This window comes from Streptomyces sp. NPDC007346, assembly GCF_040703535.1.
Taxonomy (GTDB): domain Bacteria; phylum Actinomycetota; class Actinomycetes; order Streptomycetales; family Streptomycetaceae; genus Streptomyces.
The window spans coordinates 1-45267 of record NZ_JBEYKR010000047.1; the positions used below are offsets into that span (position 1 = coordinate 1).

At 70.6% G+C, this 45267-nt stretch carries 49 protein-coding genes and 2 pseudogenes; 12 read left to right on the forward strand and 39 right to left on the reverse strand.

Annotated features, from left to right (window positions below; genetic code table 11):
• Positions 1-76 precede the first annotated feature (76 nt).
• The 3 genes from AB0917_RS14825 (at position 77) to AB0917_RS14835 (ending at position 9459) form a co-directional block, all read left to right on the forward strand.
• Positions 77-2386, forward strand: coding sequence for a LamG domain-containing protein (locus tag AB0917_RS14825; RefSeq protein WP_366819916.1), 2310 nt, complete (start codon positions 77-79; stop codon positions 2384-2386).
• Positions 2387-2591: 205 nt separating this feature from the next.
• Positions 2592-9014 carry an RHS repeat-associated core domain-containing protein gene (locus AB0917_RS14830; RefSeq protein WP_366819917.1) on the forward strand — a complete coding sequence of 2141 codons (6423 nt, stop codon included), beginning with the start codon at positions 2592-2594 and terminating at the stop codon, positions 9012-9014.
• A gap of 106 nt (positions 9015-9120) precedes the next feature.
• Positions 9121-9459 carry a hypothetical protein gene (locus tag AB0917_RS14835; RefSeq protein ID WP_366819918.1) on the forward strand — a complete coding sequence of 113 codons (339 nt, stop codon included), beginning with the start codon at positions 9121-9123 and terminating at the stop codon, positions 9457-9459.
• A 107-nt stretch (positions 9460-9566) separates the two neighbouring features.
• Here the strand turns inward: AB0917_RS14835 and AB0917_RS14840 are convergent.
• The 12 genes and pseudogenes from AB0917_RS14840 to AB0917_RS14895 all read right to left on the reverse strand — a co-directional run.
• A pseudogene (locus AB0917_RS14840) lies at positions 9567-9812 on the reverse strand (transposase); the annotation flags it as partial.
• A gap of 588 nt (positions 9813-10400) precedes the next feature.
• On the reverse strand, positions 10401-10931 hold the full coding sequence (locus AB0917_RS14845; RefSeq protein ID WP_366819919.1) for a hypothetical protein: 531 nt from the start codon (positions 10929-10931) through the stop codon (positions 10401-10403).
• On the reverse strand, positions 10928-11620 hold the full coding sequence (locus AB0917_RS14850; protein ID WP_366819920.1) for a hypothetical protein: 693 nt from the start codon (positions 11618-11620) through the stop codon (positions 10928-10930). Before AB0917_RS14850 ends, AB0917_RS14845 begins: the two co-directional genes overlap by 4 nt.
• Entirely contained in the window at positions 11617-12138 is a 522-nt protein-coding gene (locus AB0917_RS14855) for a nucleoside 2-deoxyribosyltransferase domain-containing protein (RefSeq protein ID WP_366819921.1), read from the reverse strand. The genes AB0917_RS14850 and AB0917_RS14855 overlap by 4 nt, the downstream gene beginning before the upstream one ends.
• Complete coding sequence (locus tag AB0917_RS14860; protein ID WP_366819922.1) at positions 12135-12530, reverse strand: HIT domain-containing protein; 396 nt, start codon at positions 12528-12530, stop codon at positions 12135-12137. The genes AB0917_RS14855 and AB0917_RS14860 overlap by 4 nt, the downstream gene beginning before the upstream one ends.
• A 112-nt stretch (positions 12531-12642) precedes the next feature.
• A complete protein-coding gene (locus tag AB0917_RS14865) occupies positions 12643-13134 on the reverse strand; it encodes a hypothetical protein (RefSeq protein WP_366819923.1) in 492 nt (163 codons plus the stop codon).
• Between the two features lie 3 nt (positions 13135-13137).
• Positions 13138-13977, reverse strand: coding sequence for a histone-like nucleoid-structuring protein Lsr2 (locus tag AB0917_RS14870; RefSeq protein ID WP_366819924.1), 840 nt, complete (start codon positions 13975-13977; stop codon positions 13138-13140).
• 3 nt (positions 13978-13980) lie between these two features.
• Entirely contained in the window at positions 13981-14529 is a 549-nt protein-coding gene (locus tag AB0917_RS14875) for a WhiB family transcriptional regulator (RefSeq protein ID WP_366819925.1), read from the reverse strand.
• Positions 14530-14588: 59 nt separating this feature from the next.
• Entirely contained in the window at positions 14589-14867 is a 279-nt protein-coding gene (locus tag AB0917_RS14880; RefSeq protein ID WP_366819927.1) for a hypothetical protein, read from the reverse strand.
• Positions 14864-15307 carry a hypothetical protein gene (locus tag AB0917_RS14885; protein WP_366819928.1) on the reverse strand — a complete coding sequence of 148 codons (444 nt, stop codon included), beginning with the start codon at positions 15305-15307 and terminating at the stop codon, positions 14864-14866. The genes AB0917_RS14880 and AB0917_RS14885 overlap by 4 nt, the downstream gene beginning before the upstream one ends.
• Positions 15304-15990: a GGDEF domain-containing protein gene (locus tag AB0917_RS14890; protein WP_366819929.1), complete on the reverse strand. Its 687-nt coding sequence runs from the start codon at positions 15988-15990 to the stop codon at positions 15304-15306. Before AB0917_RS14890 ends, AB0917_RS14885 begins: the two co-directional genes overlap by 4 nt.
• Before the next feature lie 90 nt (positions 15991-16080).
• Positions 16081-16602 (reverse strand): AAA family ATPase, encoded by a 522-nt coding sequence (locus tag AB0917_RS14895; protein WP_366819930.1) that lies wholly within the window; start codon positions 16600-16602, stop codon positions 16081-16083.
• On the opposite strand from AB0917_RS14895, the gene AB0917_RS14900 reads away from it, so the two are divergent.
• The 4 genes from AB0917_RS14900 to AB0917_RS14915 all read left to right on the forward strand — a co-directional run bounded on the left by AB0917_RS14900 (position 16513) and on the right by AB0917_RS14915 (position 22296).
• Positions 16513-18012 carry a site-specific integrase gene (locus tag AB0917_RS14900; RefSeq protein ID WP_366819931.1) on the forward strand — a complete coding sequence of 500 codons (1500 nt, stop codon included), beginning with the start codon at positions 16513-16515 and terminating at the stop codon, positions 18010-18012. The two genes, AB0917_RS14895 and AB0917_RS14900, sit on opposite strands and share 90 nt — an antisense overlap.
• Positions 18013-18152: 140 nt before the next feature.
• Positions 18153-19748 (forward strand): hypothetical protein, encoded by a 1596-nt coding sequence (locus AB0917_RS14905; RefSeq protein ID WP_366819932.1) that lies wholly within the window; start codon positions 18153-18155, stop codon positions 19746-19748.
• The gene (locus AB0917_RS14910) at positions 19745-21862 is read left to right on the forward strand and encodes an integrase (protein ID WP_366819933.1); all 2118 of its coding nucleotides are present in this window, start codon (positions 19745-19747) and stop codon (positions 21860-21862) included. Before AB0917_RS14905 ends, AB0917_RS14910 begins: the two co-directional genes overlap by 4 nt.
• A complete protein-coding gene (locus AB0917_RS14915; protein WP_366819934.1) occupies positions 21859-22296 on the forward strand; it encodes a hypothetical protein in 438 nt (145 codons plus the stop codon). Before AB0917_RS14910 ends, AB0917_RS14915 begins: the two co-directional genes overlap by 4 nt.
• A 187-nt stretch (positions 22297-22483) precedes the next feature.
• Here the strand turns inward: AB0917_RS14915 and AB0917_RS14920 are convergent, their stop codons facing one another.
• Positions 22484-22915, reverse strand: a complete 432-nt coding sequence (locus tag AB0917_RS14920; protein ID WP_366819935.1) for a DUF302 domain-containing protein — start codon at positions 22913-22915, stop codon at positions 22484-22486.
• A 159-nt stretch (positions 22916-23074) separates the two neighbouring features.
• Here AB0917_RS14920 and AB0917_RS14925 point away from each other — a divergent pair, with 159 nt between their 5' ends.
• Genes AB0917_RS14925 through AB0917_RS14935 form a run of 3 tightly spaced genes read left to right on the forward strand, consistent with a single transcriptional unit; the run spans position 23075 to position 25590 of the window.
• Complete coding sequence (locus AB0917_RS14925; RefSeq protein ID WP_366819936.1) at positions 23075-24439, forward strand: MBL fold metallo-hydrolase; 1365 nt, start codon at positions 23075-23077, stop codon at positions 24437-24439.
• Between the two features lie 45 nt (positions 24440-24484).
• Positions 24485-24850, forward strand: coding sequence for a rhodanese-like domain-containing protein (locus AB0917_RS14930; protein WP_361972984.1), 366 nt, complete (start codon positions 24485-24487; stop codon positions 24848-24850).
• Positions 24847-25590, forward strand: coding sequence for a sulfite exporter TauE/SafE family protein (locus AB0917_RS14935; RefSeq protein ID WP_361972986.1), 744 nt, complete (start codon positions 24847-24849; stop codon positions 25588-25590). The genes AB0917_RS14930 and AB0917_RS14935 overlap by 4 nt, the downstream gene beginning before the upstream one ends.
• Before the next feature lie 24 nt (positions 25591-25614).
• Here AB0917_RS14935 and AB0917_RS14940 read toward each other — a convergent pair whose 3' ends face one another.
• The gene (locus AB0917_RS14940) at positions 25615-25893 is read right to left on the reverse strand and encodes a metal-sensitive transcriptional regulator (protein WP_356838371.1); all 279 of its coding nucleotides are present in this window, start codon (positions 25891-25893) and stop codon (positions 25615-25617) included.
• Positions 25894-25984: 91 nt separating this feature from the next.
• Here AB0917_RS14940 and AB0917_RS14945 point away from each other — a divergent pair, with 91 nt between their 5' ends.
• Positions 25985-26551: a rhodanese-like domain-containing protein gene (locus tag AB0917_RS14945; RefSeq protein ID WP_366819937.1), complete on the forward strand. Its 567-nt coding sequence runs from the start codon at positions 25985-25987 to the stop codon at positions 26549-26551.
• A 75-nt stretch (positions 26552-26626) separates the two neighbouring features.
• On the opposite strand, the pseudogene AB0917_RS14950 reads toward AB0917_RS14945, so the two are convergent.
• From AB0917_RS14950 to AB0917_RS14990, 9 genes and pseudogenes are all read right to left on the reverse strand, one after another.
• Positions 26627-26770 (reverse strand): annotated as a pseudogene (locus AB0917_RS14950) (AAA family ATPase); the annotation flags it as partial.
• Between the two features lie 66 nt (positions 26771-26836).
• Positions 26837-27613 (reverse strand): hypothetical protein, encoded by a 777-nt coding sequence (locus AB0917_RS14955; protein WP_366819938.1) that lies wholly within the window; start codon positions 27611-27613, stop codon positions 26837-26839.
• 94 nt (positions 27614-27707) lie between these two features.
• A complete protein-coding gene (locus AB0917_RS14960; protein WP_266429972.1) occupies positions 27708-27875 on the reverse strand; it encodes a pRL2-8 in 168 nt (55 codons plus the stop codon).
• A 1-nt stretch (position 27876) separates the two neighbouring features.
• On the reverse strand, positions 27877-28455 hold the full coding sequence (locus tag AB0917_RS14965) for a hypothetical protein (protein WP_366819939.1): 579 nt from the start codon (positions 28453-28455) through the stop codon (positions 27877-27879).
• A 124-nt stretch (positions 28456-28579) separates the two neighbouring features.
• Positions 28580-28864, reverse strand: a complete 285-nt coding sequence (locus AB0917_RS14970) for a hypothetical protein (RefSeq protein ID WP_366819940.1) — start codon at positions 28862-28864, stop codon at positions 28580-28582.
• Between the two features lie 2 nt (positions 28865-28866).
• On the reverse strand, positions 28867-29415 hold the full coding sequence (locus tag AB0917_RS14975; RefSeq protein WP_366819941.1) for a hypothetical protein: 549 nt from the start codon (positions 29413-29415) through the stop codon (positions 28867-28869).
• Between the two features lie 22 nt (positions 29416-29437).
• Positions 29438-29899 carry an RRQRL motif-containing zinc-binding protein gene (locus AB0917_RS14980; protein WP_366819942.1) on the reverse strand — a complete coding sequence of 154 codons (462 nt, stop codon included), beginning with the start codon at positions 29897-29899 and terminating at the stop codon, positions 29438-29440.
• 253 nt (positions 29900-30152) lie between these two features.
• On the reverse strand, positions 30153-30566 hold the full coding sequence (locus AB0917_RS14985) for an NUDIX hydrolase (protein ID WP_366819943.1): 414 nt from the start codon (positions 30564-30566) through the stop codon (positions 30153-30155).
• 96 nt (positions 30567-30662) lie between these two features.
• A complete protein-coding gene (locus AB0917_RS14990) occupies positions 30663-31421 on the reverse strand; it encodes a hypothetical protein (RefSeq protein ID WP_366819944.1) in 759 nt (252 codons plus the stop codon).
• A 97-nt stretch (positions 31422-31518) separates the two neighbouring features.
• Here AB0917_RS14990 and AB0917_RS14995 point away from each other — a divergent pair, with 97 nt between their 5' ends.
• Positions 31519-31737, forward strand: a complete 219-nt coding sequence (locus tag AB0917_RS14995; protein ID WP_124266615.1) for a hypothetical protein — start codon at positions 31519-31521, stop codon at positions 31735-31737.
• An 80-nt stretch (positions 31738-31817) separates the two neighbouring features.
• Here the strand turns inward: AB0917_RS14995 and AB0917_RS15000 are convergent, their stop codons facing one another.
• The 16 genes from AB0917_RS15000 to AB0917_RS15075 form a co-directional block, all read right to left on the reverse strand.
• The gene (locus AB0917_RS15000) at positions 31818-32315 is read right to left on the reverse strand and encodes a hypothetical protein (RefSeq protein WP_366819945.1); all 498 of its coding nucleotides are present in this window, start codon (positions 32313-32315) and stop codon (positions 31818-31820) included.
• 87 nt (positions 32316-32402) lie between these two features.
• Positions 32403-32591 (reverse strand): hypothetical protein, encoded by a 189-nt coding sequence (locus AB0917_RS15005; protein WP_366819946.1) that lies wholly within the window; start codon positions 32589-32591, stop codon positions 32403-32405.
• A 41-nt stretch (positions 32592-32632) separates the two neighbouring features.
• Positions 32633-34963: a hypothetical protein gene (locus tag AB0917_RS15010; RefSeq protein WP_366819947.1), complete on the reverse strand. Its 2331-nt coding sequence runs from the start codon at positions 34961-34963 to the stop codon at positions 32633-32635.
• 84 nt (positions 34964-35047) lie between these two features.
• Positions 35048-35500: a conjugal transfer protein TraB gene (locus AB0917_RS15015; protein ID WP_366819948.1), complete on the reverse strand. Its 453-nt coding sequence runs from the start codon at positions 35498-35500 to the stop codon at positions 35048-35050.
• Positions 35501-35519: 19 nt separating this feature from the next.
• Positions 35520-38354, reverse strand: coding sequence for a hypothetical protein (locus AB0917_RS15020; RefSeq protein WP_366819949.1), 2835 nt, complete (start codon positions 38352-38354; stop codon positions 35520-35522).
• A gap of 123 nt (positions 38355-38477) precedes the next feature.
• Complete coding sequence (locus AB0917_RS15025) at positions 38478-38681, reverse strand: hypothetical protein (protein ID WP_364969462.1); 204 nt, start codon at positions 38679-38681, stop codon at positions 38478-38480.
• The gene (locus AB0917_RS15030) at positions 38678-39226 is read right to left on the reverse strand and encodes a hypothetical protein (protein WP_366819950.1); all 549 of its coding nucleotides are present in this window, start codon (positions 39224-39226) and stop codon (positions 38678-38680) included. The genes AB0917_RS15025 and AB0917_RS15030 overlap by 4 nt, the downstream gene beginning before the upstream one ends.
• A 135-nt stretch (positions 39227-39361) precedes the next feature.
• A complete protein-coding gene (locus tag AB0917_RS15035) occupies positions 39362-39523 on the reverse strand; it encodes a hypothetical protein (protein ID WP_366819951.1) in 162 nt (53 codons plus the stop codon).
• A 33-nt stretch (positions 39524-39556) separates the two neighbouring features.
• Positions 39557-41428 carry a DUF2637 domain-containing protein gene (locus tag AB0917_RS15040; RefSeq protein ID WP_366819952.1) on the reverse strand — a complete coding sequence of 624 codons (1872 nt, stop codon included), beginning with the start codon at positions 41426-41428 and terminating at the stop codon, positions 39557-39559.
• A 245-nt stretch (positions 41429-41673) separates the two neighbouring features.
• Entirely contained in the window at positions 41674-42033 is a 360-nt protein-coding gene (locus AB0917_RS15045) for a hypothetical protein (protein WP_366819953.1), read from the reverse strand.
• Positions 42034-42146: 113 nt separating this feature from the next.
• Complete coding sequence (locus tag AB0917_RS15050; protein WP_366819954.1) at positions 42147-42473, reverse strand: hypothetical protein; 327 nt, start codon at positions 42471-42473, stop codon at positions 42147-42149.
• Between the two features lie 125 nt (positions 42474-42598).
• Entirely contained in the window at positions 42599-43159 is a 561-nt protein-coding gene (locus tag AB0917_RS15055; RefSeq protein ID WP_366819955.1) for a hypothetical protein, read from the reverse strand.
• A 126-nt stretch (positions 43160-43285) separates the two neighbouring features.
• A complete protein-coding gene (locus AB0917_RS15060; protein WP_366819956.1) occupies positions 43286-43555 on the reverse strand; it encodes a hypothetical protein in 270 nt (89 codons plus the stop codon).
• A complete protein-coding gene (locus AB0917_RS15065) occupies positions 43552-43734 on the reverse strand; it encodes a hypothetical protein (RefSeq protein WP_366819957.1) in 183 nt (60 codons plus the stop codon). The genes AB0917_RS15060 and AB0917_RS15065 overlap by 4 nt, the downstream gene beginning before the upstream one ends.
• 307 nt (positions 43735-44041) lie before the next feature.
• Entirely contained in the window at positions 44042-44539 is a 498-nt protein-coding gene (locus AB0917_RS15070) for a hypothetical protein (RefSeq protein ID WP_366819958.1), read from the reverse strand.
• Positions 44536-45090 carry a WhiB family transcriptional regulator gene (locus AB0917_RS15075; RefSeq protein ID WP_366819959.1) on the reverse strand — a complete coding sequence of 185 codons (555 nt, stop codon included), beginning with the start codon at positions 45088-45090 and terminating at the stop codon, positions 44536-44538. Before AB0917_RS15075 ends, AB0917_RS15070 begins: the two co-directional genes overlap by 4 nt.
• Positions 45091-45267 lie beyond the last annotated feature (177 nt).

Here is a 45267-nt window from a genome sequence, read left to right on the forward strand (position 1 = left end):
GTAGCACAGATATAAAAACTTTCTACGACTCCATACAACCCGGAAGGCTCAACAAAGAAATCTCTAAAAAAGTAAAGTGCGAAAAAGCACTGAAGACAATCCGGACGAGTCCAACGAGAACCTCACCCCCACGGTGCGTGACTTCGCGGCCGGTAAGTTCGCCCGACTGACCCTCCAGCTCCGTGCCCACGACGAGGGAGACACGGCTGCCTGGAAGCGTTTCAAGAACGACGCCGTCCTGTCGGTCAAGTACGTGGGTAAGCCTGCCGTTCCCGTGAACGTCGGAATCACCTCGGGGACCGGCACGGTCTGCTCGCCGAGCTCCTCCGACCCGGCCGTCATCAGCGATCCGACCCCTCAAGTGGTCGGCAAGCCGAAGACCATGGCCGGTGGTGAGTCCCAGGCCAATCTGCGGATCCGCTGGCGCACCGAGCGCTGGGACGGAAGCGCCTGGGTAGTGGCACAGACCGATATCGACAGCCCGACATCCGGCTATGTGGGCAATCTCTCCGTACAGTCCAGGAGCCTTCCGACGGCGCTGACCGAGGGCGTCGGCTATCGCCTCAAAGCCCTGACGCTCTCGTACTACGAAGGGGGCACGAACCGGCTCAACACCGGCTACAGCTCTCCCTGTTACTTCAAGATCGACAACACTGCGCCCAAGGCTCCGACCGTGAAGCTGCAGGCTCCCTACTCCCAGTGTCTGGCGAATGCGTGTGCGGCAGGAGGAGGGCCGGGAGTGGTGGCGAAGGTCCGGTTCACCCCGGCGGCCGGGGACACCAACATCGTCGATTCTCAGTACCGGCTCACCGAGAGCGATGCGTGGAAGACGGTATGCAAGCCGGGGTCGCCCTGCATTTTTGAGGCCGCCATCACCCCGGCGAAGTCCGGTACCCAGCGCCTCTACGTCAAGGCGAAGGACTCACTCGGGCGTTGGGGCGCCCAGCAGGTTCTGGACTTCCTGGTGGCCTCGGGTGAAGGGCCCGTCGCCCGCTGGCGCTTCGACGAAACCACGGGCGTGGCGAAGAACAGCGTGGCAGGTGGCTCCGCACACGATGCGTCGTTCATCGGCACCGCGATCCGTGACGATCGGGGCCGCCGGGGAGTGATCACCCACGACGCGGACGGCGTGCCACTCGAGAACCCGCTCACGGACAGGGGCCTGTCCTTGGACGGCAGCGGGGCCGCCGCCGCGACCGCCCGACCGGTCGTGGAGACTCGGTCGGCGTACACGGTCTCCGCGTGGGCGCGGCTGAACACCCGTGACAAGGACGCCATCGTGCTGTCCCAGGACGGAGCAAAGTACAGCTCCTTCCTCATGTGGTACGAGACCAGCTATAACTCCTGGGTCTTCGGCGTGAAGGAGAAGGACGAGGACAACGGGCAGGCTTACTTCGGTGTCGTGGGCCGGGCGCCTGCCGTGACGGGCGCGTGGACCCATCTCGCCGGCAGCTATGACCCGGCCACGAAGGAACTGAAGTTCTACGTCAACGGTGTTTTCCAGGGAACCCGGGTGACGCCTGGCGGCTGGTCGTCATCCGGCGCCTTCAACATGGGCCGCTACCTCTGGAACGGTCAGCGGAACTGGAACTTCAACGGGTCGATCGATGAGGTCGCCGTCTGGCAGCGCCGACTGGAGGACTCCGAGATCGCGGACGAGGCCAGGCTGATGACGTCGGAGGGATTCGCCGGTGCCGAACTGGTCGCTGACTGGTCGCCGACGGGTGGCAGCGGCACGGCGATCACGGACAGCACGTCCGGCTATGGCCGAACGCTGAATCTGACTGGCGGTGCGGCGATCCAGGACGGAGAGATCCTCTTCGACGGTGTCGACGACGTCGCCACGTCCAGCGGGGCGCCGCTGGACGATACCGGTTCCTTCACCGCCACGACGGCCGTCGCTCTGGACAGGGAGCGAGTGCTAGCGAAGAGCGTCGGCTACACCGGCCAGGTCTTCGGGCAGCGCACGGTGAGCGGGTCTTCCTGGGGCTTCTGGTATCAAATGATGGGCAAGGACACCGTCCTCGACCCCGAGACCGGTCTGGAAGTGACCGAACCGGTCGGCAAGTGGCACTTCGGGCGTCTCAACGCCGACGGGACCCTGACCTCCGTGGTGTCGGACGACGTCGTGTCGTTGGACGGCGTGGTCCGGCTGACAGGGACGTTTGATGCCCAGGCCGGGACGATCAGCCTGTACACGGGTCACGTCCAGAACGGTGACAACAAGGCCTACACGGCACAGGCGGGTACCGGGGACCTTGCCGTCGCAGCCGCCCAGATCGGCGGGGCCTGGAAGAACCATCTCCCGGCCCGGATCTCGGAGATCCGCCTGTGGGCGGGCGCCATGGCCGGCTCGGCCCAGATCGACGCCCACGTGGGCGACTGACCGATCCATCGTCGAGGGCGGTGCCGCGGCTGGAGCGGCACCGCCCTCGCTCTCACGGCCTGACGGCCGTACGACCGGCGACCAGGTGGGAAGCCGGCCTCTCGAACTGGAGTGCATGGACATGTTCGGCACTGACACAAGACGGCGGGGGAGTGGGGGCTGGGGCCTCCGCCCCAGAGCTCTGGCCCTCGCGCTGGCCTTGGGCATGGTGACACCGCTGGCGCTGGTTTCCGGCGCCGAAGCAGCCCCAAGCGGCCTCGGCCAGCCTGACACTCAGGAACAGCGGATCAGCAAGGTACGGGCCCTCGACACGGCGGCGGGTCGGAAGGCCCGCAAGCAGGTCGCAGCCGATCTGGAAGCCAACACCCGGCAGGCGGGCCAGGCAGCCACCGAGCGGCGCAAGGCCGCCTGGCCGAAGCCGGGAACGGCCATGCTCCCAACGGCGCAGGGCAAGCCGGCGGAGGCTGTCGTCGGCGGGCTGCCCCTGGCCCTGTCCCGACACGAGGACCCGAGCGCCAGGACGGCCAGCCACGTGCGGTCGACCGTCACCGTCCTGGACCAGAAAGCGGCCGACCGGCTCGGCATCACCGGAGTGGTACTCACCGCCGAGGTGCCACCCGACGGACCGGCGGATGTGAGCGTGGAGTACGGCGGGTTCGCCTCCGCAGTGGGTGGCGGCTGGGCCGGCAGGCTGGAGCTCGTACAGCTTCCGGCTTGTGCGCTGACCACACCGCAGAGACCAGCCTGCCGCAAGCAGACCTCCCTTGGATCCGACAACGACATGCGCGGTCAGAAGGTCTCCGCGACGCTGCCGCCGAAGCCAGCGTCCGCATCAGAAGCTGGCGGCCTGGCGGCGTCCGCCGCCGGTGCGACCGTTCTGGCGCTCACCGCCGCCGGGGCAGGTACCGGTGAGTCCCCGAAGGGCAGCGGCGACTACTCCGCCACCGAGCTCGCCGAGTCCTCCACATGGTCGGCGGGCAGCAGCTCCGGTGCCTTCACGTGGAATTACGACCTCAAGCTTCCTCCCGCCGCCGCGGGGCCGACGCCCACCGTGTCCCTTTCCTATGACTCCGGCAGCGTGGACGGCCGCACCGCCACCACGAACAACCAGGGCAGTCCCGTCGGCGAGGGTTTCGGCTTCACGGAGTCCTACGTCGAGCGCAGTTACGGCAGTTGCGACGAGGACGGTCACGAAGACGTCTTCGACCTCTGCTGGAAGTACGACAACGCCCGGCTGGTGCTGAACGGCAAGTCCAGCACCCTCGTCAAGGACAAGATCACGGGGCAGTGGCGGCTGCAGGGGGACGACGCCTCGTCGGTCACACGCTCTACGGGTGCGGACAACGGCGACGACAACGGTGAGTACTGGACCGTCGTGACAGGCGACGGGACCAAGTACGTCTTCGGCCTGGACAAGCTTGCCGGAGCCGGAAGCCAGCGGACCAACTCCGTGTGGACCGCCCCTGTCTTCGGCGACGACAGTGGAGAGCCGGGGTACACCGGCGGGGACTCCTTCTCGAAGCGCTCCCTGACCCAGGCGTGGCGGTGGAACCTGGACTACGTGGAGGACACCCGGGAGAACGCGGCCACCTACTGGTACACGGCAGAGGCCAACCACTACCGCAAGAACAAGGCCGACAAGGCTGACACCCCCTACATCCGCGGCGGGTACCTGAACGAGATCCGCTACGGCCTGCGCAAGGGCGCCCTCTTCACCGACGCCGCCGACGCCAAAGTCACCTTCGTCCACGCGGAACGATGCACCGCGGCGAACTGCACCACCCTGAAGAAGGAGACGGCGCACAACTGGCCCGACGTACCGTTCGAGTCGCTGTGCTCCAAGGACGACGCCGGCTGCGAAGCCCTGGCGCCGGCCTTCTTCACCCGTAAGCGCCTCACAGCCATCAACACCTTCTCCTGGTCCGCGGCTACGTCGGAGCACACCCCCGTGGACTCCTGGGCGCTGACCCAGAAGTACCTGGACGGCGGCGACATCGGTGACACCTCGGACCAGGTCCTGACGCTCACCTCTCTCAAGCGCACGGCCAAGGCGGGAGGGGCCATCGAGTTCGAACCGGTCGGCTTCACCTACCACATGCGACCCAACCGCGTGGACGGCACGGACGACATCCTTGCGCTGACCCGGCCCCGCGTCTCGACCATCACCTCGGAGACGGGAGCGGTCACCACTGTCACGATGTCGGCGCCCGAGTGTGTGCGCAGCGAGGTCCTCGGCAAGCCGGAGGACACCAACACCCGCAACTGTTTCCCGCAGTTCTGGAACATCAATGGTTCCTCGGTAGCGTCCGTGGACTGGTTCCACAAGTACCGCGTGGTGGCCGTGGTCACGTCCGACCCGGCAGGGCAGAACGACACGGTCGAGCAGGAGTACGTCTACAGCGGAGCCGCCTGGCACTACAGCGATTCGCCCTTCACGCCCAAGGACGAGCGGACCTGGTCGGACTGGCGTGGATACCGCCAGGTCACCGTCCTCAAGGGCGCCAAGGGCACTACTCGTTCGAAGGTCATTTCCCTCTACCTCCAGGGCATGGACGGGGACCCCAACAAGGACGGCACCACCAAGTCCGTCAGCACACCCGCGGTCGCGGTCACCGGCCTGAACCTCGCGACGATCACCGACTCCGGGGCCTACGGCGGGCAGCTGCGACAGCGCATCACCTACGAGGGGAGCACCCCGATCGGGGTAGTGCTCAACCAGCCCTGGCAGAAACAGACCGCACGACAGGACGTTCCCGGCGCAGGCGATCACGTGGCCCGCTACGTCCGCACGCAGAAGACCACCACGTACACCTACCTGACCGCCCCCAAGAGCTGGCGCGCCCGGACCGTCTCCACCGACCACGACGACTACGGCATGCCCTACCAAGTACAGGACAACGGCGACGACGCCAAAAGCGGCGACGAGACCTGCACCCTCACCTGGTTCGCCCGCAACAACGACTCCGGCATCACCAGCCTGCCCTCACGCACCCGGACGGTAGGTCGGACCTGCGCGACGACCGACGCGTCCCTGGACCTGCCCGGCGACTCCACCCGCCGCGGTGACGTCCTGACGGACTCGGCCATCGCCTACGACGGCGCCGCCTGGTCCGCCACGCAGAAGCCCTCCAAGGGCTTGCCGACCTGGACAGCTCGCGCCGCTTCCTACACTGCGGCCGACGCCCCCTTCTGGCAGAAGACCGGCACCACGTCCTACGACACCCTCGGACGTGCCCTGTCCGTCACCGACGCCGACGACAAGACAACCGTCACCGGCTACACTCCGACCGCCGCGGGCCCGCTCACAGGGACCGTGGTAACCAACGCCAAGGGCTTCAAGACCACGACGTTCTTCGACGCCCGGCGCGGGCTTCCACTGCGCACATACGACGCCAACTCCCGTAAGACGGAGGTGAGCTACGACGCTGTCGGACGGCTGACGGACGTATGGCTCCCCAACCGCAACCGGGCCGCGGGTGAAAGCCCGAGCCAGAAGTTCCGCTACGCACTCAGCAACAGCAAGCCGTCGGCGGTCTCCACGGCAGTGCTGAAGAAGGACGGGGTCAGCTACAACACCACGTACACGATCTACGACGCGCTCCTGCGGCCACTCCAGACCCAGTCACCGACCCCCCAGGGCGGCCGGCTGCTCACGGACACCCGCTACGACTCCCGAGGCCTTGCCTACGAGACGCACGCGGACATCTTCGACAGCGCGGCCACGCCCAGCGGCACCTACACACGCGCCGAGTACGGCGAATCGCCCACCCAGACCGAGATCGTCTTCGACGGCGCCGAGCGGGAGACCTCCAGGTCGGTGCTCTTCTTCGGCGTCAAGCGCTGGACGACGGCCACCGAACACACCGGTGACTCCACCGGTACGAGCGCCCTCGCCGGGGGCACCGCGAACCGGGTCATCATCGATGCCCGCGGCCAGAAGACCGAAACCCGCACCTACGCGGGCCGGCAGCCCGCCGACCCCGCGTACGGAGGAGGCCTGGGTGTCCCATACACCTCGGCGTCCACGAAGTACTCCCTGGACGGCAAGACGACCGTTTTCACCGGTCCGGACAAGGCGCGCTGGAGCTACGAGTACGACCTGTTCGGCCGGCAGACCGCCGCCGTGGACCCCGACAAGGGCCGGGCGACGACCGGGTACAACAAACTCGACCAGGCGATCCGGGTCACGGACGCCCGACAGCGCTCGGTGCTGACGAAGTACGACGAGATCGGCCGGATCACCGGTACCTGGGACGGTGCCGAGACCGACGCGAAGCGCCTCACCGAGCACCTCTACGATGGGGTCATCAAGGGCAAGCCGTCCTCATCGATCCGGTACGTCGGCGGGAAATCCGGCCAGGCGTACACCCGTGAGGTCCTCGCCTACGACGCACTCGACCGTCCCTTGAGCACCCGGATCAAGCTGCCGGGCGACGACCCGCTGGTCAAGGCGGGCGCTCCGGCAACCATCGATTCGACGAGCGCCTACAACAACGACGGGACCCGCCAGAACACCAAGGAACCGGCGCTTGGCGGGCTGCCCTCGGAAGTTGTCCAGTACGGCTACACCGCCCTCGGACAGGTCAAGACCGTCGTCGGCAGCACCGGTTACCTGCTCGACACCGACTACTCGGCCCTCGGCCAGCCGCAACAGCTCATCCTCGGCGTCGCCAACACCGAGGCACACAAGAAGGCCTACGTCACCCACACCTACGAGGAGGGCACCGGCCGTATCACCCGCAGCCACGTCACCGACCAAACGCACCCGTACATGCTGCAGGACCTCAACTACAGCTACGACCAGGCGGGGAACGTCACCGCGATCGCGGATCCGACCACCCTCGGCGGCACCGGAAAGGCGGAGGCCCAATGCTTCGCCTACGACGGCTTCCGTCGCCTGACCGAGGCCTGGACCCCCTCCTCGCAGAAGTGCTCGGACCCCCGAGACGCGTCGAAGCTGTCGGGACCGGCGTCGTACTGGACGGGCTACACCTACGACACGGCCGGACAGCGCAAGACGGAGACCCAGCACAAGCCGGGCGGGGACACCACCGCCACCTACTGCTACCGGGGCGGCGAGAAGCAGCCGCACACCCTCGTCGGCGTCAGCGACAAGGGCAACTGCGCCCAGCCCGAGCGCTCCTACACCTACGACGACGCGGGGAACACGGACTCACGGCCGGGAACGACTGGGAAGCAGGTTCTGGAATGGGGGACCGAAGGCAAGCTCGCCAAGCTCACAGAGGGAACCCGCACCACTGACTACCTCTACGACGCGGACGGCAACCTCCTCATCCGCGGCGAGAAGAACGGCGAGCGGGTGCTGTACGCCGGCGCCACAGAGCTGCATCTCAGGAGCGATGGCACCTTCTGGGCCCAGCGCTTCTACGGATCCACCGAGCTGTCCGTCGCCGTGCGCACCAACCAGACCGGCACCAACAAGCTCTTCTACCTGGCCGGTGACCAGCACGGCACCTCCAGCCTGGCCATCGCCTCCGACACACAGGCGGTGACCAAGCGCTACCTGACCGCCTTCGGTGTGGAGCGGGCGGGCGCCATCGGAACCTGGTTGGACGACCGGTCCTTCCTAGGCAAGACACGCGACCGGTCCACCGGTCTGACCCACCTCGACGCACGTGAGTACGACGCCGAGCTGGGCCGGTTCATCAGCGTCGACCCGCTGCTGGAACCGGAGAAGCACCAGTCACTCGCCGGCTACGGCTATGCCGAGAACAATCCCGTCACCCTTTCCGACCCGTCCGGTCGCGGCAGCTTCTCCTGCACCATGGGCGTCGACTGCCCGACAGGAGCAGAGAAGGTCGAGGAGACTGTCTCCCCACCGCTGTGGGGCGCCAGCAGCACCGGCACCTCAGGCACTTCCTGGAGCGGACCGCTCGGCTACACCGGCATCCCGACCTTGCCGCTGGTGCAGCAGCCGCCGCTGCTCATGGGCCCCGACCCGATGCCGTTGCTGTTCACCGGGCCGATCAGCCCCGAGATGCAGAAGCTGCAGAAGATGTTCATGGAGGCACAGGCGATGTGCAGTGTGCCGTCGGGCAGTCTCGCGAACAATGAGCACGGGGGTGACGGCACAGTCAACAGCGACGGGCCGTGGTCACTGGCATTCCGCTGGGCATGGGGCAGCCCTGAGCTGAACAACAGGGTCCCGGACGTCTCCTATGACGGCGATGACGAGCTGACCCAGAGCCTCATCAAGAGCACCAGCATGAAGGACGCGCGGGAGTACGTTGCGGATCAGTTCCGGGAGAAGGGGGCCACCAAGGGCGAGAAGAAGTACAGCGTCACCAAGAACTCCGACGGTGACGATCTCAACCTCGCCCAGATCGTCGGTGTGTACGCTTCTGACTTCGGCGGACTGCTCGTCGGGAAGGACAGCAGGGAAGCCCAAGGAGTGCTGGGCTCCTACGACCTCACATACAAGATCACCGAGAGTAAAGGCAGCACGCTCACGGTGGAGTACGAGGCGTGGACGGACATCGACAACGAATCGTTCGCGCCGATGCAGTGGAAGTGGCAGAAGGTCTTCAACGGGACCCCTCAGTACACCGGAGGCTACTTCGCCGGCTACCGGGTCGATATCCGTTGGCAAGAGACCATCTACAAGTAGGCAGGCCGGAAGCATGTCAATAGGAAGAGGGCGATTCGCCGCCCCATCCCTTGCCCTGGGACTGGCCTTGGCCCTGGGCGGGTGTTCCACCGCCGGCACAACAGCGGTGGACACCGCCAGGCTGCCGGGAATCTGGACCGGGAGCGGCGGCGGCCGTGTCGAGTTCCACGCCGACGGCCGGTTCAGCATGAAAAGGATCCCCACTGAGTCCATCGGCTTCGCTTTCAGCGAGCCGCCCGACGAGGACAGAGTCGCCGGCTCGGGAACCTGGGAGCGGGATACAGACGAGGACCGGCTCAACCTGATGATCGACGCCGGTGGCTCGTTCACCGACGCCGACCAGGTAGCCGTTCTCATGGTCGCCGAGGACGGCCCGCCCCAAGTGCTCTTCTTTAGCACGAACGTCGACAAACCATACGGCTACGAGATCAAGAGGAATCCGTAGTCTCGCCGAATGCCTCGGTACAGGCCCCGGGCCGGAGACCTTCCGGTTCGGAGCCCGTGCCAGGCGGCGTGGGTACTGAGGTTGAACTCGGGATGTCGTGCTGCTGGTCAGACGGGTCGGATAGTCAGGCCGGTCTCGGTGAGGCAGCCGTCGATGAGGTTGCTGCGGTACTGAATGTGCCGTAGGCCGCTCCAGACTGTGCGTATGAGGTGCTCTGGTGTGGAGAAAGCGACGTTGGAGAGCCAGCCGCGCCGCAGGAGGGACCAGATGCCTTCGACGGGGTTGAGGTCGGGTGCGTAGGGCGGCAGGTAGTGGATGGTCAGCCAGTCCCGGGTTTCGGCGAACTCCCGCAGTGAAGAGCACCGAGTTCTAGAGCTGACCGGGCGGGTGCACTTGCGTTGAAGTGTCCGCCCCGCGATGAGCCCACGCGCGAGCGGCCCACCACTCAGTGGGCGGTAGGCCGCTGTGGCCGTCGAGCCTGACCAGCCGCGATCATGGAGTGCCACCACCCTCCTGGACCCGCTGGCCGAAAGCGCGGCTGTTGCCGCGTGTGCTCTCCGACGCTTCCGGCCCTGAACGGTGGAGCGACGGCGCCGTCGAAGACGCGGCAGTCCCCGCGCAACCGTTAACGCCGTTAATACCCAGAGGGTCCAAACGACACCGGAGCTGATGCTCACCGCGGCCGCATCGCCTACTGATGTGGTCGATGCGCTGGTCGCCTTCCTGGCACCAGCGGACCTCGCATCGGTCGCGGAACTCCTCCTGGACAAGCTGGGCGACAGTGACAGCCCAAGCCGAGCGGCGGCCTCGGTCTAGCCACGAGACCGACGTTCTTAGCAGTCAGCTGCGTCGCTGCACACTGTCTGCCTTGGAACGCAAGAAGGCCCGTACCTCCTGCGTCGTCGCAGGGAGTACGGGCCTTCTCTGTGCCGGTAGTGCGGTCAGGCCGCCCAGGTCGCGGGCGCGCCTTCGTCGGGGTTGGGGAGGCCGGCGGCGGCCGCCGGGGCGGCGGGGTGGCGCAGGGCGGTGATCGGGACGGCGCCGGGCTCGGTGGCGGCTGCCCAGACCATGCGCCAGGTGTCGTCCCACTCGCATCCGCAGCTGTGGTCCGGGTGCGGGTGCCGTAAGAAGACGCCCCATGTCTGGACGGCGCGCGGGATGCGGGGGATGAGCTCCGAGGGGTCGTCGCCCGGGTAGTGGAGGTTCCGCCAGCCGTGGACCCGGGCCATGTACGCGGCGGCGCCCTCGATGACGTCGGCCCACCGGTGATGTCCGAGGGCCAGGAAGCCGGCCGGGTAGAGGTGGGCGTCGGTGGCGTCGTCGATCCCGGCGATGTGCAGGCCGCGGTGAATGACGAAGCCGGTCTCGGCTGCTTCCTCCGCGTCCTGGCCGGGGGTCCAGATGCATTCGGCGGGGTGGGTGCTGCCGTCGTCGCTCGTGTTGGTCGCGATCTCGTACAGGGTCGTGGTCATGCGGTCGCTCCTTCGACTGCGGCGGCCAGGAGCGCGGTGATGTCGGTGAGGTACGGGTCGGTGTAGCTGTCGTGGTCGCTGGTGTCGAACAGCGTGTCCTTCACGGTGACCGTGGCTCCGGGGATGACGGTGGCGGCCTGGCCCGCGAGCTCGGTGTTGAGCTGGTCGGCGTCGTGGGCGGCGACCCAGGTCTGGAAGTAGGGCCCGAGGCGTAGCAGCGTGTAGCTGGTGCCGTCGGCGCGGTGGGCTTCGACGTGGGCGCCGTAGTGGGCGGGGTCCATGCCGACGTCGTCGGGGAGGGGCTGGTTGGCGGCGGCGTGGGTGAGCGGCGCGTAGGCCGGCTGCCAGGTGCCGAGGATCGCGGGGATCTCGCAGCGCAGCCATCCCTTGCGGTTGTAGCCGAGCTGGTGGCCGTGGAGGTAGGCCGCGGCGTGGCCGGTGTCGGGGTGGACGAGGGCGACGGCGATCGCTTCGGTGCCGTGGTTGTCGCCGGGGCGGGGGTGGGCGCGTTCGATGAACGGGCCGACCCTCACGGCGATGTCCTGGCCCTGGCCGGGTGTCCAGGGCTCCGGGGAGCGGAGGGCGGCGATGGCGGCGAGGTTGGCGCGGAACGTGTCGAGGGCGGCTTGGTCCTGGGGAGTGAGGGGGCCGGGGGCGTGGCCGCAGCGGCGGAAGGAGGGGAGTTTCATCGGGCGGTCTCCTGCTCGGGGCGGATTACCGGGGTGGTTGCTGTAACCAGTGCGAGGGCCGCCGCCACGGTGTCGGTCAGGGTCTCGCACACCGGGACGCCGTGGCGGTGGGCCACGTAGATCAGGTACCGGTTGCGCTCGGGGTTGGGGCAGTCGGGCGGGCAGCCGAGGATCGCCCGCCCCGTCGTGGCGTCCAGCCCGAATTCCACGTTCGTGGTCATGCCCGGCAGGGTGCGCAGGTCGCGGGGAATCCAGAACAGGATCGCCGTCGCCGCCGCGCGGGCGTCGGTCTCCCAGTCGACCTGGGTCTCGTACCGGTCGGCGCGTTCGCCGTGTCGGGATTCGGGGCTCAGGACGGTCAGCGGTGTCTGGCCCGTCCACTGCTCGGCCAGGAGTCGGGTGGCTTCCGGCCGCCAGGACGGGGCCGGGGTGCTCTTGTCGGGGGTGGGTCCGGCCAGGAACACCTTGGGGCCGGCGGGGATGGGCTCGCGGGCCATGACGTAGCGAACGGTGCTCATCGGGTCCCTCCGGCTCGAGTGGTGGCACAGGCGGTGCAGGCGGCGGGCTTCGTCCAGGGGAGTAGCAGGCCGTCCTTCTTGGCCCGGGGAACGATGTGCCAGTGCAGGTGGAACACCGTCTGCGTGGCGTCCGGCCCGACGTTGGTGATGAGGTTCAGGTCAGCGCCGATCTCGGCCGCGTACTGGGCGGCGCGGCGCACGGTGTCAGCGGTGATCTCCGGGTCCTCGATGGCATCCGCGACGTGGGGGCGCGGGATGACGAGGGTGTGCCCGTCGTTGACGCCGCCGCGCGGCTTGATGGCTAGTGCGTCGTCCCACTCGCGCAGGATCGTGGCGGGCGCCCGCTCGGAGACGATGGCGCAGAAAACACAGTTCGGGTCAGAGGTTGTCACGGTGCCTCCAGGTCGAAATGGGATGGGGTGAGGAGCGCTGCCCCGGCCGGAAGACCGGGGCAGCGGGGCGCCGCGCTGAACGTGGTCGCGGCGCCCTGTGGGTGTGGCCGGGTCAGTCGCCGTTGGTGGCCTGGCGCTGCTCGAAGGCTTCGAGGAGCTCGCTGATCGCGTTCGGCTCGGGTGCGGTGCCGACCCAGGCGCCGGTTGCGGTGAACACCTCCACGTCGGGGGTGTCGGCGTCGAGCCAGCAGACGTACGGCCCGTACCGCTCCAGCGCGGCCGTGGTGGCGGTGGCCGGGTCGGACAGCGCCGGTGCGGTCTCCAGTACGGCGAGCGTGCTGATGACGAGCCACATCGGCTCGTCCGGTGTGCGGGGGAGCTGGAGGTAGCCGGTGACGCGGAGTTTGTCGCCGGGGACCAGGTCGTGGATGACGACGTGGGCCAGCTCCGGGTCGGTGACGGTGCAGGGCAGGATCATCTCGTCGGTGCGCTCGTCGGTGGGGGAGACGGTGAGGCGGAGCCGTGCGGTCGATCCGTGGAGGTCGCCTGGCACGGTCTCCTCGTCCAGGAACCCGTCCAGGACCAGCGGTTCGGTGGTGGTCATGGGTCAGCCGGCCTTCCGGGCCGGCGCCTGGTGCGCGGCGTCGAACGCCTCCAGGACGGACCTGCGCACCATGCCCGCGTCGGCGACCTGGTGGCCGTTCTCCCTCGCCCAGGCCCGGATGGCGGCGAGCTCTTCCCGGGTGCGGCCGCTGCCCGCCCCCGCCCGGATCGGCATGGAAACGGTGGCGGCCGCCGTGGTGCGGGTGCCGGCCTTCACGGTGCGCAGCTCCTCCTGCGCCCGCTCCAGTTCGGCCTTGGCCCTGGCGACCTTCTCCTCGGCCTCGTGCTGGGCGGCCTCGCTGTCGCGGCGCGCGGTCAGCTCGGCGAGGTCGGCGGTGATGCGGACGGCACGGTTACGGACTGCGGCGGCCGGGTGGGCGGAGGCCCAGTCGAGGAGCTCCTGAACCCGGATGGAGACGGGCAGCGGGATGACGGGGACGTCGATGGCCGGGGTGGCGGCGGCCGTGCGGGGCAGCGTGAGGGCCTGGTCGGCGATGAGGGTGCTGAGTTCGGTCTCGCTGAGGCCGGTGGCCTCACGGATGGCCTGGTCGGTGTCGCCGTTGGTGTGCATGGAGATCGCCATGGCCTCGTGCGCGGACAGGGCCGGGGCGGCGGGGGTGGTCGTCATGGTGGGTGCGTCTCCGGTTTCCGGGATGAGGGGGAGCAGGGCGGTGAGGGTGTCGGGGCCGGTGGGCAGCCCGAGGACGTCCAGGAGCAACGCGAGGTCGTCCTTGTCGTGGGAGTGGCGGGCGGTGACCCGGGCCGCGGCGGCGAGCTGCTGCGCGGAGGTGGGGTCCAGAGGCAGGGACTCGGCTTCGAGGGCTTCGGACCAGTCGGTGAACACCGTTCAGGCCGCCTTGCCGGTGAGGGCGAGTTCCAGCACGCGCCGGTTGGATGCCGCCTGCTGAGGGGTGATCGGCTGCTTCCACCGGTCGTACGGCTCTGGGCGGGTGGGCACGAGCTCCAGCTCCAGGCGGGCGAAGGCCCGGTCCCGGACGGTCGGCGGGGCCGTGCGCGCCGTGCGCTGCTGCTCGCGTCGGCGGCGGTCCTGTTCGGCCACCGCCCCGGCCCAGTCGTTCCCGAGGCGGGCCGTGAGTTGCTTGCGCAGCCGGTTGCGGTCGCGTTTGGTGGTCGCCGCCCACACTCCGGTCGGCGTGAGGTCGGGGTTGGCGAGCGCCCACTTGAGGCACTCGGTGACGACCGGGCAGCCGGAGCACGTCTGCTTGGCCTGGGCGGTGGTCTTTTCCCGGGCGCGCGGGTCGTCCGTGGTGCTGACGTCCTCGATCGCGAACTGGGCGGGATCGGTGCGGCAGGCCAGGGGTTGGTCGGAGTCGGGGAAGGGGATTCGGGTGTCGGCCGGGACCAGGGTCGCCGTGCCGGTACGGGAGCCGGGCATGAGAAGCCTCCTCGGAGTAGCGAGACAAGGTGTGTGGTGTGAGCGGGGCGAGGACGGGGTCAGGCGTGGTCGTCGCTGCGGCGGCGTCCGGCCTGGACGTCGGAGGCGAACCGCCCGAGGCGGGCCTCGGTGGGATTGGCCGCGATCCACGTTTCGGCGCAGCTCTTGTGAACGGGCTCGCCTGCGTGGGAGCGCATCGGTGTGGGGTGGTCGCACAGGGCGCAGGGGTGGTCCTGCCAGCGGTCGAAGTGGCTGGCGTCGCGCCAGTCGAGGAGGCCGCCGGGGGCCGGGATCAGTCCCGGCTCCACCGACGGCCTTTTACCTCGGGTGCGGGTCACGGGCGGAAGTCGGGCAGCTGCTGGAGGACCTGGTCCACGAGGTCCTGCGTTGGCTTCCAGGCCGGGAGGGCGCCGGTGGCGGGCACGGGCAGCGGCAGCTCGTGGACGTCGGTCAGGACCAGGTGGTGCACGTCGCGCTGTGCCCACGGGCTGGAGCAGCGGGCGGGCCCTTGGTCCAGGTGGCAGTCGGTGAGCCGGGCGAGGCCGATCACCGCACCGAGGGGGAGCTCGCGGCCACGGATCGCGGTGGCGACCAGCGGGTCGCGCAGCAGGGCGGGTTGCGGCTTGGCCTTCCCGGCGTGGAGGAGAACCCAGCCTCGCCAGCTCCAGGGCTTGGGCCTGTTCTCCGGGGACTTGCCCGCGAGGATGCAGGTCGCCCAGGGCTGGCGGATGGTGATGCCGCGGATCCAGTCGCCGCCCTCGAGTCCGGCGGCGCTCACGCGGCGCCCGCCAGAAGGTGTGTCCCACGGCGGCCGGCGCGGCGGCCGTTGACCGTCTCCGCGTAGGCGTCGGCTCGCGTCGCGAAGTACGGGAACGAAACCTCGCCCTTCTTGACTCTGTACATCGCGGCGTCCGCGCCGCGCAGGATCCGGCGCATGTCCTCGCCGGGCAGGTCTGCTGCGCGGGCGATACCGATCGAGACGTCCAGGCGCAGGGTGCGCCCTTCGTGCTGGAGGGGCTGTCGCAGCTCCTCGCGCAGCGCGGTGACCTCCGTGAGGGCGGCAGAGGGCGGGATGACGGCGCAGACGGCGAATTCGTCGCCGCCCAGCCGGGCCGCGAGCGCCTGCCGGGTCGAACTCCACTGGGCGAGGCGTCGGCCCAGGGTCTGGATGACGGTGTCGCCCGCGGCGTGGCCGTAGGTGTCGTTGACGGCCTTGAAGCCGACCCCGTCCAGCATCAGGATGTGCACGGCGTCCCGGCGGCGGGTGCGCAGGAGCCGCTCGCCGTAGGCGGCGAACTCCGGTCGGCACGGCAGGCCGGTGAGCAGGTCCTTGCGGCCGTCGGCGATCTGCTTGTACAGGGTGACGGCGTGGAGGGCCCAGCCGGTCAGGGGCACGGCTGCGGCGGTGATCAGGAGGGCGTGCGGGCCGATCCGGCCCGGTAAGCGCATGGCGACGTTCATACTGAGGTCTCCCTCTCGTCTGAGACACGGGTGGGAACAGCTCGGGACCGCCGTTGCATCGGCGGTCCCGGGCGCTTTTGTTTCGGGCCGTCAGCGGCCGGTACGGCTGCGGCGGGTGAGGGCGGAGAAGAGGTGGACCGCGTCCCAGCCCTCGTCGTGCAGCTGGTCGACGGTGGGCAGCAGGCCGTGGAACTCGCGCACCACATCGCTGGGGACGACTCGGTCGCGGCCGGCGTTCTGCGCCTGCACAGTCGCGAGCGGCACGTCGAAGAGCACGGCCATGGTCGGGCGCTGCCAGTGGCGGGCGCAGGCGAGAAGCCAGGCCCGGTCGGAGGAGCGGAGGTTCGTCGCGTCGATGACGGTGAGCCGCCCGCGCGCCAGGCGCTTGTCGACGATGAGGTGCAGCACCTCGAAGGCGTCGCCGGTGGCGCTCTGGTCGTTCTCATCCCCTTCCCTGTTGGATCGGTGTGTTGAAGCGGATCGAGCAGGGGTGGATGCGTGGCGGGTTGGCGTACGTTCTGGGTGCCCGAGGAGCGCCGGGTGGGAGATCGGGTGCCGGTGCTGGCCGGCTGGGAGAACCTGGCCGTTCGGGAAGAGCGTGTTGGGGTTCATCCTGGGGATCCGATTCTTCTTTCGCCGGACTACCGGATCGATGAGGTGCTGAGCCGGTATTTGTGCCGGTCGTCGTTCGCTCGTCTCGCGCCGGAGACGAAGCGGAACTACACGGATGACTACTGCCTGTTCTTCGATTTCTTGTGGGGTCGCGGAAGGTGGTGGAACGAGGCCTCGGCGGACGATCTGTGGGACTTCGAGGACTGGCGAACTCGGTCGCTGCGGAACCCCAGCCGGGTTGGCGGAGCACGGTGGAATCGAGGACTGGCAGCACTGGTCCGGCTGTATGAATGGGCGGTGCAGCGAGGGTTCGTGCAGGTGAACCCGGTGCTGATGAGGTCAGTCGTCGGCCGGTCTGGCGAATTGCTTTTGGTGCCGTCGGGTCGGGCGAAGAACGCGCGGACCAGTGAGGTGCGCTGGCTGACGCCACGGGCGTTTCGCCGTTGGGCGGATGTCGGATTGCGCGGCTGCGGAGCGGACGGGCTACCGTCCGCCGGGTGGGTGGGACGGTTGGCCGATCGCAATGCCGCCTTCGCCGACCTGCTGTTCTCTTCCGGTGTGCGGCTGACTGAGGGCGCCTCCCTGTTGACGGTGGAGGTACCGCGTCTGCAGTTGGAGGGCGGCCGCTACTACGCGGGGCGCTTGGCTCGCGCGGTGACGAAATCGAAGCGGGCGCGCACGTTCTACGCATCCTCTGTGGTGGTGGGGGAGATCGAGGGGTACGTGGAGTCCTCGCGCGCCCGGGTGGTGCGGCGCGCGCAGGCGACGGGGCGGTACGACGGGCTACGGATGCGCCTGGTGACCCACGAGACCGGCCGGCACCGGCGGCTGCTGCACTGGCGGGACCGTGACGGTGTGGTGGGCCGGACATCGCTGACGGAGGCCACCGTGGAAGAGCGGATGTTCTTGTTCATCGACGGCCCGGAGGGCCCGGAGCCGTTGTGGCTGTGGCTGAACGAGTCCGGGCTGCCCTTTCGTCCGGCATCGTGGGAGAACGTCTTCCGGGCGGCGAACGAGCGGTGCGAGACGGTACTGGGGGCGGTGTCGAGCCAGTCGCCGTTTTGCACCCCGCATATGGCGAGGCACAGTTTCGCGTTGGTGATGCTCGTGGTCCTCAACCACGTCGTGGACCGGCGCATGGGCTTGACGCCAGAGGAGCGACGGGATTTCCGACTGCTCTACGGCGACCCCTGGCGAATGGTGCAGGACCTGCTCGGCCATGCCCAGCTGGAGACCACGAAGCACATCTACCTCGCGCCGGTGGCGGATCTGCAGCTGCGCTCGCTGCTGGCCGACTACGTGCCGGCAGGCGGCCCGGTATCGGAGGAAGATCTGACCTCGCTGTTCACGAGGCTGGCCCAGGAGAGCGAGGGCATCCAGGACCTCGACGAGCAGTTGGTGGCCGAGTGAGCGGGCGTGGTCGACGGGCCGCGTTGCCCGAGGGACATCACCAGCGGCCAGCGGTCCTCGCAGCGGACGGCCTCGTGGTGACCCACCGGGACTCGCGGGGCAGGGTCCGCGCCTACGACTTCAGCACCTTGCCGGTCCCGGTGCCGTGGCAGCGGTCGCTGGCCAAAGTGTTCACAGCGAAGTGTGCTCCTGGCGGCGGCTGGGACAGTCTCGAGTCCAGCGAGGGCAGCTGGTACATCGTGCGTCCGTTCGCGGACTTCCTTGGCAAGCTGGACGAGGTGCCCCCGGATGTGGACCGGCTGACGGCCGGGCACTGGAAGGCGTGGCGGCTGAGCCTGCGACCATCCTCGAACGGGTACACCAAGTACTCCACCATCGCCTCCCTGTTGCAGATGGACACCCGAGTCGCACAGCCGGTGCGGGAGGCGATGTCCCAGCGGTTCGCCTGGAGCCCGGGCCGCGAGCTGGCCTACACCCCGCAGGAGTTCGACCAGATCCGCCTGGCGGCGCGACGGACGTTCCGCGCGGCGCTGTTGCGGATCAGGGAGAACACCGCCCACCTGGCTGCCTGGCGGCAGGCCGCTTTCGCCCCCGACAGCCAGGAGTGGCTACTCGGTGAGGCCCTGGACGTGTTGGCCCGCACCGGGGACGTCCCCGTGTACGAGACCCGCCGCACGGTCCGCAAGCGCTACCGTGCCGCCCTGGTCGGCGGCGGGTCGGAGTACACCTGGAAGCGGCTCTACCTCAGCCGCAAGGAGGCAGCGGCGTTGGCCGTGCTCATCGTCGTGGAGCTCGGGCTGAATGCCACGACGGTCTCCGAGATGCCGGTGCCCAGTGAGCTTGCGGGTACGGCGGAGGCGGGTATGCCCCTCTACCGGCTGCAGCTGGAGAAGCGGCGCCGGGCGGGGCACCGCGGCCAGTTCGAGAGCCGCAACCTCACCGACTCGGGCGCCGACTCCTCCGGGCGCATCATCACCGAGGCGCTGGAGGCGACCGCGGCCGCCCGTCGGCTCCTAGTCCAGCTCGGTACGGATATCGACCGGCTGCTGATCTGGAGGCAGACAACCCCGCACGATGGCCAGGGGTACCCCAAGGCCGTACGGGTCGGGCCGTTCGGGTTCGGCGTGGACGAGACCGGCAGCGGGGCGTGGGCGCGCTCGGTGGGGTTGACCGGCTCTCCGCTGCGACGACTGCGCAAGACGGTGAACGTGCTGCACCGGCGCGAGCCGGGGCAGAACACCCAGGACACTCACGACCGGGTCTATGTCGTGGGCGAGCCGCAGGCCCAGCAGGCCGCGGTGCCGGTCATCGCCGACGGCGCACTGGATGCGCTGGAGGCTGCTCGCCGTACGGTCCTGGCCGCCCGTCTGGCAGACGCGCCAGACGCGGGTGACCTGGAGACGGCGACCACGGGCTGCGCGGACTTCGAGCACAGCCCGTTCAGCCCGGCCGGTGAAGGCTGCGCGGCGTCGTTTCTGCTGTGCACGGCCTGCCCGAACGCGCGGGTCACGCCAGCCCACCATGCGCGTCTGGCCCACCTGTCGAAGGCGCTGGACAACCTGCGCGGTGTCGTGGAGCCAGCCGTGTGGGACGCGGACTGGGCCGATGCCCATGCCCGGCTCGCCGACTTGCGCACCCGCCTCGGACCGATGCTCTGGCAAGCCGCACTTGACGCGGTCACCGACATTGATCGGGCGGTCATCGATCAGCTTCTGAATGGAGAGTTCGACAGTTGAATGCTCTGCCCGCCGAACTGCCAGTGCATCCGGCCTGGAACACCCCGGTCATCGCCACGTCGCTGGTCCTGGCCCCGGGCCCGGTCCCGGTCTCGATCTATGCCGACGAGCTCTGGCATCTCGCCCCGCTGGTCGCCAACCCCAGCGCCACCAGGCCGCATCTGGACTGGGCCCGCTTCCCCGAAGCGCTGCGGCCACAGGTTCAGCTCGCGGCCTGGAAGATGATCAATACGCCGTTGCCGGCGAGCATGCTGGCCGGGCATCCGACCTGGCACTCCCGCCTGGGCCCGCACGGCATCCACGACACCGTGCTGCGCTGGCAGCGGTTCACCCTCTGGCTGCACCACCAGGGCTTTACCAGCCTGGACCAGATCAACGACGGTGTCTGGGTCACGTGGGCCGATCATGTAGCCCGGCAGCAGGGCGCCCACCGCAGCACCGTCACCAAGGACCTGGTGGCCCTGACCCGGTTGTGGGCCTTCGACTCGGCAACCCGGGCCGGGGCCGGGATGGCGATGCCGCCATGGAACCACCTGGGCGTCGACGACTTCCTCCCCACCACACCGGCGCCCGGGCGGGGTGAGAACACCACCGAGCCGATCTCTCCGGCCACGATGGGACCACTGTTGATCTGGGCGCTGCGCATGGTCGACGACTTCGCCGACGACATCCTCGCCGCGTGGACGGAGAGCCGGCGGCTTGCCGATATCGCCGCGTGCACGCCAGCAAGCCCCGCTTCCAAGGCCCGGCTGAGGCACTACCTGCAAGACCTCATCGCCCGCAGCCAACCGGTGCCCTCCAGGCCCAACGCCGGCAACGTCCACGCCCTGGCCAATACCTACATCGCCGGGCACGTCGGCTGCTCATCCTCACAGGTCAACGGACTGCTGGCTGCCGCACCGTGGCAGCACCTGCTCGCCTACGTGCGAAACAACCCTGGCCCGTGTCCCCTGTCCACCCCCATCACCGGCCTGGTGGGGGACAGGCGGTGGGCGGCTTTCATCGACTTCACCGAGATCCGCGAGCTCCTGCGGCACCTGGGCACAGCCTGCTTCATCGTCCTGGCCTACCTGACCGGGATGCGCCCGGCGGAGGTACTGGGCCTGGAGAGCGGCTGCTGCCCCGATCCGGACGGCGGCCGCCACCTGATCTACGGACGGGTGTTCAAAAGTGCCGCCGATGCGGACGGCAATCACCACTCCGCTGGCCACGTGCGTGAGGTGCCCTGGGTAGCCATTGCGCCAGTGGTCACGGCTATCCGCGTGCTGGAACGGATCGTCCCCGACGGCGGGTTGCTGTTCGACGCGGCGACGCACGCCTTCCAGAACACTCCCACGGCGTCGGCAACCTCTATCGGGCAAGAAGGGCTGCGCAGGCGCATCGAGGCCTTTGCCGCCTGGGCCTCCGCCCTGGCCCTGCGCCTAGACCGCGACCACGAGGTCGTCCCCGAGGATCCGTACGGCACGATCGGCCTGGCCCGCTTCCGCCGCACCTTGGCCTGGCACATCGCGCGCCGTCCGGGCGGGCTGGTGGCGCTGGCCATTCAGTACGGGCACATGCGCACCACGATGAGCGCCGGGTACGCAGCCCGCGGCCGCGACGGCATCCACGAGCTGCTCGACATGGAGACCGCCCGGGCGACCGCCGACACGCTCACGACCCTCCACGACGACCTCGCCCACGGGGCTGGCATCTCCGGACCCGCCGCACGACGCGCAATCCACGCGGCCGCGCATGCACCCACATTTGCCGGTTTGATCCGCACGTGGCGCCAAGCCCGCGACATCCTGAGCAACCCTTCCCTGACCGTCTACGACAACCCCCGCTCCCTGTTGATGTGCGTCTACAACCGGGATCGGGCACTCTGCCACCGGCAGGACGCCACCCATGCCCCACGGCTGGACCGCTGCCGGCCGTCGTGCGCGAACATCGCGCGCACCGACCACCACGCAGCCGGGCTCCTCGCTCACGCCAAGGTCCTGGAGGAACAGTCCGCCTCCGAAGCACTGCCGAGACCGCTCGCCGACCGGCTGGCTCGGCGTGCCGGGCAGTTGCGCGAGCTGGCCCGCCGCCACGAACACGATCGCATCCACCATCAGGAGCCGACCGTATGACCCCCGCCCCCGATGAACGCGACCGGATCCGGGCCGCGATGAACCGCATCCTGAGTGGTAAGCCTGAGCACTCCAACGGCGCGCTGACGATCGTCGCACTCGCGGCCGAGGCTCAGGTCCCCCGCAACGCGCTCACCCAGCGCCACCCCGACCTGAAGAACGACTTCTACGACCAGGTCCGTGCCCGCGGGCAGATGCCGGACAGCGAACGACGGCTGCGCCAGCAGGTCCGGCGGCTCAAGGAGCTTCGGGCTGCAGACGCCGAAGGGATCGCCCGGCTTAAGGCCGATGTCGAGGCACTGGTCGGCGCCCTGCACCAGTCGGTAACAGAGAACCGGGTGCTTCGACAGAAGCTGTCCGAGGGGTCCGGCGTGGTCCGGGTACTGCCACAGCGGAGAGACGGCGACACCACTCATCCGGTGCGCCCGATCTGATGTGATCGTCAGCCTGGCGAGCAGAGCGATTGCAGATGGTGCACAAGAGCCGACATCGTCGCGAGCGGTAGCGGCGGGTTGGCCGCTGCGGCTTCCTCTACCTGCCAGCCGGGATCCGTGAGCAGCTCCGCCGGGCCCCGCGTCCCCATCGCCGACCGGAGGCGCGCCCCGCGGTGCCGTAGGCCGCTCATTCCTGATCGGCGGCCTTATGTGCCTTGCGCTGTTCCTTGCCGCCGGTGAGCGCGAACAGGGCGTCGTCCAGGCGTCGGGTGGCTTCCTCCGCAACGGGCTTGAGGGCGTCCTGTCCGGTCAGGGTGACCATGGTGCCGGGGTCGAGGGCCTGGACAGCGATGCGGTCGCCGTCGGTGCGTACGACGACGTTGCAGGGCAGCAGCAGGCCGATGGAGCGGTCCGCCTCGATCGCCCGGTGGGCCAGGGGCGGGTTGCAGGCGCCGAGGATCAGGTAGTCCTCCATTTCGTGGCCCAGCTTCTCCTTCAATGTGGCCTGCACGTCGATCTCGGTGAGGATCCCGAAGCCCTGTTCGGCCAGTGCTTCGCGTACAGCGGTCACGGTCTGTGCAAAGTCGCCGTCCACGTGCACGGTGCGGCTGTAGGTCATGGCCGTTCTCCTTCTTGTCGTCTGGTGCGCTGATGCGTCCGATGCCTGGCGGGCACTCGATCGGGGAGGCCCCCAACTGGAATATACCCCGGGGGGTACTGGTGTTACGGTGGAAACAGATACCCCCCCGGGTAATTTTCATTCGTTAGGAGTACCGGCGTGTTCTTCGTTGACACCATCGAGCTGGAAGGTCTCGGCAACCGCAGCTACCTGGCTGGCGGTGAGAGCGCCGCAGTGGCGGTGGACCCGCCACGCGACATCGACCAGGTCCTGGCGGCCGCCGCCCGGCGCGGGGTGCGGATCTCCCACGTGGTGGAGACCCACATCCACAACGACTACGTCACCGGCGGACTCGAACTCGCCCGGATCACCGGCGCCCGCTACCTCGTACCGGCCGACGCGCACGTCACCTTCGACCGCGTGCCCGTGGCCGACGGCGACAGTGTGGACATCGACCCCGGCAGCGAGGTGACGCTGGAGGCGATCGCGACGCCGGGCCACACCCCGCACCACACCTCCTACGCGCTGCGCGAGGCGGGGCGTGCGGTGGTCGTCTTCACCGGCGGGTCGCTGCTGATCGGCACCGTGGGCCGTCCGGACCTGGTCGAGCCGCGGCTGACCGAGCAGCTGGCCCGTGCCCAGCACGCCTCCGCCCATCGCCTGGTCTCCGATCTGCCCGACGAGACGGCGGTGCTGCCCACGCACGGCTTCGGCAGCTTCTGCTCCTCGGCCCAGTCCGAGGGGGAGGAGACCACCATCGGCAAGGAGAAGAGCGCGAACACCGCGCTCACCGTGGACGTGGACACCTTCGTCTCGGACCTGCTGGCCGGCCTGGAGGACGTGCCCGCCTACTACGCGCACATGGGCCCGGCCAACGCTGATGGCCCCGCCCTCCTCGACCTGACCCCGCCTGCTCTCGCGGACGCCGACGAGATCGCCGCCCGCCTCGCGGCCGGCGAATGGGTGGTCGACCTGCGCAACCGTGTCGCGTTCGCCGAGGGACACGTGGCCGGGTCGTTCAACTTCGAGGCCGACGGCAAGCTCGCCACCTACCTCGCCTGGATGATCCCGTGGGGCAAGCCGGTGACCCTGCTCGCCGAATCCGCCGAACAGCTCGCCGACGCCCAGCGCGAACTGGCGCGGGTGGGCATCGACCGCCCGGCTGCCGCCGCCACCGGCACCCCCGCCGACTGGCTGCCCGCCGGACAGACCCCGGCGTCCTTCCCGCGCTCCACCTTCGCCGGACTCGCCGCACACGGCAGGGGTGAGGTGGTGGTCCTGGACGTGCGCCGTGACTCCGAGCGGGCGAACGGCTGGATCGACGGGTCGGTGCACATCCCCATCCACGAGCTCCACGGCCGTATCGCGGAAGTTCCGCCGGGCATGGTGTGGGTGCACTGCGCCGGAGGCATGCGCGCTGCGATCGCAGCGTCCCTGCTGGACGCCGCCGGCCGCGACGTCGTCGCCGTCGACGACGGCTTCGACGCCGCCACCGACGCCGGCCTGCCCCTGACCACCGGCTGACACCCAGCTCCCAGCACAGCACGAGAAGGAGAGGGGAGAACCCTGATGTTCCTCTTCCGCCGCAGCCAGCCCCGCGTCAGCGTGGACCAGGCCCGCAGCCGCACCAGCGGCGAAACCCCGGACGCGATCCTGCTCGACGTCCGCGAGAAGCCCGAGTGGAACGCGGGCCACGTCCCCGGCGCGATCCACGTACCCCTGTCGGAACTCGTCGCCGGGGCCGGCCTGCCGGCCGAAGCCTCCGACCGGCCGCTGGTGGTGATCTGCCGCAGCGGACACCGCTCCCAGCAAGCCGCGGAACTCCTCAACCAGCGCGGCCAGAAGGCGGTCGACGTCAAGGGCGGCATGAACGCGTGGGCCGCCGCCGGACACCCGGTCCTCGACGAACGCGGGAACCACGGCCAAGTAGCGTGACCGCCCTCGTTCTCGCCCTCATCGCCGGGGCCGTCGTCGGCCTCGCCCTCGGAGCTCTGGGCGGCGGCGGCAGTGTCCTGGCCGTACCCGCCCTGATCTACCTGCTCGGTTTCAGCCCGTCCGCGGCCACCACGGCCAGCCTGATCATCGTGGCCGCCACCTCCGCCACTGCCCTGTATGCCCACGCCCGCGACGGCCACGTCGCCTGGAAAGCCGGATCGCTGTTCGCCGCCGCCGGCATCATCCCCGCCTACTTCGCCGGAGCCGCCGCCGGACGCGTTCCGGAAACGGTGCTGACCGTCGCGTTCGCGGTGATCGCGGCACTGGCAGCGGTACGGATGTTCCGCCCGTCCGCCTCCCGCCCGCCGGAGCGGATACGGCCCGGCAAGGCAGCCGGGGCAGGCGCCGGACTCGGTGCGGTGACCGGCTTCCTCGGCGTCGGCGGCGGCTTCCTCGCCGTCCCCGCCCTGGTGAGCGTCCTTGGCCTGACCATGCGAAGGGCGGTGGGCACCAGCCTGCTCGTCATCACCGTCAACTCACTCGCCGCCCTGGTCGCCCGCACCGGAACCGGCGGCGGCCTCGACTGGGCACTGATCGGACCGTTCACCGGAGCGGCGATCCTCGGCGCCTGGGACGGCAAACGCCTCAGCAGCAAGGTCTCCGGCAACAGCCTGCAAAGAGTCTTCGCCGGGGTGCTGCTGGCGGTGGCCGCGTTCATGCTGATCGACGTGATCGCATGAACAGCCCAGCCACCGCGGCCCGGCTCAGGCCAGGGACAGGAACAGCTTCTCCAGCCTCGCCCGCATCTCATCGCGGTCACCGGGCGCCTGACCGCCCTCGGCCATGCAGTGCTGCAATCCGGTCGCGATGATCGCGAACCCGGCCCGGTCCAGCGCACGGGAGACCGCCGCGAGCTGCGTGATCACGTCCTCGCAGTCCCGGCCCTCCTCGATCATCTTGATGATCCCCGCGATCTGGCCCTGAGCCCGCCGCAGCCGGTTGAGGACCGACTTCAGCTCGTCGGCCGCCATCTCAAGCTCCACCGTCTACCTCCACAAAATCTAATACCCCTAGGGGTATTATACCGGGTCCGGAAACCCGCCCCCGGAACAGCACGGAAGGACCACCCCGCACATGACCACCCCCATCGCCCTCATCCCCGCCCAAGCCGCCGCCCGCCTCGCCGACTACACGGTCATCGACGTGCGCACTCCCGGCGAATACGCCTCCGGGCACCTTCCCGGCGCCCACAACATCCCCCTCGACCACCTCCACACCGCACTGCCCGCCCTCAAGGCAGCAGCAGCCCGCGGCACCCTCCTCATGGTCTGCGCCTCCGGCCACCGCTCCACCACCGCCTGCACCGAACTTGCCGCAGCCGACATCCCCGCCACCACCCTCACCGGCGGCACCACCGCCTGGGCCGGCGAAGGCCACACCCTCCACCGTCCCGACAACGCCACAGCCGTCTGGCCCATGGAACGCCAGGTCCGCCTCGCCGCCGGATCCCTCGTCGTCCTCGGCCTCGCCGCCGGCACCCGCTGGCGCCCCGCCCGCTGGCTGTCCGCAGCAATCGGAAGCGGCCTGATCTTCTCCGCCGCCACCAACACCTGCGGCATGGCCGCCGCCCTCGCCAAACTCCCCCATAACCAGCCCCGCACCACCGACCTCCACGCCACCCTGCAAGCACTGCAGGACTAATACGGCCGCCGCCGGATCAGGCCGCTGTACCCGTAGCGCGTATCCGAAGTTCAACACGCTCAACTTGACAGAGAAGTCGTCGGCTACCAGAGCTCGGCAGAAGTCCGAGGAGACGATCTCGGTGGGCTTGAAGTGCTGGCGGGCGAAGGTGGACTTGCCGACGCCCGGCGGGCCGATCAGCGCACAGAGCGCACCGGCGGGAAGGGTCAGGGCGGTCATGGTGCCTTCCGGTGGGGAGGGCGGCGGCCTCGGCATGAAGCCGTAGCCGCCGGGCTGTCGTGTGGGTCAGGCGGCGACGGCCGACGCGGCGTCGAGGCGGACACCGCGCAGCGCGTCGAGGACGTACGGGCTGAGCCGGGTCTGGTGCTGGGTGGCGACGGTGAGCTCGGCGGCGCGGCGGCGTGCGTAGTGGACCGCGTCCTGACTGAAGTCGGTGGCGGCGAGGATCCGTTCGACGGTGTCGGTGGCCAGCTGCTCGGCCCAGCGCTGGGCGGCGGATTCGCGGCTGGCGTAGGCGGTCATGTCGGCCGCGGCCTGCGCCCACTCCCCGCGGCCGATGTCCCGGGTCCCGCACAGGCGCCAGTTCCGGCGCCGCTCCTCCATGCCCTCGGGGTCGGCGTCCCAGTCGGTGGCCCACCGCAGGGCCCGCTCGGGGATCTGCTCGTGGATGACGTCCAGGACCTCCCGGCCGCCGGCACCGAGCGCGGGCCACGGGTCGGTCTCCTCCAGCACGCGGATCTGGTGGGCGACCATCCGGTAGGGGTAGTGCTGGTGGCTCCAGTTCCCGGCGTCGCCGACCGGCTCCACGATCCAGAGCCGGACCGGCCAGGTGGCGAGCCAGATTCCGGTGTCCTCCAGCGCTTCGCCCACCCGCTTGACCATGCGGAAGTACGAGAAGGGGCTCTCGTCGAACCACTTGTTGGCGCAGGGGTTGGGGTGGTCGATGACCTGGCCGACGGCGTCGGGGAGGCTGACCGGCGTTCCGGCCTGGCGGGACATTTCGATGATCCCGTCGGCGGGGGTGGTCATGTACCAGGTGACGGGCTTGAGGTTGCGTGCCATGCGGATCTCCTCAGGAGAAGGGGTGCCAGGCAGCGCGGGATCGGGGCGCTGCCCGGCGTGGTGGGGAGTAGGACGGCGGCGTTGTGCGGCGCCGTCAGCGGACGATCATGTGGTCGGGGTGGCCGTTGATCATGTGGTCCACGCACTGCGGGCAGTCCTCACGCGGGCCGAGCCCCGCGTGGGCCTCACGGCTGGCGTACGCGTGGAACCAGCACTGCCGGCACTCCCGGCGGGGCGGATTCGTCGCCTTCTCGCTCGCCATCTCAGCGGGCACCGGGGCGCGTGGCGAGCCAGGTAGTGACGGCGGCCGCGCCGATCCCGACAGCACGGTGGAGCGCGGCGTCCAGCTCCATCCACGCGCTGCCCGGCCCGTTCACCTCCCGGGTGAGCGTGCCCTCGTCGTCGAGGCGGACCGCCTGGCAGTGCTCGATGTAGCCGGTCTTCTTGGTCTTCTTCGCCAGCCACAGAAGAACAGCACCGCGGTCGATCGCGGCGTGAGTTCCGGCGTTGATGGCCGCTCCGGCGAGGAGAGCGGCCGGGGCGACCCGGTAGCCGAACGCCCGGGTGACGCCGATCGTCGCGGCCAGCTGCACGGCGGTGTACGAGGCGACGTGGCAGGCGACCGCGCGCCTGCCGAGGGTGCTGGTGGTCATGGTCGGCCGGGTGGAGTCCGGCGCGGCGGGGGTGCCGTCGGCGTGGACCAGGTCCTCGCCGTACAGCCGCTTCCGGGACGCGGTCTTGCTGCCCTGGGCCCAGTGGTCGCAGGCGGGATGCAGTTCACCGAAGGTCGCCAGGAGGGTCGCGAAGAGGGCCAGGCGCTCGGTGGTGAGGCGGTGGGGCATGCTGGTGGGTCTCCTGATCTCGGATACGGGTGAAGGGGTGCGGGGGCGGCCGGCCTCTTTGCCGATGCTGCGGCCGACCCCCGGTGCGTCTCCGCCCCGGCCTGTGCGGCCGGGGCGGAGGTGTTCAGAACGGTTCCTCGTCCGGCCAGGCCGGGACGGGCAGGAGCCGGATGCGGAGCTCGCGCCGCTCGGACCAGCAGCCGCACGCCTCCATCTCCGGGAACGGCCCGCCGGTCCACCAGCCGCCCGCGCCCCGGCAGTCGGGGCAGGAGCGGCGGGCGACGGGCGTGAGGTGGATGCGGTGCCGGTCGGCGTACAGCCGCCAGCGGTTGGCTTTGAGGACGGCGGCGGCCGCGAAGACCGTGACGGGCACGGCGGCCGCGACCAGCAGGGCGGTTCGGGCGCGCATGGTCAGGGCCGGCGGAAGGGCTGGACCATGAATCGGATGCCCTGCCCGTCGCTGGTGGGCGCCGTGGTGAGGAAGCCGGGTTCGGTCTGCACGAGGGACTCCAGCAGCGCCTTGATCCAGTGGGTGGGGCGCTGGATGTCGACGCGCAGTGCGTTGAAGTCGGCGAGGTGCACCGGGTGCGGCGCCTTGCCGTAGCGGTGGCGCCACAGCCGGGAGCGGACGAGTTCGACGGCCTCGGGGTCCTCGGGCCGGGCGGGCACACCGCGTGGCATCGCCCGGCAGGTCGTCGCGTGTGCGTTGGCGGCCTTGGCTGCTTCCGTCTCCGACATCCGGTTGTGCGCGGTGGTCTCGTCCGCGCGGTAGGTGCAGCCCAGGCACGCGGCGGCGTAGTACGCGGTGCCGCGGTCGGCGGCGGCGGTGTAGACGAGGACGGTCGCGCCCTCCAGCGCCCGGTAGCGCTGAGAGACGAGCGTTCCCTCCGGCGTCCAGGTCTCGGGCGCGTCGACGGGAGGGAGGGCGGGGGCGGGGCGGGTGAACAGGCTGCTGAGCATGGCGGTCTCCTTCTGGAGGGGTTCAGGCGGCGAGCCGGTGGGCGACCGGGGCCGTGGAGGTGAAGTAGGTGTCGGGGCTGGGCTCGTAGCCCTTGTCGCAGGGGTCGCAGCGCCCCTGGGTGCGCAGCGGCAGGCAGAAGTAATAGCGGCGCCGGCAGTCCGGGCATGTGGACCTCGCGGCCATGGCCCGGTCCAGCGCTTCTTCCTGCGCGAGCGTCGGCGTGCGCTTCGGCCGGGCGAGTTCCACGCTGTAGAGCCAGGCCCGGGTGGGATGGATGCACGCCTGGCCGGGCCGGTAGGAGCACCCCTTGCAGCGCAGGACCGCGACGGGGCCGTGCCCGCCGGGGCTCAGTCCGCGGTCGCGTAACTGCCTGCGGGTGACCAGGCCCTCGGGGCAGGAGCGCCGGTCGAACTCCTCGAGCATCGCGTCGCTGCGCGGCACCTTCGTGATCTCGCGGCGGCGCTTCTTCCGGGGGCGTGGCATCACCGGTTCCAGGTACCGGGGAGGCGGCGCTGGGGCAGCGGGTAGCGGGGGCCGGGGCGCTGCGGGCGGGGCCGGCCGACCCTGCGACGCGGGCGGGGGATGAGCACGGGTTGTCCTCCAACGGGTTGATGGCGGGCAGTGCTGCGCCCCACCGGCGAAGAGCGACGGCGGGGCGTGGGGTGTGGCAGGTGGCCGGGCGGCCTGTCCGGTCCTCACCCCCGGGAGCAGGGTGAGGACCGGGCGGGCGGCCGGGTCAGCGCGTGGTGGCGGCGAGGATGGCGGCGTGGTCGAACGCCAGGTCCGGGAGTGCGGTCAGGGGCCACCAGCGGGCGTCGGCCGCGTCGTCCAGGGCGGTGGGTGCGGTGAGCTCGGGGAGGGTCGCGGTGTAGGCGACGGTGACGTACCGGCCTCGCGGGTCGCGGCCCGGAGCATCGAACGCGCCGACCTGCCGCAGGGCGTCGGCGGCGACGGGGATGCCGGTCTCTTCCTCCAGCTCGCGCACGGCGGCCTGGAGGGACGCCTCCCCGGCGTCGACGTGACCACCCGGAAGGGCCCAGGATCCGGCGTGGGGGTCCCAGCGGCGCTGGATGAGCAGGACGTGGCCGGCGGCGAGGAGGACGACGTCGGCGGTGTAGCGGATCGTCTCGTCGCGGGTTTCGACGGTCATGGTGTGGGTCCCTTCTCGGTGGTTCAGGCCGGTCGGCCTGTCCGGTCCTCGCCCACCCGGGTGCGGGTGGGCGAGGGCCAGGCGGAGCGACCGGAATCAGTCCCGGAAGGGGCAGTTGCTGTGCCGGTCGGCGGCCGGGGCGGGCAGGTGGATGTGGACGTCGGGCCGGGCGGGGGGCGTCGCGGGGTGGGCCGGGTGGCCGACGGTGCGGCGCAGGGTCAGCCCGTGCAGTGCGACGGCGGACAGGAGCGTCCAGGCGAGGACCGCCAGGGCGACCGCGACGGTGCGGCTGGTGTCCGGGGTGGCCGTCCAGACCATGAACACCGTGGCCGCGCCCCAGCCGGTCCACATCGCCCGCAGGGCGTTGCTCCGGGTGAAGTAGCCGAGGACCAGAGCGGCGATGCCGGTGGCCAGCCACAGCGTGTAGACGGTGGAGGCGGCGATCGGGAGGCCGGCGGAGTGCTGGGCGATGTAGGTGCGGACCGGCTGGTCGACGATGGCGAGCACGCTGTCGGAGGTGTCGACGCCGACCTGCACCGTCGGCACCATGGTGAGCAGCTGGTGGAGCGCCTGGAGGACGGCTTCACCGGCGGCAAGGACCGCCAGCAGGACGAAGGACGCTGCGGTCAGCATCAGGACGGCCCGGATCCAGGGCGCCATGTGCCGCAGCCCGTCCTGGGGGACGTTGAGGATGTCCATCCACATCAGGTTCAGGACGCCGTCGTCCTCCCACGCCTTGTCCCACCAGGTGCGCAGCGCCGCGAGTACGGATTCCTTGGGCGGTGTCTTCGGGAAGGGCACGGGGAGGTGGGCGAGGTCCTGGCGCTCGGTGCGGGGGGCGTTGTCGTTCTGCATGGGGCAACTCCTTGTTGGTGATGCGGGGTTCACGGAGCGTGCGAGTGGGCCAAGCTGTGAGCGACGGAATCGGCAGAGGGTGAAGGGGGCGGCTGCGATGGGGTGGTTCACCCGGGATGAGCCGGTGGAGATCGTCTTCGACCAGGTCGTGGACACGGACGGGACGATCTGGCCCGCGTTCACCGACGACGACGGTGTGCTGTGGCTCGACGTGGAAGAGGACGTCGAGGTGACGATCGACCGGGCGATCGTGGACGGGCAGATCCGGGACGCTGAGGTCGATGACTACGGCCGGATCTGGATCGACTACGACTGACCGGTGAGGCCGGACGGCCTGTCCCGCACCCGAGGCCCGGCTGGCGGGCGGTGTCGGATGCGAGGCAGGGCGTCCGGAGTTCAGCGGACGTCGTTGCGGGTGCGGGAGAACATCCCGCGCTGGTTGCTGGTGTTGTTGATCTGCGTGTTCTGCACGACCGGGCCCTCGTAGACCGTCTTGGACACCGACTGGCGGGCCTTGCTGACCGCGCCGCCGATGGCGGTGGCGACCATGGCGAGGCCCGCGAACGGCAGGGTCACCATCAGGACGCCGTAGAGCGTGACGGAGGCCAGGCCCTGGAGTACGAGCCAGGCCCCGCAGCCGATGCCGGTGATGCCCGCGCCGACGCCGATGGAGGCGACCGCGATCCCGGCCGCCCAGGCCGGGACGATCCGCTTGTCGTCCTGATGGACGGGCGGGGTGTCGCCGTACGCGGGCGGCGGTGTGGGGTCGCGGAAGGACGTCGGGAAGTGCCGTACGGGCGGCGTCTCGGGCTGGAAGGACTGGGTGATGATCCGCTCGGCTTCGGCCCTGGCTTCGGCGTCGGTGAGCGGGCGGGTGATGGGCTCGAAGTCCACGGTGATCTCCGGTTCGAGGGGGGGAAGCGGGGCGCCCTCCCCGCCGGGTGGGCGGGGAGGGCGCAGAGGGGCGGGGATTGGGGCTGGTCAGAAGCTTCCGATCCAGCCGGTGAGGGAGGAGACGGCGCTGTTGACCGTGGGGGCGATGCCGGTGCCGGCGAGGAAGAAGCCGAACAGCAGGACGGCGGTGCCCGGCAGGATCCGCTGGTAGCCGGTGCGCACGAGGATGACGACGATGATGCCGAGCAGGACGACCAGGGAGATCGACAGGGCCACGGTTCGTTTCCTTCGGTGAGTTGGGGTGTCAGGGGTGCGGGTCAGCTGTCGGTGAGCTGCCAGACGCCGCGCTTGCGCGTGGTGGCCAGGCCCTTCGCCTTGAGCTGGGAGCAGGCGTTGCTGACGCTGGAAGGCTGGAAGTCCGGCAGCGCGGCGCGCAGGTCCTTGAGCGGCTTGGGCCCGTCGGCGAGGAGGTCGAGGATCTGGTCCTGGAGGCCGGGCTCCTCGCCGGGGTCGTTGTCGAGGCCGAACGGGATGTCCGCGAACGGCGCCCCGAAGGGGGCAGGTGCGGGGGCTTCGCCGCCGCCGTCACCGTCGGTGCCGGTGCCGGTGCCGGGTGCGGGAGCCGGGGTGCTGGCTGCTGGGGTGCTGCCGGGTGCATCGGAGAAGGCCTGGGCGAGGGTGTCGCAGTCGGCGTACGGGTTGGTGTGCCGCAAGTCGTAGAGGCCGACCTTGACCTGCGCGGCCTCCGCCTCGCCCCGGGTGAGTCCGTTCGCCGGTTCCTCGCCGTACAGGGCGATCAGATCGGGGTAGACCCCGTCGACCTTCTGGGCGAAGAAGGTGCGCATGAACTTCGCCCGGCCGTCCAGGAACATGTACGCCATCCCGGCCGTGCTCTCGCCGTCCTCGTCGTCCTGGCCGGAGAACAGCGCTTCGATCTGCCCGTTCTCGTAGATCCGGGCGGGGATGTTCTCCATCTGGAAACCGGCCGGGGCGATGCCGTCCAGGCCCATCTCCTTGGTGGACGAACTCGCGGTCCGCATGAGGAACAGCGCGCCGACCTTGCCCTGCTGGCGGATCGCGTCGTCGTCACCGAGGTCCTTGAGATGCAGGGACTGCACGGCGAGCCGGATACCGATGCCGACCTTCCGGCCGGTCTTCTGGATGTCAGCGATGAGGTAGGCGGTGGCCTTGCGCATCGCTTCGTCCGGGTGGGACAGCAGCCGGTTGATCTCGTCCAGCGTGATGTTGATGAGCGGCCACGGCTTGCCCAGCGCGAAGTCGCCGCGCCCCATCTCGTTGGACAGCCGCTCGCGGTACTTCATGACCGCGTGCGCGGCCGTGAGCATCAGCAGTGTTTCGACCGGGCCCTTGGCGAACCAGTCGACCCTGCCCTCCGCCTCGGGGAGGGACATGCCGCCCTGGACGTCGCCGACCCAGGAGACGACGCCGGAGCGCTTCTCCCCGGCGAGGATCAGGTTCTGCAGCACGCTCTTGCCTGCGCCGGTGACGCCGGCGGTGATACCGCGCAGCGCGCCCTGGCCCGGTTCCCACAGGCGCATCCGGGCGGGCTTGCCGTCGTGGCAGACACCGATGGTGATGCGCCCCTTGTCGTCCATCGTCAGGTCTTCGACGGTGGCCTTGCGGACCTTCATCAGCGGGTTCGACTTGTAGATCGATACAACACCCATGCGAATTCCATCCGTTTCAATCACGAGGCGGGAGGGGTCGTCGATGCCGAAGGCGGAGCAGATCGCCGTGTGCGGCAGGTAGATCGTCTTGCCCGGCGGGGAGGCGACCAGGAGGACGATGCGGTCCTTCTCGGTCCGGTGCTCGATCAGGCCGACGCCGGGGGCGGCCTTGCCCGGGGCGGCCACCGAGGTCTCCCACAGCCCGCGGATGCCTTCGGCCACGGCCTCGGTGTCCTCCGAGGTCGGGCGGGCGACCAGCCGCATCCGGCCAGGCCCCGAGCCCTGCACCGGGCGCATCTTCACCGTGCCGAGGGGGAAGTCGAACGCGGCGGCCAGCTGCACCTCGGTGAAGGTGGGGACGGCCTTCCCGGCCTGGGCGACGACGACGGCTTCGAAGTCCGGCCGGTCAGCCCGGTACGGGGCGATGGAGACGAGCCGGGTGCCGTCGCCGGTGGCCTGCGCCCACTTCGCGGCGAGGAACTCGGTGTACGTCAGCTCCCGGACAGGACCGGTGCCGGTGCCGGTCGGTGTCTGGTGCTCGGTGAGCTCCAGGACCAGGCCGGCGCTGCGCGTGAGCGGCGCCATCCAGCCCATCAGCCCGGCCCAGGCGGCGGCGTCGACGACCTCCCACCAGTTGAACCCCGGGGTGATCAGGTTCGCCACGTAGGTGCCGGCGGCCGTGAGGAACGGGATCGCGCGCTGCGCCCGGGTGATGGCGCCCAGGCCTTGGCCCTGGTCGGTGTTCTTCGTCTTCGCGTACAGCCAGGCCAGGGTGCCCAGTCCGATGCCGCCGGAGGCGAGGTAGGACCAGGCGCTGTCGTCCAGCTGCGGGCCGACGGCCATCCCGGCGGCGGCGAGAGCGTAGGAGGTGCGTTCGGCCAGGACGCGCCGGTAGATGACGTGGCCCGGGACTCGCTTGGTGGTGTCGACGGCCGGTGCCGCCTGGTCGATGGTGCTCAACACAGCCTCCATTCGGGGGCAGGCGCAGTACGGGGCCGCGCCCGGTGTGGGTGCGGCCCCGTGCTGCGGGGGTGGTGGGTTGGGTTAGTTGCGGCGGCCGGTGCGCCGGTAGAAGCCGGGCTTGGCCTGCTGGACTCCGGAGCCGTTAGAGGCTTCGTAGCCGGGGCGGTACTCGCTCTCGTGGGCGTTGTTGAAGCCGCGGGCGTCGTTGTCGACGGAGTCGGCGGCGTTCACCATGTCGCCGGAGGCCTCCGCGACGCCGGTGAGGGCGGTGGAGACGTCCTCGATCATCGAGGTGAAGCGAGGCTCGACTTCGGCCTGGCCGCACATCTCCGACAGCCGCAGGGCCGCCTTGGAGTTGGCCCGCATGTGGGAGCGGAGCAGGTGCATGCCCTCCTTGAGGAAGAGGGCGGAGGCGGCGAGCTTCGCGGTCCGGCCCGCGAGGGCGAGGAACCCGAGGCCGCCGCCGCCCGTACCGCCGGTGCTGCTGGCGACGCCGTGGTTCATGCCCGGGATGGCCGGGAGGTTGTCGCTCACGTGCTGATCTCCTCTCAGTTCAGTTCTGGTTGTGGACGCGGGCGGCGGGTACGGCCAGGCCGGTGTCCTCGGTGGCCTGCTGGAGCGGCCGGTAAGCGTCGAACATGGCATTCTCCGCGCTCTCGGACAGCTCGGCGGCCGTCAGGGACTTGGTGGCCATCTCGTCGGCCTTGCGGGCCAGCACCTCCATGGACTCCGCGAGCTTCGCCATCGCGGCGCCGGTCAGGCGGCCGATGACGTTGTGCGTGGAGCGCAGGTCGGCGGCCAGGTCCTCCAGCTCGTACCGGATCTGCCTCGCCTTGGCAGAGAGCTTGTTGCAGGTCTCGTGCGCCTTGAACGACTGCGCGGTGAGCTCCTCGAGGACGTCGAGGGAGTCGTCGAGGGTCACCTCCGTCTGGTGCTGGGCGTCCATGTCCGCGATGCCGCCGCTGCCCCACTGGGCCAGCCAGCTGTCGCGGGTGTCGGGGGCAGTGCTCACGCTGTTCTCCTTCGTGCTCGGGTTGGCGGCGGGGTCGCCCGCGCCGGACGCCGCCGGGCTGGGCTCGGGAGTATCGGCCCGTTCGACCGTGATGGGCCCGGCCTGGGCCGGGACCGCCGTCGCCAGGCCCATCGCCTGGAACGGCGTCAGGCGCGGCTGACCGGTGCCCGGCACCGTGCCCCCGCCCACCGAGGTCGGAGCCGTACTGGGTGCGGCAGGTGTGACGGGCGCAGATGCCGGGGCCGGTGCGGCCGCCGCAGGGCCGGGCGGTCCCGGCTGGGGCGGTGCGGTGGGGCCGGTGACCACGGCGGCGGCCGGAGCCGGTGGGGTCGCCGGAGGGCTGGGCGGCACCGGCGGTACCGGCGGCGCGGGCGGGGTGGGGACGGTGGTTCCGGTCGCCGGGGCGGGGACCGTGGTGGTGTGCATCCGGGCGCGTTTGCGGGCTCGTGCCTTGGCCGTGGACCAGGGCGTGCGGCGGGCCGGTGCCTTCGCGGCCGGACCCGACGGTGCCTTTCCAGCGGGACCGGAGGGCGTCTTCGCAGCGGGGCCGGCGGGCTTGGTGCTGCCGGGCTTAGTGGTCTTGGTCTTGGGGCCGGACTTCTTCTTCGACTTCCTGACCTTGACCTTCGTCACGATGGGCGGGCCCATCTTCTTGCGGCGGCGTTTGAGCCGCTTCTCGGCGGTCTCGTGCACGGCCTCACCGAAGGTGGTCCGGCCCCGGGCGGCGGACTTCATCGCCCCGAGGACCTTGCGGCTGTACTCCTTCTTGAATCGGCGGCAGGCGCGGCAGCGGCAGTCCTGCTTCACCGATGACGCGAACGTGCCGTGCGCGATGCCCGGCGTCAGTACTTGCTTCTTGCCCTTGCGGGACTTCCCGCCCGGCGCCTTGGGCACCGAGGCCGGGCCGGTCCCGCCCTTGCCGGAGCGGGGCTTGCTCTTCTTTCCGCCGCCGCGCTTGCTGCCGGGCGCCGTGGTGCCCGAGCCGCTGCCGCCCTTCCTCTTCGGCTTCGTTTTCGGGCCGGTGCCGGGGGTGGTGGTGCCGGGCTTCTTGCGCAGGATCCCGGCCGGGCCGGTCGTCCCGCGCGGCGACTTCTTCGTGCCGCTCTTGGGGCCGGCCCCGGTTCCCTTGCCGGTACCGGGCTTGTTCGGCGTCGCCCCGGGCGCGGTCTTCCCACCCGCACCCTTGCCAGGGCCTGTTCCCTTCGTGGGGCCGGTGCCCTTCGTGGTGGGGGCCTTCGTGGTCGGCGTGGTCTTCCCGCCCGTGCCCTTACCGGTTCCCGTCCCGGAGCCCGGTCCGTGCTTCTTCTTCGGACCGCCGGACGAGCCGCCTCCGGCCCCGGTGCTGCCGGGGCCGCGCTTGCGGTTCAAGAGCGAGCCGCCAGAGGACCCGGACCCGCCGCCGGGGCCGCGGTTCTTCCCGCCGCCACCGCCGCCGTTGTTCGGGCCTTTGCCGGAGCCGGAACCCCCCGACCCACCCGAGCCGGAGCCCGCACCGGGGTTGCGGTTCTTCTTGAGGCTGTGGCCGCCGCCCTGCGAGTTGCGCTTGAGCGGGGTGATCCCGGAGCCGCTCTTGGAGGGCGAGTTGGTGCGGCCGCCGCCACCCGAGCCGGAGCCGTTCTTGGTGGGGGAGTTGGTGCGGCCGCCGCCCGAGCTGGAGCCCGAACCGCCGCCCGGACCGCGTCCGCGCCCGCCTCCGGCACCGCTGCCAGAGCCGCTGGGTGACTTGGTCGTCGACCCGCCGCGCCCCCGGCCTCCCGAGCCGCTGAGCGACCCGCTGCCGCCCCGCCCGGACCTGCCCGGACCACCGCCGCCGGACCGCCCTGACGAGCCGCCAGGACCGCTCTGGAGGGCTTTACGGCCGTACTCGGGCCCGGACGGCACGGGCTTCTTCGCACCGTCCTTGGAGGCGCCGTCCTTGCCGCTGCTCGCGGTCTTCGCGACCGCCTCACGCTGCTCCCGGCTGGCCCGGCTCGTCGCAATGCTGGAGTGAATCCCGCGCATCGCCGCGAGGGACACCGCGAGGACCGCCGCCAGGGACAGCGACCCCAGACCCGGAGGCGGTGCCGCCTGCGCACCCTCCGAACGGAAGGTTGCCGGGACCGCCGCGCCCACTGCAGCGGGGCCCGCAGCGGCCCCCGGCCCGGCGGCGAACGGGGCCCCCTGACCCGGGTCCGGAAGGGCCGCGAGGACACCCATCGGGTCGGTCCGTGTCGCGAGTGCAAACGGCTCCGAGGTGTCCGGGGAGGGGTCTGCGGGAGCCGCGAACGGGACATCGGCGGGGACCTGCGCGGAGGGTTCGGCCGGGGGGGCGGCGGGGGCGGTGTAGCCCACGCGGGGGAAGTTGATCACGTTGTTGGGGCCGTCGTCGTCGGCCATGACGTCTCCCTCTCGGAGTTGACAGACGGTCACCGCCTGGGGCACCCTCGCGCGCGCACGACACGCGCGCGCCTTAGGGTGCTCCAGGCGGCGGGGAGGAGGCGGTGATGAAGAAGAACTTCGTCACCCTCCGTTGTGCTTGTAGAAGTCGTGCAGCGCCTGGGTGAGCGCGGGCCACAGGTTCGGCTTCCCGTCGCGTTCGGCCTGGCGGGCCAGGGTCCGGCACGCGTCGTACCAGACCCCGGCCCGCTCCTGGTCGCTCCGGGCTTCCGCGATCCGCGCGTTCCAGTGCTTCGCACGGTTTTGCGTCTGCCGAGGCGTCGTCACCCCTGTTCTCCCTTCGCGAAGTAGTCGTTGATCGTGCTGGTCGGCCGCTCACCACCGGCCGCCATCGGCCACTGCCCGAAGGGGCTCTCCGGGGCCACGAACTCCGCCGGCCTCGCCTGCGGAACCGTGCCCGCAGGCTGCTCCTGGGGGGTGTTGAGCGCGGTCACCGTCTTGTTCAGCGAGCTCGCGACGGCCGCGCCGACGGCGGCCTGGCGGCCGTTCTTGCGGTCCAGCTTCTTGGCCTCCGCGACCGCCCGGCGCTGCGGGAGCTCCAGGACCTCGTTGACGTAGGTCGCGTACAGGGCCTCCGCCTTGCTCGCGGCCTCGCCGGACGCCTTCTGCATGGCCCTGAGCTGCCGCGACACCTTCCAGGCGCGCAGCCTCTTGGCCATCCAGCGGTCGCCCTCGATCGGCGTCTGCTCCAGGCGGCGGCGCACGATGTCCGCGATCTGCCCGTACTGCTGGGCGTCACGGACGTGCTGGTCGCGGACGGTCGCGGTGAAGGCCCGCAGGCCCTCATCCGTGAACAGTGCGTTGATATCCATGAGGGGGATCTCCTTCTCGGGGCGGGGGGCGGTCTGGGAGGCTCTGTCGTGGCGTTTCGGCGCCTTCACCGGTCCCCGAGGCGCTTGCTTCGCCTCGGGGACCGGTGGAACCGTCGAACAGCTCGTTTGCGCAGGTCAGCGCCGCTTACGCGGGAGCAGACGCGGGTGGCACCACCAGCAGGCGGGACCGTGGTCGTAGAGGCTGCGGGAGTGGGCCAGCAGGAACGGCGTGGCCAGGATCGTGATGAGGGCGATCAGGCTGAGGACCAGGCCGATCGCGTACTCCAGGGCGCTCATGGTGAGTTCCTTTCCGATGGGTGAATGCGCAGGTCACTGCTCCGGGACGTAGCCGTCAGCGAGCAGCTGGGCTGCCTCCTTGCGGTACTCGGAGGCAGTGCCGGGCGAGGTGACCGCCAGCTCGCGCTGGATGTCGGCGAGCGGCAGCCGCTCGGCGTCTCCGCCGACCGCGAGGATCATCCGGGCGACCTTGCGGATCGACCGCTCGCGCGGCTTGAGCTTCGCGGCGAACTCGGCTTCGACCGCAGCCAGCTCGGTTTCGGCAGCGGCCCGCCGCGTTTCGGCAGCAGCCCGCAGGGCTTCGGCAGCCTCCTCCTTGGCCCGCGCGGCGTCGGCGAGAACGACCTCCGCCTGCCGCTGCTCCTCCGCCTCCAGGCGCGCCGTTTCGGCAGCGGCCCGCCGCGTTTCGGCAGCAGCGGCTTCGATTTCGGCAGCGGCCCGATCTGCTTCGGCAGCAGCCCTGCGAGCTTCGGCGATGGCCTGGGTCTCGATGGCCTGCGCCTCCGCCACGGCGACCCGGTCGGCCTCCGCAGCTTCCTTCCGCTTCTGAGCCGCCCGGTGCTCCAGCCCGGCCGCTTCCAGGTCGGTGGCGGCCGCCGCCTTGCGGGCCAGAGCGATCCGCTCGGTCTCGATCGCCCCGGCCTCCGCAGCGGCGACCGCATCCGCCTCGGCCGCCGCCTTGCGCTGCTCGGCGGCCTTGCGCTCCAGGCCGGCCTTCTCCAGGTCGGCGGCGGCCGCGGCCCTGCGTTCCTCGGCCTCCTGGCGCTCCGCCTCCGCCTCGCGGGCGCGGGCTTCGGCGACCACCGCGTTCTCCAGCGCCTTCTGCTCCAGCTCGGCCGCCTTCTCCGCCGCGCTGACCTGGGCTCGGGCGTGGGCGCGGGCCTGACCGGTCTGGCCGTCGACCTCGGCCTGGACCAGCTCCACCTTGCCCTTGGCGCGCAGCCGCTCGGCTGCGGACTCCGCCTGGGCGACCTCGCTGCGCGTCTCCGCGTCCAGGCGGCGGCGCTCGGCCTCCTCCGCACGCTCCTGAGCTGCCTGGTCCTGCTGGTCGGGCATGGCCAGGGCCTGGGCGACGGTGTAGCCGTACGGCGCCATCTTCATCGGCAGCAGCTCGTCCTCGGACGCCTGGGAGATGTCACCGTCGTACTTGCGCTTGAGCCACTGCTCGTACGCGATGAGCTCCTGATCTCGGCGGGTCATCTCCGGGTAGGAGGTGACGCCCCACAGCCGCATCCGGCGGAAGATCCGGGACGTCGCGACCGGGGCGAGGACCCAGCGGAGCCACGGGATCGAATCGCGTTCGGCCTGGTCAGGCCGGACAACGCGGTCGATCGACGTGCGGCCCAGCTCCACCACCATGATGAAGAGGACCGGGACGACGCCGTGCGCGCCGGCTGCGACGTAGTCCAGGAACTGCCACGCCCGCTCCTTGGGGGCGCCGGACGCGGCGTTGAGGACGACGGTCGCGGCGGTCAGCAGCCACACCGGGTAGCGAATCCAGCTGATGGGGCGCTTGAGCCAGGCCATCAGCAGGTCGACCGCGATCATCACCATGATGCCGACATCGATGCCGACCGCGAACAGCTGGCCCTTGCCCAGCGAGCCAAAGCGCAGCTCCTCGTGAGCAAACTGGGCGACGTGCTCGAAGGACAGGTACAGGCCGATAGCCGCGAGCGCGAGCGCGAACGCGACGATCGCTCCGGCCGTCCACTTCTGAGTGCCGGTCAGCCTTGCGGGGGAGGTGTTCGTTCCGGTTCCGCTTTCCGTCTCCGAAACGAACTCGTCCGCCTCCGAAACGGGATCGGCCGTCCGCGAAACCGGCGCGGGTGCTCCCGAAACGACAGCCGGTGCAGCCGTCTCGGGGTCGGGCTCGGCCGCGGTTCGCGGCCAGTCAGTGATCGTCATGAGGTCCTCCGAAGGGGGTCATTCAGGCGTGCGCGAAACGGCGGGGGCCGCTCCTGAAACGCGGTGAGGCGTTCCCGAAACGGCCGGTTGGGCGGGCGGCTGCTTGCGAACCGGACACCCGCTCTACCCGCTCCGGCCGCCCAAGAGGGCCGGCGGTCCGGGAGGCGGGCGGGCGTGCTCGCGAAACGGCGCGGGGCGGGCACGAAACCGGGAAGGGCTCCCGCCGGGCGGGCGCGAAACCGGCGTCAGCTCTCGGGAAGCTGGGCGCCGTGCCGCCGAAGGTCGGCGGTGGCGATGCCGAAGTGACGGCACCGGTCGATCAGCGGCCGGAGCTTGTCGCCGGCGGTGAGTGCCTGCGGCGAGCCGACGCCGTGCCGCTGCTGGGTGGCGAGCAGTTCGTTGATCGCGGTCGCGGTGCTGGCGGCGTGCCGCTCGGAGCGGCCCTCGCCCACCCACTCGTCTGTGATAGCGGGGAGGGTGGTGCGCCAGCTGCCGTCGTAGTCCTCCGGGTCGATCGGCGGGATGTCGCTGCCGAAGATCGCGAACGCGGTGGCCTGGGCGGCGGCTTCCGTGCCGGGCTGGAGCGGGGTGATCGTCGTGGCCATGGGGGCCTCCCTCGACTGTCGGTCCGGGCTGTCCGGCTCCCCGTCACCGCGAACCGCCTCGGACGCCTTGTGGTCCGAGGCGGTTCGCGGATCAGGCAACCGGCAGGCCGACGTCACCAGCCGTTGAGGAACGCTTCGTAGGCAGGCCAGCCGAGCCAGGCGGCCTCCGCGTGCTGCCGGGCGTCCTGCGCTCCGCGCCGGTGGATACCGGCGGCGATGGTGTGGCCCTTGCGGGCCAGCTCGGCGGCCAGGCTCTGCTGCCCGGCCGCCGACGCCTGCCACGCTTCGGCCTCGGCCTGCATCTCACGGTGGGTGTAGGGCGGCGGGGGCGGCGGGGCGATCTCCCCGATCACCAGGTAGCTGTCCAGGGTGGCGGCGCTCCAGGTGGCGGGGTCGCCGTGCTGGTCGCGGAAGGCGTCGGTCGTGAGCGTGCGCGTCATTGCGTACTCCTCAGCAAGGTGGGTTCAGCAGACGGTTGGAGCGGGTGGGGCTGTCCGGCTCCCCTCGGCCCTGCCCGTACCGGCGCGCGGCCGGGGCGGGCAGGGGAGGCAGCGGGCAGACCGGGTCAGGCGGCTGTCCGCTCGAAGCCCGGGGTGCCGGGTCCGTAGGTGCGGGCGAACAGAGCCCCGGCGGTGAACAAGATCCGGATGTCCGCAGGGACGCGGTGCAGACGCTCCGACCAGGGGCTGAACCGTGCGGTCGAGCTGCCGGTGAGTGCCTGGATGAGCAGGTCAAGGATGGCCTGGGCGATGTCGCGGGTGTCGGGGTCGCCGTACGCGGTCCCTACGGTGCGGCCCAGCGCGGTCACGGCGGTGACCGGGCCGGAGGCGGAGCCCTCTTCGCGGAGGTAGTCCAGGAGCTGCCGGAGCATGGTCTCGGTGGTCGCGTTGTCGTCGGCCGGGGCGAGCGAAGCAGTCGACATCGTCCAGGTGCGGGTCCAGCCGAACGAGTTGAGCAGGCCTGAGGCGGTCTCCAGGTGGCGGGCGACCGCCTCGCCGGTGGACTGCTCGCCGGAGTTGCCGGTCCAGAACGGCCGGTGGAAGGTGCAGGCGAGCTGCGCCGCCTGCTCCAGCATCTGCGTAGTGATGACCACGGGAACTGCTGCGGTGGGAAGTGTCTGGGCCATGAATGTGTCCTCGCTCTATCTGGTGGTCCGGGCTGTCCGGCTTCCGTCATCGCTGAGCCCCGCCCGGTGACGCGCACGGAGCGCGGCCGGGCGGGGCTCAGCGGATCGTGCGTCTGCGGGCCGCCTTCAGGCCGCCAGCTGGCGGGGCGGGCGGAGGCAGGTGGCGGCGTGCTCCTGGGCGAACTGCTTGGTCGTCACGAGCGTCCAGGCGTACTCGCCGCAGCCGGTGCAGTCGCTGCTGAGGCTGCCGTCGGTGTCCCGGTAGATGTGCACGTCAGCCCCGGCCTCGGTGGGGAGGCTGGTCAGGAGGACGGGTGCGGGCGGCGGGCTGTACGCGGCTTCCGTCCCGGTGGTGAGACCGACCGGGGCCGAAGTGAAGGTGGAGGTGACAGTCATGAGGTGCCTCTCGTACGGAGGTGGGTGAGGTAGGCGTCCTGCAGGCGGGTGAACCGCTCCCAGAGCGGGGCGCCGTCCGGACAGCCGGGCAGGGTGGTGGTGCAGGTGCCGCAGTCGGCGGAGTGCTCCGCCCAGACGCGGTGGGCGCCCATGTAGCGGACGTGGAGCTCATCGGCCACCGGGGGTCCGATCTGTGCGGGCCGAGACGTGGATCGTGTGTACGGGGTAGCCGCGGTCCCACGCCTGGGCCGCCGCCGTTGAGGCGGCCGCCAGAAGCAGGCGGGTGACCGGGTGGGCCAGGCCGTACGCGGTGAGAGCCCGGACCGCGAGATGCTGCGCGGTCCGGGCTGCGCGTATGAGGGACACAGCAGCGCTACTTCTTGCCGCCGCCGCACTGGCACGGCTCGTGCCGCACGCCCTGAATCTGCTTGCCGTCCGCGCCGCTCGAATTGACGACGACGAGGCGGGGCGGGTGTCCGCAGCTGCTCACCGGGCCACCCCCGTACCGCCGCACGGGCCGCAGGACTGCCAGTGCTGCCGGGACACCCCGTCGGAGCTGGTGTCGACGACCTTCCCGCCCGCCCCCTCGCAACTGCCGCACGCTGCGCCTGCCACCGGCCCGGCCGGAGCGGTCGGGGTGAAGGTCAGCGGCGCCACCAGCCTCAGTACCGGCTGGCGCTTCATGCCGGGGTCCATCTCCTGGAGCGTGCGGGGGGTCTGACGGCCCATCGAGCGCGCGCGGCGGTCGCCGTCGACGACCAGCTGCCGTACGAGCCGGTGGTAGTGGTCGGTCTCGTCCCGCTCCGGGCCCTTTTCGTTGTCGGCGTCCTCCATGTCGCCGTAGAGGCCGGCCGAGGGAGCACGGTCCAGCTCGTGGCGGGGGAGCCGCGGCGAGGCACCGCACGAGCAGGTCTCGAAGTTGCCACGGCAGTTCGGGCAGGTGCCGGTGGCCGACGGGCGGGTGAGGAGGGCTGCGGTGGTCATGCCGCCACCCCCCAACCGGCGCGCGCCCGGCGGGCGGTACGGGCCTGGACGATGTTCAGGTTGAGCGCCCGGATACCGGCGTTCTGCTCCTGCTGGACGATGGCCGGCGGGATGCGCTTCCCGTCCCGCGTACGCTCGGTGGAGCTGGTGGCCAGGGCGTGCCGCCGGGCCATCAGGTCGTCGAGCAGGCTGCCCTCGGTGTCCCGGTCGGCAGCGACCGCGACGGCCAGGCGTACGGCGTGGGCGTCACGGGCGGCGGCCAGCTCGGGGCCGGTCAGCCCGCCGCGTACGATCTCGTCGGCGTCCGGGTCGCCCTCGCCGTTACGGAGGGCGAGTTCCTCGCACGCGGCGCGAACCGGGCAGGCCGCGCAGGTGCGGAGCGCAGCGGTACGGCGCGGAGCCCACTCGATGTCCGTCTCGCCGTCGCCGCGGAAGAAGGCGTCGGTGTCCGTGTCCGTGCCGGTGCAGGCCGCACCGGCGTCGACCGCCGCCTGGAGCACACCCCGGCGCAGGTGCCGGGCCGTGATGGATGTCATCCTGGTGGTACGCATGGGGTCCTTCCCGTAGAAGGTCGTGTGCGAAGACGCACCCCCGGGGCCTGAGAACGCCGGGGGTGCGTCGCGGGGCCGGTGCGGGCACCACGAAGCTCATCAGGCCGACCACCACCGCCAGCGACACCCCCATCAGCACGCACGGGTAGATCAGCGCGGTACGCGCCTTGTGCTGCT

Coding starts and splice junctions, on each gene's coding strand:
- AB0917_RS14920 (WP_366819935.1), bottom strand. CDS start 22,915: ATGACCTACAGCCGCACCGTGCACGTGGACGGCGACTTTGCACAGACC.
- AB0917_RS14980 (WP_366819942.1), bottom strand. CDS start 29,899: ATGCCACGCCCCCGGAAGAAGCGCCGCCGCGAGATCACGAAGGTGCCG.
- AB0917_RS14895 (WP_366819930.1), bottom strand. CDS start 16,602: ATGAACCCCAACACGCTCTTCCCGAACGGCCAGGTTCTCCCAGCCGGC.
- AB0917_RS14830 (WP_366819917.1), top strand. CDS start 2,592: ATGGTGACACCGCTGGCGCTGGTTTCCGGCGCCGAAGCAGCCCCAAGC.
- AB0917_RS14985 (WP_366819943.1), bottom strand. CDS start 30,566: ATGACCGTCGAAACCCGCGACGAGACGATCCGCTACACCGCCGACGTC.
- AB0917_RS14995 (WP_124266615.1), top strand. CDS start 31,519: ATGGGGTGGTTCACCCGGGATGAGCCGGTGGAGATCGTCTTCGACCAG.
- AB0917_RS15020 (WP_366819949.1), bottom strand. CDS start 38,354: ATGGCCGACGACGACGGCCCCAACAACGTGATCAACTTCCCCCGCGTG.
- AB0917_RS14875 (WP_366819925.1), bottom strand. CDS start 14,529: ATGCCCGGCTCCCGTACCGGCACGGCGACCCTGGTCCCGGCCGACACC.
- AB0917_RS14850 (WP_366819920.1), bottom strand. CDS start 11,620: ATGAAACTCCCCTCCTTCCGCCGCTGCGGCCACGCCCCCGGCCCCCTC.
- AB0917_RS14915 (WP_366819934.1), top strand. CDS start 21,859: ATGACCCCCGCCCCCGATGAACGCGACCGGATCCGGGCCGCGATGAAC.
- AB0917_RS14890 (WP_366819929.1), bottom strand. CDS start 15,990: ATGAACGTCGCCATGCGCTTACCGGGCCGGATCGGCCCGCACGCCCTC.
- AB0917_RS14845 (WP_366819919.1), bottom strand. CDS start 10,931: ATGACCACGACCCTGTACGAGATCGCGACCAACACGAGCGACGACGGC.
- AB0917_RS15050 (WP_366819954.1), bottom strand. CDS start 42,473: ATGACGCGCACGCTCACGACCGACGCCTTCCGCGACCAGCACGGCGAC.
- AB0917_RS15045 (WP_366819953.1), bottom strand. CDS start 42,033: ATGGCCACGACGATCACCCCGCTCCAGCCCGGCACGGAAGCCGCCGCC.
- AB0917_RS15075 (WP_366819959.1), bottom strand. CDS start 45,090: ATGCGTACCACCAGGATGACATCCATCACGGCCCGGCACCTGCGCCGG.
- AB0917_RS14955 (WP_366819938.1), bottom strand. CDS start 27,613: ATGGCACGCAACCTCAAGCCCGTCACCTGGTACATGACCACCCCCGCC.
- AB0917_RS15035 (WP_366819951.1), bottom strand. CDS start 39,523: ATGAGCGCCCTGGAGTACGCGATCGGCCTGGTCCTCAGCCTGATCGCC.
- AB0917_RS14990 (WP_366819944.1), bottom strand. CDS start 31,421: ATGCAGAACGACAACGCCCCCCGCACCGAGCGCCAGGACCTCGCCCAC.
- AB0917_RS14975 (WP_366819941.1), bottom strand. CDS start 29,415: ATGCTCAGCAGCCTGTTCACCCGCCCCGCCCCCGCCCTCCCTCCCGTC.
- AB0917_RS15040 (WP_366819952.1), bottom strand. CDS start 41,428: ATGACGATCACTGACTGGCCGCGAACCGCGGCCGAGCCCGACCCCGAG.
- AB0917_RS14965 (WP_366819939.1), bottom strand. CDS start 28,455: ATGCCCCACCGCCTCACCACCGAGCGCCTGGCCCTCTTCGCGACCCTC.
- AB0917_RS15055 (WP_366819955.1), bottom strand. CDS start 43,159: ATGGCCCAGACACTTCCCACCGCAGCAGTTCCCGTGGTCATCACTACG.
- AB0917_RS15070 (WP_366819958.1), bottom strand. CDS start 44,539: ATGACCACCGCAGCCCTCCTCACCCGCCCGTCGGCCACCGGCACCTGC.
- AB0917_RS14855 (WP_366819921.1), bottom strand. CDS start 12,138: ATGAGCACCGTTCGCTACGTCATGGCCCGCGAGCCCATCCCCGCCGGC.
- AB0917_RS14930 (WP_361972984.1), top strand. CDS start 24,485: ATGTTCCTCTTCCGCCGCAGCCAGCCCCGCGTCAGCGTGGACCAGGCC.
- AB0917_RS14970 (WP_366819940.1), bottom strand. CDS start 28,864: ATGCGCGCCCGAACCGCCCTGCTGGTCGCGGCCGCCGTGCCCGTCACG.
- AB0917_RS14945 (WP_366819937.1), top strand. CDS start 25,985: ATGACCACCCCCATCGCCCTCATCCCCGCCCAAGCCGCCGCCCGCCTC.
- AB0917_RS15060 (WP_366819956.1), bottom strand. CDS start 43,555: ATGACTGTCACCTCCACCTTCACTTCGGCCCCGGTCGGTCTCACCACC.
- AB0917_RS14865 (WP_366819923.1), bottom strand. CDS start 13,134: ATGACCACCACCGAACCGCTGGTCCTGGACGGGTTCCTGGACGAGGAG.
- AB0917_RS14960 (WP_266429972.1), bottom strand. CDS start 27,875: ATGGCGAGCGAGAAGGCGACGAATCCGCCCCGCCGGGAGTGCCGGCAG.
- AB0917_RS15030 (WP_366819950.1), bottom strand. CDS start 39,226: ATGGATATCAACGCACTGTTCACGGATGAGGGCCTGCGGGCCTTCACC.